This is a genomic window from Mesorhizobium sp. RIZ17 (assembly GCF_051127865.1).
Lineage (GTDB): Bacteria > Pseudomonadota > Alphaproteobacteria > Rhizobiales > Rhizobiaceae > Mesorhizobium > Mesorhizobium humile.
In genome coordinates, this window is sequence record NZ_CP147861.1 from 1,410,090 (window position 1) to 1,464,466 (window position 54,377).

The following is a 54,377-nucleotide window of genomic DNA, read 5'->3' on the forward strand; positions in this document are numbered from 1 at the left end:
TCTTAAACTGCGAATGGCCAGCCATGGCACCCCTGTCGTGTTCGGCTAGAGCATCTCGAAGCGGGGTGTCATCACCTCGTCTCCGGCAAAATGCTCGAATTCAACCTTTTAGAACGTCCCGGGCATGCCTGCGAAGGCACGCGGCGCTCTTTGTCGGAATGGCCGGCTTATAGATAAATCGGCTCAATTCGTCCAGCCGCGCCGTAACTGAGGCGCCGAAGAGGCCGCTCATCCCTCCAGATCGGACTTCAACCGGTCGAGAATGCTGATCGCGTGGCCGGCATACTGGCTGATCCAGCGGTCATGGATCTGCTTGATCGGCAAGGCATTGAGATGGTTCCAGCGCTCGCGCCCCTCGCGCTTCGCCACGACCAGATCCGCTTCCTCCAGGACTTTGAGATGCATCATCACCGTGCAGCGGTCCATGTCCGGGAAAGCCTCGCAGAGCGCGCCGGTGGTCTGCGGCTGGTCCTTCAGGAGATCCAGCAATTCGCGCCGGCGCGAATGCGCCAAGGCCTTGAAAACATAGTCGTCCTCAGTTTGGGTTGACATGTTATATTTCTATAACATATTGTTCGGACGAGCAAGGAAGGAGCTGTGGATATGTCCCTGGGATTCAGGATTTCCGGACGCATCGGGAAACCGGTCGCCGAGGTCTTCGACGCCGTCGTCAACCCGACGAAGCTCAGCGGTTACTTCACCACCATTGGCGGCGCCTCGGCCCCACTTGTCGCCGGCACCACGGTCACCTGGTGGAAGATGGTGCCGGTGGAGGTCGACGAAGTGACGAAGGACAAGCGCATCGTGCTGCGCTGGGACGCCACCGACGCCGACGGCAAACCGGCCTACAAGACCCGCATCGAGATGAATTTCGAGCCGCTCGAGGATGGCAGCACCTTCGTCACCATTGCCGAGGAAGGCTGGCGCGAAGGCGAGGTCGGCCTGAAGAAATCCTACCTCAACTGCGAAGGCTGGTCGCAGATGCTCGCCTGCATGAAGGCCTATCTCGAATACGGCATCAATCTGCGCGACGGCTATTATCGCAGCGAGCTGCGTGGCGAGCCGGCCAACGAAACCAACATCTGAGCCCGACATTCAATATCCAGCAGCAGGAGGTCGCCCGATGACGAAAGCAACACCATTCCTGATGTTCGAGGGAAAGGCCGAGGAGGCCATGACCCTCTATTGCGGGACCATTCCCGATAGCCGTGTCCTCGACGTCACGCGCTACGGCTCGGGCGAGGACGGGACGGAAGGAACGCTCAAGCTGGCGCGCGCTTTGATCGGCGGCGTCGAGGTCAGGATCTACAACAGCCCCGTGCACCACGCCTTCACCTTCACGCCGTCCTTCTCCTTCTTTGTCGACTGCTCGTCCGAAGAGGAACTGGACCATATCGTCGACGTTCTTTCCACGGATGGCGGATTTCTGATGCCGACCGGCGACTACGGCTTCAGCCGGCGTTTCGCCTGGTTCAACGACCGCTTCGGCGTCTCCTGGCAGGTCAATCTGCCCTGAAACAATCAGGAGAAATTCATGGAACTCAAGGAAGCCCCTACCGCCGAAACCGCCATGCTGATCCGGCGACCGGTCGCCGAGGTCTTCGAGGCGATCGTCGATCCGGCAGTCACCACGAAATTCTGGTTCACGCATTCGAGCGGTCGGCTGGACGAAGGCAAGCCGGTCGAGTGGGAATGGCGCATGTATGGCGTCTCGACAAGGGTCGAGGTGAGCGAGATCGTCCCCAACGAAAAGATCGTCATGCGGTGGAGCGATCCGCCGACGACCGTCGTTTGGTCGTTCACCGAGATGCCGGACGACGCGACCTTCCTCGAAGTCCGCAATTTCGGCTTTGCTGGCTCCAGCGACGAGCAGGTAAAGCAGGCGGTCGAATCCAACGGCGGCTTCGCGCTGGTTTTGGCCGGCGCCAAGGCATGGCTGGAACAGGGCCTGACGCTCGGCCTGATCGGCGATCGTCACCCGAAGGGCATAAAATGAATTCGTCATGCTAGGGCGGAGCAAGGAGCGAAGCGACGCGCGCAGACCCCAGCATCCATGCCGTGACGCCGACGTTCCGCCGCGTCTCAGGATGAATACCCCAGTCGTTCGACGGCTGACACTCAGCCGTTACTCAATTCTGCTCCGCTGCATCCTTCGATATGGGTAACGGCATGGATTCCAGGGTCTGCGCTCCGCTTCGCGCCGCTCCGCCCTGGAATGACGAAGGTGTGCGGGCGTCAATGCCCGCCGCCGGACCCCTGCTTCTTGCGGTTCCTTGCCAGCATGTTGAGGCCTTCGACCAGCGCCGAAAAGCCCATGGCGGCGTAGATGTAGCCCTTGGGCACGTGGTAGCCCATGCCGTCGGCGATCAGCGTCATGCCGATCATCAACAGGAAGCCCAGCGCCAGCATGACGATGGAGGGGTTCCTGGCGATGAAATTGGCGAGCGGCGTCGCCGCCAGCATCATCACGCTCACCGCCACGATCACCGCGATATACATGATGGCGATCTCGTCGGTCATGCCGACGGCGGTGATGATGGAATCGATCGAGAAGACGAGGTCGAGCAAGAGGATCTGGAAGATAGCACCGGCAAGGCTCATCTGCAGCGTGCCCACCATCGTATCCTGATGGTCCTGTGGGTCGACCGTATGATGGATTTCCTTGGTCGCCTTCCAGACCAGGAACAGACCGCCGGCGATCAGGATCAGGTCGCGCCAGGAAAAGCCGTGGCCGAAGGCGGTGAACACCGGCGCCGTCAGTTGCACGATGACCGAGATCGTGGCGAGCAGGATCAGGCGCATGACCAGCGCCGCCGAGATGCCCAGCCGGCGCGCGCGGACGCGCTGCGCTTCCGGCAGCTTGTTGGTCAGGATCGAGATGAAGATCAGATTGTCGATGCCGAGCACGACCTCGAGCACTATCAGCGTCAAAAGCGCGACCCAGGCGGTCGGATCGGAAACAAAGTGAAAGTGCGGCGCCAGGAATTCGACAAGCTGCATGAAGGTCGTCCCCTCTACGATCCAAAGAAATTCCAGGAAAAGTGTGTGACGGTTTTCCGTCCGGAATTTCGTAAAAATAAATAGTTAGAGCGGTTCGGCGGTTTCATGAAAACGCTGAGCCGCTCTATGCAGTTTTCGCGGGTTTCGTCGCCAGTTAGGTATTGATCTGGCCTATATCAACGTCACGACCAGAAGGACGGCGCCGTTTCTTCCAGCCGCGGCCCGCGACGAAACGGCGCGATCTTCTCGGCCAGCCCTGTGCGGTCTGAAATAGTGACACCGACGCCGCACAAGGTCGCGGGTCCGTTCGCCGCCTCGAAGCGACCCTTCGGCACCTTGGACAAAAACCGGTTGAGCGGTTCTTCCTTGTCCATGCCGAGCGAGGAATCGTAATCGCCGCACATGCCTGCATCCGAAATATAGGCGGTGCCGCCATTGAGGATCTGATGGTCGGCGGTCGGCTGATGCGTATGCGTGCCGACCACCAGGCTGGCGCGGCCGTCGACGAAATGCGCGAAGCACATCTTCTCCGACGTCGCCTCGGCGTGGAAATCGACGATGGCCGCATCGGCCTGCTCGCCGAGCGGACAGGCGGCCAGCTCGCGCTCGCCGGCCTGGAAAGGGTCGTCGAGCTCCGGGTGCATGAAGACGCGCCCCATGATGTTGGCGACCAGCACACGGGCACCGTTGCGGGCGATGTAGACGCCCGAGCCGCGTCCCGGCGTGCCCTTGGGAAAATTCGAAGGCCGCAGGAAGCGCTCCTCGCGCGGCGCGAAGATCAGCGCGTCGCGCTGGTCCCAGACATGGTTGCCGGTGGTGACGACATCCGCACCCGCCGCAAGCGTCTCTCGGAAGATTTCTTCGGTGATGCCGAAGCCGCCGGCAGCGTTCTCGCCATTGACGATGACGAAGTCGAGCTTGAAGTCGGAAATCAGCCCCGGCAGCTGTTCCCAAACCGCCGTGCGTCCCGTTTTGCCAACCATGTCGCCGAGGAAGAGGAGTCTCATGCTGCGCTACGCGTCCCGAGCGCCCGCGACACCGTTTCCGGCTCCTTGGCGATAACCTGCAGATAGGCCTGCGCCGCCTGGTCTGGCTCTGTTCTGCCCTGCTCCCAGTCTCTAAGCGTGCCGAGCGGAATGCGATAGCGAACGGAAAATTCCTCCTGGGTGAGATGCAAGGCCCTACGGATCACTTTGACACGCGCGACAGGCGCCAGTCCGGGCCGATCCGTGCCGAGCGGAGGGTTGTCCTTATCCGCCAAGGCGCCAGCCTCCGCCTCCGCGTCGCTCATGGCGCGCAGCCGATCCCAATCGGATTCAATCCTGGCGTGCTTGGTCATATGCTTTCTGCTCATGGCGCGTCGCCTTTCTGGCGGAGATCAGTCTTATTCGGTCGCCGCGTTCGGTGTAAACCACCGTCAGCACCAATCCATTGACGATACCGATGCCGATGAAGCGCTCCTCTTCGTAATCCATGGATCGATCCGAATAATGCATGGATGTCGTCGAACAGGCGTCTGGCATCCGCAAATGCCACACCGTGCTTGGCAAGATTGCTCGCTGCTTTCTCGTCATCCCACTCGAATTCAAGCATGTTCGTCTACTGGATTTCCGTAGTATTCGCCAGACAGGCGCGAACGTCAAGCGTGGATGGCAACTGGCCCTAACGCCGGCCGAAAGTGCCGCCCTGCCGTTGCGATTGCCTGGCGCCCGCGCCCGAGACGCGGGCAGTTGGGGGCATCATGGCCGGCGGCGCGTTGCGCCCGCGAGCCAGAAGAACCAGACATAGAAGGCGGTGAAGCCGCCGGTGACCGCAAGCAGCAACAGCCCGCCGCTCCAGCCTTTCATGGCCGCGGTATCGAGGTTCGATGGATCGGCAGGGTCGTAGTAGAATTCTATCCTGTCGCCCTTGGCCGCCTTGTAGAGACCGACATCCTTGCCCTTGCCGGACCACGTCATCGGCGCATCGTTGACGACGTAAGCCACGGCGACATTGATGCCGTCCGTCTTGAGACCGTTCGCCTGCATTTCGCTGTAGGGACTGACATCCGTCACGGTGGCGACCGTGCGCTGCCAGGCGGCCTGGTGATGCAGGGCAGTTCCTATGATGTGCAATGCCATCAAAAACAGTATCGCCGCGATGAGGGCGACCGGCATCAGCAAATAGCGCGCAAGGACAAACACCACGACCCCCGTCGGCTCGAACTATTTACGGGAACATTATTCGACGTGTGTTGGAAACGCGTTAATGCATGTCGCCCAGAAGTGTGCAGCGGTTCTGGGACAACGACATGCATCAAAACAAAGACTTAAAGCGCGCCGCCTAAATCCGTTTCAGCGCGACGCGCTTTAAGCAGGTCGCGATAGTTTAAGCGATATCGAAGCGGCGCAACCCGCTTTCGGTCAGTATTTCCGGAATGATGACGTCATGGTTCTCGTCCGGAACCCGCTCGACTTCCTGACAGTCAAAGGCGATGCCGATCAGTCTCGGCGTGATGCCTTTGTCGGCAAGCCTGGCGATCGCGCGGTCGTAATAGCCGGCGCCGTAGCCGATGCGATGGCCGCGTGCATCGAAGGCAGCAAGCGGTACCAGCATCAGCGTGGGGTCGAGCACTTCCGCCTCTTCATGCGGTCCGACCGTGCCGAATCCCATCTCGACCATCGGCGCGCCGCGCACCAGTTCGCGGAAGACGATCGTGGTCTTGTCGAGGATCGCCGGCAGGCAGAGCCTGGCGCCCTTTTCGCGCAGCGCGAACATCAGCGGGCGCACATCGACCTCAGAGCGCATCGGCCAGAAGCCGGAGACGACCCGGCCGGGCTCGAAGTCGATTTTTTCCTTCGCGGTCTCGGCCATTTCGAGCGCGATTTCCACGCGCCAGAATTCGTCGAGCGCGTCGCGCCGCGCCAGCGCTTCCTTGCGAAGCCGTTTTTTCAGGTCTTTGGATGGTGACATGCGCCGACGCTAGAAAAGGTCAGATTTGGATGGAGTTTTAGGAGCGACGTTTATTACCGCATGATCCACCGAAGTGTCAGCGGTTCGGTGAAAAGATCATGCGAAAAAAGAAAGTGACGATCCACGCAACCGGTGGAGAGGTCGATCCCGGGTGCCTACAAAGTAGGTGGGCGCCGTGTGAGAAAACCCACGGGTCTTCCCAGGGACAGCTCCCTAAGGATCGATAAGGCCCCGGGGATAAGTTTCTCCTGCCGGGAAGCGCAGACCGCCGGGAGTGAATATAGGCCGATGGTTAGCCGTGCGCCAGAGAAACGGGCGACCATTTGCGCGTAATTCGTCTTGCAGGCCATCCCGACAAGGAGCTCTTCCGCCACCGCCCTTGCGCGGCCCGTCCAGCCTCCTTACGGTCCCGCCGCACGGACAGGAGAAAAAATGCGTTTCGAAGGCACAGCAGCTTACGTCGCCGACAAGGATCTGATGGTTGCGGTCAACGCCGCGGTCGCGCTGGAGCGGCCCCTGCTGGTCAAGGGCGAGCCCGGCACCGGCAAGACTGAGCTCGCCCGCCAGGTGGCGACGGCGCTCGGGCTGGAGTTCATCGAATGGAACGTCAAGTCGACCACCAAGGCGCAGCAGGGCCTTTACGAATATGACGCCGTCTCGCGGCTGCGCGACAGCCAGCTCGGCGACGAGCGCTTCAACGACATCGCCAACTACATCAAGCGCGGCAAGCTGTGGGACGCCTTCGCGGCGCAAAAGAAGGTCGTGCTTTTGATCGACGAGATCGATAAGGCCGACATCGAATTCCCCAACGACCTCCTGCAGGAACTCGACCGGATGGAGTTCTTCGTCTACGAGACAGGCGAGACGATCCGCGCCGAGTTCCGGCCGATCGTCATCATCACCTCGAACAACGAGAAGGAACTGCCGGACGCCTTCCTGCGCCGCTGCTTCTTCCACTATATCCGCTTTCCTGACATCGACACGCTGCACCGCATCGTCGAGGTGCATTATCCGGGCATCAAGCAGAACCTGGTGCGGGCGGCACTCACCCAGTTCTACGAGATCCGCGACGTGCCGGGCCTGAAGAAGAAGCCCTCGACCTCCGAGGCGCTCGACTGGATCCGCCTTTTGGTCGCCGACGACATCGCGCCCGAGGACCTGCGCGGCGACCCGAAGAACATGCTGCCGAAGCTGCATGGCGCGCTGCTGAAGAACGAGCAGGACGTGCATCTGTTCGAGCGACTGGCCTTCATGGCGAGGCGGCAGCAATAATGCGTGTCGCCCAGAAGTGTGGAGCGGTTCTGGGACAACGACATGCATAAAACAACGGCCTAAAGCGCGTCGCGCTTTAAGCGGCAGCAATAGCGCTTTCCCGCGCTGTGGACCGTTGCCGGCGAGCGGCCGCTGCCGCAGCTTCGGGCCAAATGTTGGAGGAAAAAATGTCCGAGATCATCATTCGCCCGCTCGCGCAGTCCGACCACACCGAGTGGCGCCGGCTTTGGACCGACTATCTGACCTTCTATGAGACGAAGCTGCCGGAAGAGGTCTACGCGATCACCTGGAAGCGGCTGTTCACGGACGGGGAGTTCGAGCCGAAGGGTTTCATCGCCACGCTCGACGGCAAGGCTGTCGGCCTCACCCACTACCTCTACCATCGCTCCGGCTGGTCCGAGAAAAACAACTGCTACCTGCAGGACCTGTTCGCCGACCCTCAGGTGCGCGGCAAAGGCGTGGGCGCAGCACTCATCAAAGCCGTGCAGGACGAAGCCGGCAAGATCGGGGTGAAGAACGTCTACTGGATGACGCACGAGACCAACGCCACGGCGCGCAGGCTCTACGACCATGTGGCGCGGCGTACGGGCTTCATCGAGTACGATCTGCTATGAAGAGCGCGGGATTAATACCGTAGAACGAACTGAATGACCGGCTACGTTGGAATTTTGGATGGCTCCAATGACGTGTGGGGCGTGCGGGTCCCTGACCTTCCAGGCTGCCACGGAGGCGGCGTAAGCCCCGAGCAAGCGATTGCCGACGCGTCGCTCGCCATCCGCGAGTGGACCGAAGCTCGGGTGGCGAAGCAGCTGCCCGTTCCCAAACCGCGTGCGCTGGCGGATTTGCTACGGTCCGGGGAAATCGACAGCGCCCACGGTGATTCCGCCGTGATCGTGAGGCAGAGATAGCAGGTGTTCATCCCCTTCTTCCTCGAGCTGAAGGCCGCGCGGATTCCCGTTTCGCTCAGGGAATATCTGTCGCTGCTGGAAGGGCTAGAAGCCGGGCTGGTCGATTATGACGTCGAGGCTTTCTATTACCTCGCCCGCTCGGCCCTGGTGAAGGACGAGCGCCATATCGACCGTTTCGATCAGGTGTTCGCGCATGTCTTCAAGGGCGTCGAGGCGCTTGGCGGTCCCGACGCTGTCGATGTCGCCAACATCCCGGAGGAGTGGCTGCGCCGGTTGGCCGAAAAGCACCTGACGGAGGAGGAAAAGAAGCTGGTCGAAGCGCTTGGCGGCTTCGACAAGCTGATGGAGACGCTGAAGCAGCGTCTCGAGGAACAGAAGGGCCGCCACCAGGGCGGCTCGAAATGGATCGGCACCGGCGGCACCTCGCCCTTCGGCGCCTATGGCTACAACCCCGAAGGCGTGCGGATCGGCCAGCACGAGAGCCGGCATCGCCGCGCGGTGAAAGTCTGGGACAAGCGCGAGTTCAAGATTTTCGACGACACGGTCGAGCTCGGCACGCGCAACATCAAGGTCGCGCTGAAGCGGCTGCGCCGCTGGGTGCGCGAGGGCGCCGAGGAAGAGTTCGACCTGCCCGGCACCATCCACGCCACCGCCGAGCACGGCTATCTCGACGTGCAGACCCGCCCCGAGCGGCGCAACGCCGTGAAGCTTCTGATGTTCTTCGACGTCGGCGGCTCGATGGACGACCATATACGCGGCGTCGAGGAACTGTTTTCGGCCGCGCGCGCCGAGTTCCGCCAGCTCGAATATTTCTACTTCCACAACTGCCTCTACGAGCGCGTCTGGAAGGACAATCGCCGGCGGCTGGCCGAGGCGATCCCGACCTTCGACCTGATCCACAAATACGGACCGGACTACAAGGTGATCGTCGTCGGCGACGCCTCGATGAGCCCCTACGAGATCGCGCATCCGGGCGGCTCGGTCGAACATTGGAATCCGGAGGCCGGAAGTGTGTGGCTGGCGCGCCTGTTGCAGCAATGGCCGAATGCGATCTGGCTAAACCCTGAAGCCGAGAAGAACTGGCGCTACACGCATTCGATCCAGTTGATCAGCGATATCTTCGGCGGCCGCATGTTCCCGCTGACATTGGCCGGGCTGGAAGCAGCGACCAGGCAGTTGTCACGCAAGCACTAGTTCCCCGGCACAGGGATTTTGACCGGTCGGCTCTGTTTGCGTTGGCAGGTGGCATGCCTTGGAGATTGGCCGAAACGCCCATCGCGATCGTCATTCTATGGCGGAGCGGGAAGCGAAGCGTACCGCGTAGACCCTAGAATCCATTCCGTTACCTTGGTCGAAGGCGCTGCGGAGCAGAATTCTGCACCGCAGCAACGCTTCGAAGTCACGGAATGGATTCTATGGTCTGCGCCGCGTCGCTTCGCTCCTTGCTCCGCCATAGAACGACGACGTTGGGCGGCTTCAACCAATCTCCGGCGTTTGCGCTGATTTCACGGAAAATGAACGGAAAATCCTGCGCCAAGACAAATGGCAGCCTTTCAAAGTCCCTGTGTCGGGGACGCTCTCACTGGCGGCGTTTGTAACAAACGCCTATGTTTTGACGAATACCCGTTGCAAGCAACAACGAGCCGCCAAGGCCGAGGAGATTTCATGGACACCCACGCCTATCCCGTCACCCGCACCGATGCCGAATGGCGCGCCAAGCTGACGCCGGAGCAGTATGCCGTGATGCGCAACCACGGCACCGAGCGCCCCGGCAGTTGCGCCCTGCTCTATGAGAAGCGCGCCGGCACCTTCTACTGCGTCGGCTGCGACCAGCCGCTGTTCGAATCCAAGCTGAAGTTCGAGAGCGGCACCGGCTGGCCGAGCTTCAACGACCCGGTCGCGGGCTCGATCGAGACCACAGTCGACCGCAGCTACGGCATGGTCCGCACCGAATGCCATTGCGCGCGCTGCGGCAGCCATCTCGGCCATGTCTTCGAGGACGGCCCGCCGCCGACCGGCCTGCGCTATTGCATCAACGGCGTGGCGTTGCGCTTCGAGCCGACAGCTTGATGCCTCGGGAATGACTTCGCAAAGGGCGGCTCCGGCCGCCCTTTTCATGCGGGCCAGGTCTCTAGAGCAATTTCAGGAAAAGTGTGAGCGGTTTTCCGTCCGAAATTGCGTCAAAACAAGGAGATAGTGCGGTTCGCCGTTTCCGTGAAACGGTGAAACGCACTAAAGCGCGTCGCGTGAAAACGGATTCACACAACGTGCTTTAGGTGTTTGTTTGATGCATGTCGTCATCGCAAAACCGAGGTCACTTTTGCGCGACATGCATTAGACGACGGCCGTCGCGATCAGCCAGAGCGCGGAGCCCAACATCATCAGCTGCGCCTTCAGGCCGCCGCTCTTCTCCGCCGTCCGCCAGACGGCGATGGTCAGGAAGATGTTGTAGGGAACGGGGAGGAAATGCACCGTCAGCACCAGCCAGAGCGGCAGCTTTAGCCCAAGCAGGATCAGCGCCAGCGCCGAAGAGGCGAGGCTCAGGATGGTCCCGACCAGCAGCATGTCGTGCCAGAACAGCCGGTCGAGCGGCGCTTCACCTCTCCACCGCGTCCGGAAAAAGTCCGTCATCACCGGCGCCCTATCTCTGCCCCAGAACGTCGGTCACGGCTTCCTCGAAGCGTGAGCATTCCGTCACCAGCCAGTCGGTCATGGCCGGCCAGTTGTCCTCGGCATAGCAATTCACCCGCCACATCGAGTTGATGCCGAGACCTTCGCAGCTCTGCTCGGGCTTGAGCTTCAGCCTCGCCTCGATCGCCGGCTGGAACGGTTTCAATCGCGACCATGATTCCGTGGCGCCGAACTTCTCATTGCGCCCGAAGAAGACGCCGACATGGTTTTGCGCCGGCGCGACATACATCGAAAGGACCAAAGCGAAATCCGGCAGCCCGCGCTGCCAGAACCACGGCCCGCGTCGCGCGAGCCTTCCCTTTTCTTGCGGGTGACGTTCGGCGAACAGCACCCAGAAGCCGCGATGGCGGAACTCCGAGGCGCGACGGCCGCCGAAGTCGAATTCGTTCATGGCCGGCTCCCGGCCACGAGGCTTACGCCATGCCGAGGGCGGCCTTGTAGAGATCCAGGATCGACTCTTCTTCCTGGCGCTCGGCCTGGTCCTTCTTGCGCAGCCGCACGATGGTGCGGATCGCCTTGGTGTCGAAGCCGGTGCCCTTGGCCTCGGCATAGACATCCTTGATGTCGTCGGAGATCGTCTTCTTCTCTTCCTCGAGCCGCTCGATGCGCTCGATGATGGTGCGCAGCTGGCCGGCGGCTACAGTCTGGCTGGTCTCGGTGATTTCGTCGGCCATTTTTCTCTCCGCGTCTTCTGGAGCCGTGGCGATTCCCGCCACGGCAAATTGGAGCGGGTTCCCTGCCCGAGCGGACGCGGCGGGTCAAGACACTTGTCGAGCGGCTGTGGACGGCCAGGCACATCTTAAGGTGCGTCGAGATTCAGGTCAGGCCGAGTCGAAAACGGCGGCTTCCGAGAACCGGAGCGGAGCGTACGTGAAGTACGTGAGCACCGGAAGCGCAGGAGGCCAGCGTTTGCAGGCCGGCCTCACCTGAATATCGGCGCGCCTATTTGAATGCGATCAACAGATCCTTCGCATCGATCTGGTCGCCGGCCTTGACCAGCACTTCGGCGATCTCGCCGTCGCGTTCGGCGTGTAGCGCGGTTTCCATCTTCATCGCCTCGATCGACAAGAGCACGTCGCCCGCCTTGACCGCCTGTCCGGCCGCCACCGCAAGCGCCGACACGACGCCTGGCATCGGCGCGCCGACATGCCCCTCATTGCCGGGCTCGGCCTTGCGGCGCGCCTTGGCCGCGGAAGCGCCATGCGCCCTGTCCGGCACCTTGACGCGGCGCGGCTGGCCGTTGAGCTCGAAGAACACGGTGACCATGCCCTTGTCGTCGACATCGCCGAACGCCTGGCAGCGAACCACCAGGGTCTTGCCCTTCTCGATATCGAGGAAGATCTCGTCTTCCGACTTCATGCCGTAGAAATAGGTCGGCGTCGGCAGCACGCTCACCGGCCCATAGGTCTCCTGCGCCGCGGCGAAGTCGGTGAACACCTTCGGATACATCAGCCACGACGCGAACTCGTATTCCGAGAGCTTGCGGTCGAGCTTCGTCTCGATATCCTTGCGGCTGGCCTTGAGGTCGGCTGCTTTTAGCAGTGAGCCCGGCCGAACCGTGATCGGCTTCTCGCCCTTCAGCGCCTTCTTCTGCAGCGCCGCCGGCCAGCCGCCAGGCGACTGGCCGAGATCGCCGCGCAGCATCGACACGACCGAATCCGGGAAGGCGATGTCCTTGGCCGGGTTCTCGACATCGGCGACGGTGAGATCCTGGCTGATCATCATCAGCGCCATGTCGCCGACCACCTTGGACGAGGGCGTCACCTTGACGATGTCGCCGAACATCAGGTTGACGTCGTGATAGGCCTGCGCGACCTCGTGCCAGCGCGTCTCGAGCCCAAGCGAGCGCGCCTGTTCCTTGAGGTTGGTGAACTGGCCGCCCGGCATTTCGTGCAGGTAGACTTCCGAGGCAGGCCCCTTGAGATCGCTCTCGAAGGCGGCGTACTGGTTGCGCACCGCTTCCCAATAGAAGGAGATGCGGCGGATCCATTGCGGATCGAGACCGGGATCGCGCTCGGTGCCCTTCAGCGCCTCGACGATCGAGCCGAGGCAGGGCTGCGAGGTGTTGCCGGAGAAGGAATCCATCGCCGCGTCGATGGCGTCGGCGCCGCTTTCCACCGCCGCAAGCACCGTCGCCGCCGAGAGGCCCGACGTGTCGTGCGTATGGAAATGGATCGGCAGGTCGGTCGCCTCGCGCAGCGCCTTGAACAGTGCGCGCGCCGCGGCCGGCTTCAGCAGGCCGGCCATGTCCTTGACGGCGATGATATGCGCGCCGGCGGCCTCCAGCTCCTTGGCCAGCCCGACATAGTATTTGAGGTCGTACTTGGCCCGCGCCGGATCGAGGATGTCGCCGGTGTAGCACATCGCCGCCTCGACCAGCTTGCCCTCGGCGCCGACCGCATCCATGGCGACGCGCATGTTCTCGACCCAGTTCAGGCAGTCGAAGACGCGGAACAGGTCGACGCCGCCGCTTGCCGCCTGCTTGACGAAATGCTGGACGACATTGTCGGGATAGTTGGTGTAGCCGACGCCGTTGGCGCCGCGCAGCAGCATCTGCAGCAGAAGGTTGGGTGCGGCCTCGCGCACTTTGCTCAGCCGCTCCCACGGGTCCTCGGTGAGGAAGCGCATGGCGACATCGAAGGTGGCGCCGCCCCAGCATTCCAGCGAAAGCAATTGCGGCAGCGCCCGCGCATAGGTGCCGGCGATGCCGACGATGTCATGCGTGCGCATGCGCGTGGCGAGCAGCGACTGGTGGCCGTCGCGCATCGTCGTGTCGGTGACCAGCACCTGGCGCTCCGCGCGCATCCAGGTCGCGAATTTCTCCGGGCCGAGCGCATCGAGCCTCTGCTTGCTGCCCTCCGGAACATGGCCGTTGAGATAGGGCACCACGGGTGCGGCCGCATTCGCCTTCGGCATCGGCCGGCCGCGCGTCTCGGGATGGCCGTTGACGCTGACATCGGCGAGGTAGTTGAGCAGCTTGGTGGCGCGGTCCTGCCGCTTCACCTGCTCGAACAGTTCCGGCGTCGTGTCGATGAACTTGGTCGTGTAGGAATTGTCGGCGAAGCGCGGGTGGTTGATGATCGCTTCGAGGAAGGTGAGGTTGGTGGCCACGCCGCGGATGCGGAACTCGCGCAGCGCCCGGTTCATGCGCGAGATCGCCTCGCCCGGCGTCGGCGCCCAGGCCGTCACCTTTTCCAGCAGCGGATCGTAGAAGCGGGTGATGACCGCGCCAGAATAGGCGGTGCCGCCGTCGAGCCGGATACCGAAGCCTGCCGCCTCGCGATAGGCGGTGATGCGGCCATAATCCGGGATGAAATTGTGCTCCGGATCCTCGGTGGTGATACGGCACTGGAGCGCATGGCCGTTCAGCCTGATATCCTTCTGCGCCGGCACGCCCGATTGCTTCGTGCCGATGGCGAAGCCGTCGAGGATATGGATCTGCGCCTTGACGATGTCGATGCCGGTTACCTGCTCGGTGACGGTGTGCTCGACCTGGATGCGCGGATTGACTTCGATGAAATAGAACTTGCCGGTGTCGGCGTCCTGCAGGAACTCGACCGTGCCGGCCCCGATATAGCTGGTCTCATGCGCGATCTTGAGCGCATAGCCGCAAAGCTCCTGGCGCAGCTCTTCGCTGAGATAGGGCGCCGGCGCGCGCTCCACGACCTTCTGGTTGCGGCGCTGGATCGAGCAGTCGCGCTCGAACAGGTGCACGGCGTTGCCGTGGGTGTCGCCCAGCACCTGCACCTCGACATGGCGGGCGCGCTCGATCAGCTTTTCGAGATAGACCTCGTCCTTGCCGAAGGCGGCCTTGGCCTCGCGCTTGCCTTCCATGACCTCGCGCGCGAGGTCGGCCTCGGCGCGGATGGCGCGCATGCCGCGCCCGCCGCCTCCCCACGAGGCCTTGAGCATCACCGGATAGCCGATTTTCGCGGCGAGCTTCTTGACCTCGTCCATGTCGTCCGGCAGCGGATCGGTTGCCGGCACGACCGGCACGCCGACCTCGATCGCCAGGTTGCGCGCCGCGACCTTGTTGCCGAGACGGCGCATGGTTTCCGGCTTCGGGCCTATGAAGGTGACGCCGGCTTCGGCGCAGGCCTCGGCGAATTCCGGACTTTCCGACAGCAGCCCGTAACCGGGGTGGATGGCGTCGGCGCCCGACAGCCTGGCGACCCGGATGACCTCGTCGATCGACAGGTAGCTTTCGATCGGCCCCATATCCTTGGCCAGATGCGGTCCTCGCCCGACCTGGTAGCTCTCGTCGGCCTTGAAGCGGTGCAGCGAATATTTGTCCTCCTCCGCCCAGATCGCCACGGTTTTGATGCCGAGCTCATTGGCAGCGCGGAACACGCGGATGGCGATTTCGGACCGGTTGGCGACGAGGATCTTCGTGATGGCCAAGGACTGAGCTCCAGCAGCGTAAGGGAAGATGAACCGGCGCAATGATTAGCGTGAAAATGCTGCAGTGCAAACAAATTTGAGCGACACCTAAAACGATTTAGGTCGCTTGTTTGCGCCAAACTTTTGTTGCCGTTCTCCGAAGACCGGCAGTGGGCGGTGGACGGGCGTTCCCGAGCACGCGGCGCGGAGCTTTCCGGTCGGCCTCACCGCAAAACGAAAATGCCCGGCGCAAGCGCCGGGCATCCCGTTCAGGTCGGCTTGAGTTTGCCGGCTTATTTCTCGAAGTAGCTGTACTTGCCGTCGTCACCCTTCTTCCATTCGTAGATGACATAGTCCGGACGGGTGATGTCGCCCTTGGCGTCGTAGCCGATCTCGCCGATGGCCGTCTTCCACGGACCGCCGGACTTGATCATTTCCGCAACCTTCTGCGCATCGTCGGCCGAACCGACCTTGGTGATGGCCTGGGCGATGATCTGCACGGCGGCATAGGAGTAGAGCGTGTAGGCTTCCGGCTCGAAGCCGGCGGCGCGGAACTTCTCCACCACTTCCTTGGCGGCCGGATTCTTGCGCGGATCCGGAGCGAAGGTGTTGAGCGTGCCGGCAACGGCGTCGCCAGCGATCGAGGCCAGTTCGTTGGAGACGATGCCGTCGCCCGAGAACAGCGGCGCCTTCAGGCCCTGATCCGCCGACTGACGGATGATCAGGCCGGCTTCGGTGTGCAGGCCACCCCAGTAGATCAGGGTAACGCCGTTTTCCTTCATCTTGGCGATGAGGGCCGAGAAGTCCTTGTCGCCGACATTGATGCCTTCATACATCACTTCCTTGATGCCGTTGGCGTTGAGGTTCTTCTTGGTCTCGTCGGCGAGGCCCTGGCCGTAAGGCGTCTTGTCGTGGACGATCGCGATCTTGGCGTCCTTGAAGTTCTTGGCGATGTAATCGCCAGCCACCTTACCCTGCTGGTCGTCGCGACCGCAGGTACGGAAGGTGTTCCAGAGGCCACGCTCGGTGAGCTTCGGATTGGTCGCCGCCGGCGTCATGACGAGGATGCCGTTTTCCGCATAGACCTCCGACGCGGGGATCGTCACGCCCGAGTTGAAGTGGCCGTCGACATACTTCACGCCGTCGGCGACGAACTTGTTGGCGACCGAGATGCCCTGCTTGGGATCGGAGACGTCGTCGCCAATCTCGAGCTTGAGCTGCTGGCCATTAACGCCGCCCGCCGCATTGATGTCGGCGATCGCCTGTTCCGCGCCCTTCTGCAACTGCGCGCCGAAGGCGGCGTTCGGGCCAGTGATCGGACCGGCGACGCCGATCAGGAGGTCGGCGGCCCACGCGCTGCCGCTGAACGCGATAAACGCGGTCAGCGCCACGGCGGACAAGAGTGATTTTTTCATTGAAACGCTCCCATTTACGGAGTGGGCGTGGATGATACTTTCATGCGATGCCCACCCTTATCGCAGAAAGCATAGAATGCCGATTTTCAGGCACTTGTCACGCCGATTCATCCCCGAAACAGCGTAATGGTGAATGTCAACCTTTCGGTTTCCAGCTTAATAAGGAAGCTCTTTCGTAGAGCCAATTATACTGTGTGACCATCTGGTTGGTGCGCGTGTATTGATAGCCGAGGAAGCCCAGGACCATCAGCACGATGGTGTCGACGATATAGTAGTGCAGCGAGAACATCGTGCCGTCGAACAGCGCATGATGGATGAACCTTACCCCGATGCCGAGGCCAAGCATAAACAGCAACAGCCGAACGTGAGTGCCCCAAGTCTGGGCCACGGCTTTGCCGGTCATCCATGCGGCCCCGCCGCCGAGCAGCCCGGTGACAAAGAGAAAATGCCAGATCGAGGCTTCTTCGTAGATAATACCCTGCATGATGAAGACCTCTCTCAGTGATGTCCGCCTTCGAGATAGGCGGCGCGCACTTCCGGATTGGCGAGCAGTTCCTTGCCGGTGCCGCTCATCGTCACATTGCCGTTGACCATGACATAGCCGCGCGTGGCGAGTTTGAGCGCGCCGAAGGCGTTCTGCTCAACCAGGAACACGGTCAGCCCCTGCGTCTTGTTGAGCTCGCGGATGGCGTCGAAGATCTGCTTGACGATCAGCGGCGCAAGACCAAGCGAGGGCTCGTCGAGCAGCAAAAGCTTCGGCCGCGCCATCAGCGCGCGCCCGATCGACAGCATCTGCTGCTCGCCGCCCGACAGCGTGCCGCCGCGCTGGTTAATGCGCTCCTTCAGCCGCGGGAACAGCGCGAACACCTTCTCGGCGTCCTCGTCAAAATGCTTGAGGTTGTCGAGGCTGGCTCCCATCTGCAGGTTTTCCATCACCGTCATACGCGGGAAGATGCGGCGTCCCTCCGGCGACTGTGCAATGCGCATGCGGGCGATCTCGTGCGTCGGCAACTGGGTGATGTCGGTGCCGGCGAAGGTGATGGTGCCGGCGCGGGCCCGCGGGGCGCCGAAGATGGTCATCATCAGCGTCGACTTGCCGGCGCCGTTGGCGCCGATCAGCGCCACGATCTCACCCTGGTTGACGCTGACGTCGACGCCGTTCAGCGCCCGGATATTGCCGTAAAAAGTCTGCACGCCCTTGATATCGAGCAGCGTTGTGCCGGCCATTATTTGCGCCCTCCACGCGTCGCGGGCTTGGCCGCCACTTCCTTCGCCAGCGTCTTCGCTTGGCCGATCCAGTCTTCGCGGGCGATACGCCCGTCAAAGGCGAGATAGGCCTCCGCCGCCTCGACGTCGGCCTTCTTCCAGGCCGCTATCTGGTCGAAATGGAAGATGCCGTGCTCGTTGAGCTTGCGCTCGTTGACCGGGCCGATGCCCTTGATGCGGATCAGGCTGTCTGCCTTGCCGCCACGCGGCGCGTCGAGGCGGTTGGAGATGCCGGCTTTCGCGGCCGGGGCCTTTGCGATGGCCTTTTTCGCCGGCGCGCTTACCGGCTTCTTCGCCGCCGGCTTTGCCGCGGCCGCCGGGCTCGCAGCGGCCACCGGCTTGCTGGCGATTGACGCGGCGCGCGCATCGACCTGCGCCGCTTTCGAGGCGCCCTTCGACACCGTGACCCGCTCGCCCTCGTCGCCGTGTTCGACACTATCTGAAATCGGCCCGGCCATCATCGAAGCGGAATTTCCCGGCCCATGCGCGGAGTCGGGGCCCGTATCGAGCTGCTCGATGACATCCTCGTCGCCGACTTCGGTCAGTACTTCTGTTACTTCCTCGTCGTCGACGCCGAGATAGGCGGCGATGACGCGCGGATCGGTCCTGACCGACGCGGGGTTGCCGTCGGAAATCTTGCGGCCGTACTCGAGCACCACGACATGGTCGGAGATCTGCATCACCACCGACATGTCGTGCTCGATGAGCAGGATCGACGTGCCGGTGCTTTTGATGCCCATCAGCAGCTCGTTGAGCGCGGCCGATTCCTTCGGATTGAGGCCGGCGGCCGGCTCGTCCAGGCACAGAAGCTCCGGCCCCGTGCACATGGCGCGCGCGATTTCCAGGCGCCGCTGCGCGCCATAAGGCAGATCGCCGGCGGGATCGTCGGCGCGGTCGACAAGGTCGGCCTTCTCCAGCCAGTGCCTGGCGAGATCGATCGATTCGGCCGAAGCCCGGCGATAGCTCGGGAAGCCGAACAGGCCGAGGAAAGTGTAACCCGAGGCCTTCATCAGCTTGTTGTGCTGCGCCACCAGAAGGTTCTCCAACAGCGTCATGCCGGAGAACAGGCGGATGTTCTGGAACGTACGCGCCACGTTGGCGCGGGCCGGAATCTCGTGGTTGGGCAGGCGCTCGAGCAGATAGGTCGAGCCATCGCGTTTGTTGAGCGTGATCATGCCTTCGGTAGGCTTGTAGAAGCCGGTGATGCAGTTGAACACCGTCGTCTTGCCGGCGCCGTTCGGCCCGATCAACGCGGTGATCTCGCCGCGCCTGGCTTGGAACGACAGGTCACCGATGGCGACCAGGCCGCCGAACTTCATCGACAAATGCTCGACCTGCAGAATGAAATCGCTCATGGAAGCTTGTGCGTTCATCAGCCGTGGCCCTCCTTGGTGAAGGAGGCTGAGACCGCTCTTCGCTCCTTGAGGAAGGCTGTCGGCTCGCGACTGCCGACGAAGCCGCGCGGCTTCCATAGCATGACGATCACCATGGCCATGCCGAACAGAAGCATGCGGTAGAGTTCAGGCGTGAAATCGGGACCGAAGACCCGCTTCAGGAAGTCGAGCTCTCGCAGCGCTTCAGTGCCGCCGATCATCACCAGTGCCGCTACGGCGATGCCGACCAGCGAACCCATGCCACCGAGCACGACGATGGCAAGCACTATCGCCGATTCCAGGAAGACGAAGGATTCGGGGCTGACGAAACCTTGCCGTGCGGCAAAGAACGAGCCGGCGAAGCCGCCGAACATGGCGCCGGTGGCGAACGCCGTCAGCTTGGTGGTGGTGGTGTTGATGCCGAGCGAGCGGCAGGCGATCTCGTCCTCGCGTAATGCTTCCCACGCCCTGCCGACCGGCAACCGGCGCAGCCTGATGGTAACGAAGGCGGTCAAAAGACAGAGTCCGAGGATCAGATAGTAAAGGAAGATCTTGTAATAGGCGCTCGACGTGGCGATGTGCAGCACCTTGGCGATGTAGTTCGGATCGGAGACGTTGAACGACATCAGTCCAAAGAAGGAGACCTTTGGAATGCCGGATATACCGGCCGAGCCGTTGGTCACGTCGCGCCAGTTGATCAAGACGAGGCGGATGATCTCGCCAAAGGCCAGCGTCACGATCGCCAGATAATCGCCCCGAAGCCTGAGCACCGGGAAGCCGAGCATCACGCCCCAGAAGGCGGCCATGCAGCCGGCGGCCGGAAGCAGGATCCAGAACGACAGGCCGAAATGCGTGCCGAGCAGCGCGTAGGCATACGCGCCGACAGCGTAGAAGGCGACATAACCGAGATCGAGCAGGCCGGCGAGGCCGATGACGATGTTCAGCCCCCAGGCCAGCATCACGTAGATCAGGATCTGTATGCCGAAATTGTCGACCCACTTCAGAGAGCCCTGAAAGCCTCCCGCCATCGAACCTGTTATCAGCGCAAGCACTAGCACGACGACGATCGGATAGAGCGCCAGAGCACTGATGCCCAACGCCGAGAAATGGGCGTGGATGAAGGCCCGGAAATAATACATTACCCAGGCGACGGCATAGATGATCGCCAGCGCCCGCACGAAGCGTGCGTAGCCGGCAAGGTCGGGTCCGAGCAGCCCGTCAAGCGAGCCGGCCAGCACAAACAGCAAGGCTGCGACAACGACCGCTGCTATGAAGTAAGGCGTCCTGAAGAAGCGTGCCGCCATGGTGTCGGGCAGCAGGCCTGTGTCGATGTTGGCGACCTTCAGGCTGGCCACGAAGGGCTGGCCGTAGGCGATATACAGGAAGCGGCCCACGGCAGTGGCGATGACCACCAGGGCAAGCAGGCCCCAGCGCTTCACCAGGATCAGTTCGTTGGAGATGTTCTGGTCGGTCCTGAGACCGATGAACAGCACGAACAGGCCGAGCGAGATGGCGCCCGCATAGAGCGCCTCGCGAAAAGCCCGCTGGACGGGAGTAGCGACGGCGTCGCGCTCCGAAGACACGGTAACGGCCATGCGGATCAGACCTTTTCGACTTCAGGCCGGCCCAGGATGCCGGAGGGCAGGAAGATGAGCACGATCGCCAGGATCGAGAAAGCGGCGACGTCCTTGTAGTCGATCGAGAAATAGGCCGACCACATGCTCTCGATGAAGCCGATGAGCAGTCCTCCGAGCACCGCGCCGGGCAGCGAGCCGATGCCGCCAAGCACGGCCGCCGTGAAGGCTTTCACGCCCGGCACGAAGCCGTCCGAGAACACCACGACGCCGTAATACATCAGGAACAGGGTGCCGGCGACGGCGGCAAGAGCTGCGCCCATGATGAAAGTGATGGAGATTGTGCGGTCGACGTCGATGCCGAGCAGCGCGGCCATCTTGCGATCCTGCTCGCAGGCGCGTTGCGCGCGGCCCAGCGCTGTTCGGTTGACGAGGTACCAGAAGATTGCCAGCAGCACGATGGTGACGATCACGATGATGATCTGCTTCAGGGAGATGCTGATGCCGTCGATCGTGTAGACTTGGCTGACCAGCGGCGGGATCGGCTTGTTGCGCGGCCCTTGCGTGACCTGCACGAAATTGGAAAGCGCGATCGACATGCCGATGGCGGTGATCAGCGGCGCCAGCCGGAACGAACCGCGCAGCGGCCGGTAGGCCACCTTTTCGATCGTCCAATTGTAGAGACTGGTCAGCAGCATCGCCACGATCATCATGATCAGAAGCGCCACCACGACCGGCACCGAATAGAACAATGCGCCAAGGATCAGGAAGACGATGAGGGCGGTGAAGGCGCCGACCATGAAAATGTCGCCATGGGCGAAATTGATCATGCCGATGATGCCGTAGACCATCGTATAGCCGATCGCGATCAGGCCATAGATCGACCCCAACGTCAGCCCATTGATAAGCTGCTGGACGAAGTACTGCATATTTAAGCGGCTCCCCTGGAATGTCGCCTTTCAGGACGCATTCCTTTTCGTATTTCCCCTAGTCGTAAAGTTTCGAGCCCGGATTGCAACGTGATTTTTCAATCGCTCCGCGTGGTTTGGAAGCACGCCGTCCGATTGCCCGTTTTTTTCGCCCCCGACCCCTGGACTATTGCGGACCCTAGCATTGGCACAACGCAATGTCTTTGACGATTCAACCTTATGATGACCCTCGCGTCGAAGAAATCAGCGTCAAAATAAGTTGATAAGAAGAATCCTTGCGCGGATCGGGGTGCAGCTTTTGGAACCGTCGCGGCTTCCGCAAGGTCAGGTTTCCGTCATCTGTGACGGCCATGTGACGGCAACGCGCCTTCGGCGGAAGGCACCGCGCGCGAATAGAAAGGCCTTGAAGCGAAGCCTCAGTAAGCAGAGCTGCCTTCTCCATTGAGACTGTGCTTTTCGCTCCCCTCAAGCGGCGGAAAGCGACTCCAAAGCGCATACCGGCTGATCGTCTCAGGTGACGATGAACCCGTGCGCGAACGGATCGCGGTCGTCGATGAAGATCGTGTTCAGCCCTGTCATGCGAGCCCAACCGCCGATCGACGGAATGATCGCCGGCTTGCCTGCGACGCTGACCTCCTTTTCGACCCTGCCCTTGAACAACGAGCCGATGATCGATTCATGGACAAAACTGTCGCCGGGTTTGAGCTTGCCCTTGGCATGGAGCTGCGCCATGCGCGCCGAAGTGCCCGTGCCGCAAGGCGAGCGGTCGATCGCCTTGTCGCCGTAGAAGACGGCATTGCGCGCGTCGGCCTCGGCATGTTTGGGCTTGCCGGTCCACAGCATGTGCGACAGCCGGTTGATGCCGGGATTCTCCGGATGCACGAAGGAGTACTTTTCGTTGAGCCGCTTCCGCACCACCGGACTCCAGGCGATGAGGTCGCCGGCCGTATGATCGGCCATGTCCCGGTAATTCTGCTGCGGCTCGACGATGGCGTAGAAATTGCCGCCATAGGCGACATCGACGCTGATCTCGCCGAGCACCGGGCATTCGACGGTCAGGCCTTCGGCATAGAGGAAGGAAGGCACATTGGTGATGCGCACCTCCTCGACATATTCGCCGACTTGGCTGTATTCGGCGATGACCAGGCCGGCCGGCGTGTCGAGCCTCAGCACGCCCGGCGTCTTCGGCTTCACCAGCCCATGCTCGATCGCCATCGTTACCGTGCCGATGGTGCCGTGGCCGCACATCGGCAGACAGCCCGAGGTCTCGATGAACAGGATGGCGATGTCGCAGTCCTCGCGCGTCGGCGGATAGAGGATCGAGCCCGACATCACGTCATGGCCGCGCGGCTCGAACATCAGACCGGTGCGGATCCAGTCATATTCGGCGAGGAAATGCGCCCGCCGCTCCATCATCGTCGAACCCTCGAGCAGCGGCCCGCCGCCGGCGACAAGCCGCACCGGGTTGCCGCAGGTGTGGCCGTCGATGCAGAAGAAGGATTTTTTGGCCATCATATTCTCTTTTTCAGAAACGCTGCGCGCGGAACGGGGTGAGATCGAGCGGCGGAGTCTGCCCGAGAACGAGATCGCGGATCAAGCGGCCGGTCGCCACCGACTGGGTCAGGCCGAGATGGCCGTGGCCGAAAGCATAATAGACGTTTGGCGCGCGCGCCGCGCCGATCACCGGCAGCGAATCCGGCAGCGAGGGGCGAAAACCCATCCACTCGCGGCCACCCGACGGATCGAGCCCGGGCAGGAAACGTTTTGCTTTCTCCAGCATCGCCTTTGAACGGGCGAAGTTGGGCGGCCGCTCGATGCCACCGAGCTCGACGGCGCCACCGACGCGTATTCCTGTTTCCAGCGGCGTGATGACGAAGCCATGCCCGGAAAAGATCAGCTGCCGCTTCACGTCGAACGCGGACACCGGCAGCGTCGTGTTGTAGCCGCGCTCGGTTTCGAGCGGGATACGGTCGCCGAGATCCTTTGCCAGGAGATGCGACCAGGCCCCGGCGGCGATCAGGAGCTTCTTCGCCGTGCGCCTGGTGCCGTCGGCCAGAACGATCGTCGCGCCGTTCGCGCCCGCCTCCACGCGCTCGACCCGCCCATGCTCGAAACGGGCGCCGAGCTTTTCCGCATAGGCCCAGACCGCCTTGCCGAGCAGCTTGGGATCGGCGACCGTTTTCCAGCTGGGCACGAAGGTGCCCTTGACGAAGCGTGGCGCAAGGCCCGGCTGGAGTGCGGCCATCTCCTCGCCCTCGACATGGCGGAAGCCGATGCCGAAACGCTCGCGCTCGGCCCAGCCGGACAGCGAGGCGCGGAACTCCGCCTCGCTCTCATAGAATTCGAGCGAGCCATCCTCGCGCAGCATCGGCCGCGTGCCGGAGCGGTCGAGCAGGCCCATCCATTCGGCTTCGGCAAGCTTCATCATGCCGACCTGCGCCGCCAGGCTCGCCTCGTAATGCTTGGCTGCGCCCGCCCGCCAGAAGCGGATCAGCCAGGGCAGGAGTTTGGGCAGATAAGCCGGCGGAATGGCCAACGGCCCCAGCGGATCGGCGAGCCACTTCGGCAACTGCCGGATCATCCCCTTATGCGCCAGCGGCAGCACGTCGGAGAAGGCGAAGGCGGCGGCGTTGCCGGAGCTCGTCTCCTCGCAGATGCCGGTGCGGTCGAAGACGGTGACGCTGCGACCCACTTCTGAGAGCAGGGCCGCGGCGCAGATGCCGACGATGCCGCCGCCGATGATGGCGATGTCTTCCCCTTCTCCCCGCTCACGGGGAGAAGACCTCCCAGTAGCGGAGCGGAGCCCTTGTCCTGGGGAGTTGGAATTTCCTGGCACGTCGGTGCTGTCCTTTACTCGGCTGCGACCATCTTCTCCGCCGATCGAGGAGACAGCTGGAGCGACGGCAGCGTCGGCCGCACGGCCAGCGCATCCCGCACGATCTTCTCGACCGTTTTGCGGCGTTCGCCCGACAGCGGCTGGCGCGGCATGCGCACGCGGTCATTGGTACCGATCGCCAGCACTTCGGCAAGCTTGATGTTTTGGACCAGATAGGTCGAGACATCGAGGTCGAGCAAGGGCCGGAACCAGCGATAGATCGCCAGCGCCTCCTCGCGGCGGCCCTGCCGCATCAGCTGATAGATGGCGACCGTCTCGCGCGGGAAGGCGGTGACGAGACCGGCGACCCAGCCGATGGCGCCGACCGACAGCGCCTCGAAGGCGAGATTGTCGACGCCGGTGAAGAGATCGTAGCGGTCGCCAAACCTGTTGATGATCTCAGTCGAGCGGCGGATGTCGTCGGAGGATTCCTTGATGGCGACGAAGCGCTTGTCCGACGCCAGTTCCTCCATCAGGTCGACGGTGACGTCGACGCGATAGGCGAGCCGGTTGGAATAGATCATCACCGGCAGGTCGCCGGCTTCCGCGACGGCGCGAAGGGCGGCGACCGTCTCTTGCGGGTCGGTGTGGTAGATCGGGCTCGGCACCACCATCAGCCCGTCGGCGCCTTCCTCGGCGGCGCGCTTGGCGATAACAGCCGCCTCACGGGTCCCGGGCTCGTTGACGGTCAAAAGCACCGGCTTCTTGCCGGCGACTTTCTGCGCCGTCTTCAGCACCTCGATCTTCTCGTCAGGCGACAGCATCGGCCCTTCGCCGAGCGAACCGCACACGATGATGCCGTCGCAGCCGGCCTCCATCTGTAGCCCGTAGCAGCGCTCCATCTCGGCATGGTCGAGACGGTCGTCGGTGGTGAATTTGGTCGTGACGGCGGGGAAAACTCCGGTCCACATGGCTTGTCTCTCCTCTGATATATCAGCCGTATATCTATTAAGGATTGGCGAGTCAACGCTGAATCGATTATGATATATGAAAAATATATCAGGAGCCCGCCGTTGATCTCCCCACTGATATCCGCTGAGGCGAACGCGACCTTCGAGCCGGCCGCGACCAAGGCCTATCGCGCGCTGGAGCACATGATCGTCACGCTCGAACTGGCGCCGTCGAGCTTCGTCACCGAAGGCGCGCTGATCGAGCGGCTGGGTCTCGGACGCACCCCAGTGCGCGAGGCGATCCAGAGGCTCGCCTGGGAAGGACTTCTGGACATTAGACCCCGCGCGGGTATCGCGGTCGCTCCACTTCACGCCGGCGACTGGCTGCGGGTGCTGGATGCGCGGCGCGGCATCGAGGTGGTGCTCGCCCGCTCGGCCGCCCGCTTCGTCACCCGCGAGGCCGCCAACCTGTTCCACGAGGCGGCGCTCGCGATGCAGAAGGCGGTGATCTCCGGCAACGTGCTTGCCTTCATCCAGGCCGACAAGGCGCTCGACGAAGCGCTGGCCATCGCCGCCGACAACCCCTTCGCGGCGCGCGTCGCCGCCCCCTTGCAGACGCACAGCCGCCGCTTCTGGTATCGCTACAAGGCCGACACCGGGCTCGCCGAATCGGCCGAGCACCACGTGGCGCTGATCCGTTCCATCCTAGACGGCGACGAGGAAGGCGCAGCCAAGGACGCCAAGAAGCTGATGGCGCTGCTGCGCGGCCATGCCGAGGTAGCCGCCACACGGTGAACGGGGTCAGCGCCTGACCCCTCAGCCGCCCGGCTGCCCGACCGTGGTGGCCCGTGTGTCTTCCCATCCGTCGCCCGCCGCCAGGATGCAACTCTGGCCTTTGACGTCGGTCATCAGGATGGTCCAGGTCCCGCTCGGCGAGACGAACACCTCGAAGATGGCGGCTTGTCCGGCCACACCGTAGCCCAACCGCTTCTCCTCGAATGCCGCCGCCAGCCTCGCGACCAGATAGTCATGGCCGCCGCAGATCACTTGCGCCCACGCCGGCAATGCCGACAGCGCCATCACGGCGCCGACAGCTGTAAGCTTGACCCACCGAAACGAAAAATCGCGTGCCATGGGGCACCTCCTTCGCCTTCGCATTCCGGCAAGGGAGGCACATTCGGCCGCCTCAGTATGCCGGAAGGCTCCAGGCCGGATTGGACGTCTTCATCACGTCGCTCCTTCTGGTTTCCGGTCTGTCCCAGGGAGATCATGACTCCCTGGATTCGATATGGTGAAGTCCCGACCCTAAAACAAGCGTCATCCCTGGCCTGTTGGGGCTGCCCTCGGGCACGCCCATTTTCTGGTCCAGTTCCCTGCGGGACAACCGCTGTCGAATGGCCATCCGGAGACGGTCGCCACGCCCCATCCGGGCTCGACGTCAGCTCCCGCTGGATTCCTTTTGCGCCGCCCATTTCAACAAGGCATCGAGAGCCGGACAAAGGGCTTGGCCCCAATCGGTCAGGCAATACTCGACCTTTGGGGGTACTTGATGGTGAACGATGCGGCGGACAATCCCGTCGGCCTCCATCTGCCGAAGCTGTTGGATTAGCATCTTTTGCGAGATCGCGGGAATAGCCCGTTCGAGGTCGGAGAAGCGCAGCACCTTGCCGCCGAACAGATGAAACAGGATCACCAGTTTCCACCGGCCCTCGAGAATACGCAGCACGTTCTCGACACCGATCGCCGCGGACGAAGGCGTCAAGGTCGCAGACTTACTTTCAGGTAAGTACCTTACTTTTTCGTCGGTTCTTGTCATTTCCACAGCATAACGCAATTTAGAGACCGGACAAGCTCCGACGCCTCGACGAGCGCCGGAACCCAAACGGAGATAAGCCATGACCAGAGACCTTCCCTGGCCGCTGACGGCCTATTTTGCCGCCAATAACCGTCACGACATCGACGCCATGCTCGCCGTTTTCTCGCCGGACGCCAAGGTCCGAGATGAAGGCGAGACGTATAGCGGATCGGCCGCCATCCGCGCCTGGATGGAGGCGACCACGCGCAAGTACCGGGTGACGGTCGAAGTCGCCGATGCCGCCCTCAATGGCGATGCATGGCGGGTCGCCGGTATCGTCTCTGGCAATTTTCCCGGCAGCCCGGCGACGCTTCATTACAATTTCACCCTGGCCGGCGACCGGATCGAGAAGCTGGAGATCGGGGCATGACCATCCGGCAGAAGTTCGAGATCGACGGCCACGAACTCGCGGGCAAGCGCGTCTTGGTCACCGGAGGCACCAAAGGCGCGGGCGAAGCCATCGTCCACCGGCTCCCCGCGGCGGGCGCGACGGTCGCCACGACCGCCCGCTCGGCGAGCGGGACATCGTCGTCCACGCTGTTCGTGCGGGCCGACGTCAGCACCCTGGAAGGCGCAACCGAAGTTGCCGCGGCCACGATCGACCGGTTTGGCGGCGTCGACATCATCGTTCACAGCGTCGGCGGATCGAAGAGCCCGGGCGGCGGATTTGCGGCGCTCTCCGATCAGGCCTGGCAGGAGGAACTCAGCCTCAACCTGTTAGCCGCCGTCAGGCTGGACCGCTTGCTCGTCCCCCGAATGGTGGAGCAAGGCTCAGGCGCGATCGTCCATATCTCGTCGATCCAGCGTCGGCTGCCGCTGCATGAATCCACCATGGCGTATGCGGCCGCCAAGGCTGCGCTTTCCGCATACAGCAAGGCATTGTCCAAGGAGCTTGGCCCCAAGGGTATACGCGTCAACACCGTGGCGCCGGGCTGGATCCATACCACCGCATCGGAAGCCATGGTCAAGCGCCTGGCCGCTCACGCCGGTTCGGACGAGGAAACCGCGCGTCAAAGTATTATGGAGGCACTCGGCGGCATCCCGATCGGTCGGCCGGCATGGCCACAAGAGGTCGCAGAGCTGGTGGCGTTTTTGGTTTCGGATCGCGCGTCGGCGATCCACGGCGCCGAATATGTCATCGATGGCGGCACGATCCCGACGGTCTGAGCGGCGCCAGGCCTCTCTGCATCGCAGCCGTTGGTTCAAGCGCCTGGCATCGCCGCCGTGATCGTCGGGCTGTCCCAACCCTCACCGACGGAGAGCACGCAACTTTGCCCCTTGGTGTCAGAAGCGAGCACGGTCCAGCTTCCCTGATCGGAAACGAAGATCTCGAGCACGACGTTCGGATTGATCAGGCCGCGCCCGGCTTCGCTCTCGTGAAACTTGGCGCCAAGCGCCTTGATGATATCCGCGCGCGCCGCGCATTGTGCCGCCGCATTCGCCGGCGCGATTCCACCGGTTATCACCGCCGCCGCAGCCAGCATTGTCGCCATAAGAAATCGTGTCATCTGACACCTCCTCGCGCCAGACGAGAACCCCGGCTGCCACCGGCGCTGTTTGATTGCCTGCGCATGGCAGGAATACAGCCTAAGACGGAGGGTGGTCTGTTGGTTCCATCACACGGCAATGGAATTATTAGAAGGTGCGGATGCTCGCTGAGCGCGACGGGCAGGAATTCATGCACCTGAAGTTGCGCTTGGCCTTTGGCGGCACGAGCTGGACGGTACAACGCTGATGGACGAAAGCCGCGGCATTCCCGGCATCCATAAAAAGAAAGCGCGGGTTAGCACCGCGCTTTCTCGATGGTGTCTTGGACCGTCCGGTCAGTTCATCGTCGGGATGACGAACTCGGCGCCGTCCTTGATGCCGGACGGCCAGCGCGAGGTAACCGTCTTGGTCTTGGTGTAGAAGCGGAACGCGTCCGGGCCGTGCTGGTTGAGGTCGCCGAACGACGACGCCTTCCAGCCGCCGAAGGTGTAGTAGGCGATCGGAACCGGGATCGGCACGTTGACGCCGACCATGCCGACCTGGACTCTGGATGCGAAGTCGCGCGCGGCATCGCCGTCGCGGGTGAAGATGGCGACGCCATTGCCCATCTCATGGTCGTTGGCGAGCTTGATGGCGTCCTCGTAGCGCGGCGCACGCACCACGGAGAGCACCGGCCCGAAGATTTCTTCCTTGTAGATGCGCATGTCGGCCGTCACGTTGTCGAACAGGCAGCCGCCCATATAGTAGCCGTTCTCATAGCCCTGCATCTTGAAGCCGCGGCCGTCGACGACGAGCTTGGCGCCTTCCTTGACGCCGATGTCGACATAGCCCTTGACGCGCTCCAGCGCCTGGGCCGTCACCAGCGGGCCGAAATCGGCGGCAGAGTCCGTCGACGGGCCGACCTTCAGGCTTTCCACGCGCGGCACCAGCTTTTCCATCAGACGGTTGGCAGTGTCGTTGCCGACCGGAACCGCCACCGAGATCGCCATGCAGCGTTCGCCGGCCGAGCCGTATCCGGCACCGATCAGCGCATCGACCGTCTGGTCCATGTCGGCGTCGGGCATGATGATCATGTGGTTCTTGGCGCCGCCAAAACACTGCACGCGCTTGCCGGCCGCGGTGCCACGCGAATAGATGTAGTGCGCGATCGGCGTCGAGCCGACGAAGCCGATCGCCTTGATGTCCGGATCGTCGAGGATAGCGTCGACCACTTCCTTGTCGCCGTTAACGACATTGAGGATGCCCGCCGGCAGGCCGGCCTCGATGAACAATTCGGCGATGCGGATCGGCACGCCCGGATCACGCTCGGACGGCTTCAGGATGAAGGCGTTGCCGCAGGCGATGGCCGGCGCGATCTTCCACAGCGGGATCATGGCCGGGAAGTTGAACGGCGTGATGCCGGCGACGACGCCGAGCGGCTGGCGCATCGAATAGACGTCGATGCCGGGGCCGGCGCCGTCGGTAAACTCGCCCTTCATCATGTGCGGGGCGCCGATGCAGACCTCGACCACTTCGAGGCCGCGCTGGATGTCGCCCTTGGCGTCGGCGATGGTCTTGCCGTGCTCGCGCGCCAGGATGTCGGCCAGCTCGTCATAGTCGCGGGCGACCAGTTCGAGGAATTTCATCAGCACGCGCACGCGGCGCTGCGGGTTGGTGGCGGCCCATTTCGGCTGCGCCGCCTTGGCGTTCTCGACCGCAGCGCGCAGTTCCGCCTGCGAAGCGAGCGCCACCGTGCCGCGCACGGAACCGTCCATCGGCTGCATCACATCCTGCTTGCGGCCGCTGGTGCCGGCGACACGCTTGCCGCCGATGAAATGACCGTATTCGATCATGCTTTCTCTCCCTTTTCTGGTGATGGCGCATTGTCCGCCTTTGCGGCGGCGATGGCAACGCGAGGAAGATCGCAACCGTTGTGCGAAAAATAGACAACGACGCCGGAGTGTGCATTAATTGTCGCAAATGGCGGATTGCTGAAAAGGCCAAAGCTTGCGTTCCTTCACACCACCCTCTGGCCTGCCGGCCATCTCCCCCGCAAGGGGGGAGATCAGACGTCACGCAGGCTTTCGCCAATCACCAACGATTGAAAAGAGACGCCATCAAAGAAGCTGCCAATCTCCCCCCTTGCGGGGGAGATGTCCGGCAGGACAGAGGGGGGTGGGCGGGAACGCCGCGCTGCCAATTAGAGCGGACACCTCCGATGAACTGGGATGACGTCCGCATCTTCCTCGCCGTGGCGCGTGCAGGGCAGATCCTCGGCGCGGCGAAGCGGCTGGAGCTCAACCATGCGACCGTCTCGCGCCGCATCGTCGCGCTCGAGGAAGCTCTCAGGACAAAGCTCTTCCGCCGCCTGACCACCGGCAGCGAACTGACCCCGGCCGGCGAGCGCTTCCTCGACATAGCCGAGCGCATGGAAGGCGACATGATCGCCGCGCGCTCGACCATCGCCGGCGAGGGCGACGACGTTTCGGGAACCGTGCGCATCGGCGCGCCCGACGGATTTGGCGTCGCTTTCCTGGCAAAGCGGCTGGGCGAGCTGACGGCGCTGCATCGTGAGCTCACCATCCAGCTGGTGCCGGTGCCGCGCTCCTTCTCGCTGTCCAGGCGCGAGGCCGATATCGCGATCACCGTCGAGCGGCCGACCGAAGGCCGGCTGGTGGCCGGCAAGCTGGTCGACTACACGCTGGGTCTCTTCGCCTCCCGCGCCTATGCCGACGCCAACGGCCTGCCCAAGACGCCGGCCGAGCTCGGCAGCCATACGCTGATTGGTTATGTGCCGGACCTGATCGTCAGCCCCTCGCTCGACTATGCCGCCGAGTTCAGCCCGGAATGGCGCACCAGCTTCGCCATCTCCTCGGCGCTCGGCCAGGCCGAGGCGGTGCGCTCCGGCGCCGGCATCGGCATCCTGCACACTTTCGTCGCCCGTTCGATGCCGGAGCTGGTGCCGGTCGACATCGTTGCGCCCATCCGCCGCGCCTACTGGCTGGTCTATCACGAATCGGTGAGGCCGCTGCGCCGCGTCCAGCTCGTCGCAAACTTCATCACCAAGGCGGTGGAGCGGGAACGGGGCCTTTTTGTTTAGGGCACGGTCCAGGACCGCTTAAGCGAAACATACCAGTTCCCCGGTACAGAAATCTTGACCGATCGGCTCTGTCTGCGTCGGCAGGCGGCATGCCTTGGAGATTGGCCGAAACGCCCATCGCGATCGTCATTCTAGGGCGGAGCAGGAGCGAAGCTCCGTCGCGAAGACCCTGGAATCCATGCCGTTACCTTGATCGAAGGCGCTGCGGAGCAGAATTCTGCACCGCAGCAACGCTTCCAAATCACGGCATGGATTCTATGGTCTGCGCCGCGTCGCTTCGCTCCTTGCTCCGCCATAGAATGACGAGGTTGGGGCGGCTTTCGACCAATCCCCGGCGTTTGCGCTGATTTCACGAAATAGACGGTGAGGGACTAATCCGCGTCGAGCACGAAAGAGCTCACCACTTTCCCCGCTTCGTCCGCAAGCGGCGCCCATTTCCGCGCCGCTTCCTCAGCGCTGTCGCCGGTGATCCCGCAATCGACGAAGCCGTAATGCGAACGGCGCAGCGTCAGCGCGATGCGGGAGTGGCCGTAGAAGCTGACATTGTCATCGGCATAGTGGAAATCCATGTCGGCGATCCGCACCGGATAGCCGTCCGGGAAATGCGCCAGCCTGTCCAGGCTGAAGCTGGCCGACTGATAGGCAACGCCGATCATGGTCTGCCAGTTGCTCAGCACCCAGTCTTTCTCCATGAACGCTCTGGGATCTGGCGGATTGTCGGGGGCAGCCGGGTCGTAGCGATTTTGCGATACCCTGCAGGTCAGGCCCTCTTCGCCGGTTTTGAGCTTGAGCCGCATCGTATCGCCAAAGGTGGCTTCGCTTGTCCATTCTTCGGGATAGGTCAGCGAAAAGCCGTGCTCCTTGTCGTGAACGGTCTTGTCCGCGGCAAGCGCCACCGACCCGCAGGTCAGACATGCGGCCGCCGCCGCAACAAGAAAAAGACGCATTCCAAAGCCCCCTCGCTGCGGCCGATCCTATCACAGGCAGTTGGTCGTTGCCGCCTTGCCTCCGGCACAAATCCGGCGACTGTGGCGTCAGCGCGCTTCGCCATGCCATGATGGAGCGCTAGAGCAATTCTAGGAAAAGTGTGAGCGGTCGGGCTGGGCGCCTTCGCCGTAGCCTTTTGCCTGGAATTGCGTCAAAACAAAGAGATAGAGCGGTTCGCCGTTTTCGTGAAACGGTGAAACGCTCTGGGGGACAATCTTCGAAACGCCGGCGGAGACATGCGAGCCGTTCTTGCCATTCTGCCGCTGTTTTTGCTATCCGACTGCGCCAATCCATGGACCAGGGTGCCGGAATCAGAATTGCCGAAGCCGATCCGCTACGCCATGGCGCGGTCCTCGCCTTTCGTCATCGGCAATTATTGCGGCCCGGGCACGCGCACCGGCGATCTCTCGGCAAGGCCGGTCGACCGTCTTGACGCCGCCTGCCGGGTCCACGACGCCTGCTATATTTCCCGGCACAATCATTGCGACTGCGACGGCGCGCTGGTCGCTTCCGCCAGGAAGATCCGCGACGACAGGGCGACGCCGCGCAAGATGCGAAGCGAGGCCGAGCTGCTGATCGCCACCTTCGCGTTTCCCCTCTGCAGGGTCTTCCCGCAAGGCTTCATGCCGCCGCGCGACCCTGCCGGGCTCAAGGCTATCAACGGGGCGACCGGATGAGGCTCAAGTCAGCTGTCGCCAAGGCGCTGCTTGGACTGGCGCTGGCAGCACTTGCCGGTTGCGCCGGCATGCCCGGGTATTCGGCCTGCGCCTTCTTTCCGGGCGACGGCGCCTGCGGCCGCCTGCCGGTCTCGGCCGACAGCAACGGCGCCGAGATCGCCGGAGCACACTATTTCGGCAGCGACGGCAACAGCGCCTATGACAAGCAGTTCCAGGCGCTGCTCGCCCAAAGCCGCCTCGATGCGCTCGACCGCGCCAACGGCACCGGCCGCTTCGGCCGCGACTGGCGCGATGTCCAAAACAGCGACTTCCACGCGACCTATCCGACGCTGCAACGGCGCGCCAAACCGCTCGACGACACCGAGCTGGCGCCGACGTCGGACAAGCCGGGCGAAGGCCGGTTCACCGGGCGCTGGCGCATGTCGCGCCAGACGCTCTATCTCGATGCCGCCGCGCGGCCCTCGGCGCTCAAGATCTTCAGCTTCTCCGGCCTTGAGGCACGTTCGGTCGAGATCGTGCTGCGCCAGGCGGGGCAACAGCCCGTCGACATCGGCGGCACCTGCAACGGTCCGCTCGCGATCCGGGCGTCGGGACGATCGACCACCGTCGCCGCGGCCTCGCCATTCCATCTGAGCCTGACCGCCGCCGAAACCTTGGTCAGCCTGTTTCCGGACCAGGCGCTGACCCGCTGCGATCTGCGCGTCGCTTCCACCCTGGCGCCGGCCGGCGCGCCGCTGACCTTGCTGCGCGAAGAGAGCGCCGATCCCTGGATCGCGGGGCTCGACAGCCGCTACGACCGCTGTCCGGTGCCCGACCCGGCGGGGATGGAGGAACTCGACCGCGTCTTCTATGCCGGGCGCTGGCTGTCGCAGACCTGCGCCCTGCCGCTGGGGTCGCCGACCCTGCTGCGCAAATCGCGCGACGGTTTCAATGCCAAGGTCGAGGCCCTGCTCGGCAGGACGCTGCCCGACAGCGCCTTCGACAAGGCCGACCCCGAGCTGCCGCTCGATTTCTCCAACGCGCCGAAACTCAGGCTGATCTATCTATCGTCGCTGGAGTTCAAGGCGGATTTCTCCGGCCGCATCATGGAGCGGCTGGTCCGCCACCATGCGGCACTTGGCACCAAGGTGCGCATCCTGGTGACCGACGTTCTGGAACGCGAGAAGGACGACGTCATGCTGCATCGGCTGGCGGCGGAGTTCCCCAACGTCCAATTGCAGGAATATCGCTGGCAGGCGGATCACGGCGCGCCGTTCGACGAGCAGATCTCGCAGCTGCACAAGGTTCACCATATCAAGATGCTGGCGACGCTGGCCGAAGAGCCCGGACGCTCGCGCGTCATCATCGGCGGCCGCAACATCCATGACGGCTTCCTGTTCCACAGACCGGTCGACCTGACCCGCTATCCGGACCTGGAGCAATACGGCAAGACCGACGGCTTCTCGCTGAATTACTATTCCAACTGGAGCGACTTCGACATCGAGATCGCCGACCCGGCGACCGTCGAGACGCTGGCCGCGCATCTGTCGACCGTCTGGCTGCGCGACGCCGACACCAATTTGTCGCGGCCGTTTTCCATTCCGGTCCGTTCCGGCGCGGCCCCGCGCGGCATGGCGCGGCATTTCATTTCCGTGCCTTATGAGGACGGGCATGCGCTGGAGGCCTATTTCGTCGAGCTGATCGACACCGCCGAGCATCGCATCCAGATCGTCAATCCCTACCTCAACCTGACGCCCGATATCGCCCGGGCCTTCGACCGGGCGCTGGCCAGGGGCGTGAAGATCGATGTCGTCGGCCGCATCGACCTCAAGGGCGATATCGGCGGCCGGTTCCTCACCGCGCTCAACAAGCTGTTCGTCGAGAAATATGGCGACCGCGTCAACATCCGCGAGTTCAAGGCGCCGGATGTCGTCTTGCATTCCAAGATCATGATGATCGACGAAAGGCTAGTCGCCATCTCCTCGGTCAACCTCAACAACCGCAGCTTCTTCCACGACTCGGAGAACGGGATGGTCGTGCTCGATCCGGCTTTCTACCGCCGCATGAAGCCGGTCTATGACGACTACCTCGCCCATTCGCGCCCGGTCGCCACCAATGTCACGATCGGCTGGGCCTACCGGCTGCTGTTCAGCGACACCTGGGTCCGGGAGGCGTTCTGAACGCCACCGCTGGACATGAATTAATGCATGTCGCCCAGAAGTGTGCGGCGGTTCTGGGACAACGACATGCATCAAAACAAAGACTTAAAGCGCGTCGCCTGAATCCGTTTCAGCGCGACGCGCTTTAGGTGTGTCGAGATTCAGGTCAGGCCGGCATCACCTGAATATCGGCGCACCTTAGATCGGCTTCAGATACCGCTCCGGGCTCAGATCGCGCGCGTTGATCTCCGGCACCCGGTTCGACATGATGTCGGCAAGCACCTTGGCGGAGCCGCAGGCCATGGTCCAGCCGAGCGTGCCGTGGCCGGTGTTGAGATAGAGGTTGGCAACCTCGCTTAGCCCGATCAGGGGCGGTCCGTCCGGCGTCATCGGCCGCAAGCCGCACCAGAAGCTCGCCGCCTTGAGGTCGCCGCCGCCGGGGAAGAGATCGCCGACCGAGTGTTCGAGCGTGCGGCGGCGCGATTCATGCAGGCGAAGATCATAGCCGGAAATCTCCGCCGTGCCGCCGACGCGGATGCGGTCGCCGAGCCTGGTGATCGCCACCTTGTAGGTCTCGTCCATGACGGTCGACACCGGGGCGGCCTCGGCATTGCTGATCGGCACCGTGATCGAATAGCCCTTGACCGGATAGACCGGAATCGGCCGCCCCAGCGAGCGCATGAATTGCGCCGAATAACTGCCCATCGCCATCACGAAGGCATCCGCGGATTTCCATCCGGTATCCGTGAGGATATTGGTGAGGCGATTGCGGTTCCTGACGACTTTCCGGACGGTCGAGCCGTATTCGAAGGTCACGCCCCGCGCCACGCAGAGTTCCGCGAGCTTGTCGGTGAACATCTTGCAGTCGCCGGTCTCGTCGCCCGGAAGCCTGAGGCCGCCGACGAACTTGTCGCGCACCGCCGCAAGGGCCGGCTCGGCGGCGACACAGCCGTCACGGTCGAGGATCTCGTAAGGCACGCCGTATTTCTTCAGCACCTCGACGTCGCCGCCGGTGCCGTCGAGCTGCTTCTGCTTGCGGAAGAGCTGCAGCGTGCCTTTGGTCCGTTCGTCGTAGGTGATGCCGGTCGCTTCGCGCAGCGCCTTCAGCGTGTCGCGGCTGTATTCGGCAAGCGGCACCATGCGCGACTTGTTGAGCGCGTAGCGCTCGGCCGTGCAGTTGCGCAGCATCTTGAGGAGCCACGTCCACATATTCGGGTCGAAGGCGGGCCGCACCACCAGCGGTCCGTATTTCATCAGCAGCCATTTAACCGCTTTGACCGGAATGCCGGGCCCGGCCCAGGGCGAGGCATAGCCCGGCGATACTTCGCCGGCATTGGCGAAGCTGGTTTCGAGCGCCGGCCCCGGCTGGCGATCGTAGACGGTCACTTCGTGACCGGCCTCGGCGAGGAAGTAGGCGGTGGTGACCCCGATCACGCCGCCGCCCAGCACGATGACTTTCATTCTATGCTCCCTCAAAGCCGATCATGCCGCGGAAGGGCCCGGATCGTCCCCTTCTGTCTGCCGGATTTTGCCGCGCCCGCCAAGAGGCCAGTCACCGGCGGGCGCGCTGTGGACCAGCTTGAGGCCGTGGCGAGATCGTTCGGCGGCGCGGTCCTGCGCCGCTCGCCGCGCGGCCTCCGGCTGATAGGCCACGTCCTCGAGAAAGACCTCCTCGGCAGGGCCGTCGGGCCGCTCGGCCAGCGCGGATTGGCCCGCCCTCATGCCAAGCAGGCGGAGACCGCGCCACGTGGCGACCGGCAGGCTGGAGCCGACGGGAGCGGATGCTTCGGCCTGCACCAGCGTCCGCGTCTGCGACGAACCGCCGCCGACGCGGAAAGTCACGCGGCTGTTGAGCGTGGCAAGGTCGGGCTCGACGACCCCCGTCGCAACAACGCGGCTTTCGGCGAGCTTGCGTTCGAGCATCGGCACGATCGGATCGGCAAACGCGCGACGGCGCATCAGCATCGCCTCGATCATCGCGAAGTCCTTCGCTGTCAGGCGGTAGACGGTGCTGGTCATGCCATCCTCCGCGCTTGTTCGACGGCGTCGATCGTTGCAGAGAGAACCCGGCTGTCGCGGCTCCGCCAGGAGACCGTGCGGCCGGCACGCGCGCCGATCAGCGCCGTACCAAGCGGCGTCAGCACCGATATGCGTTTTTCGGCGATATCGGCCTCGGCCGGATAGACCAGCGTCACCGTCTGAATGCTTCCCTCGGCGTCGTGAAGCGTCACCGTCGAGCCCATCCGCACCACGTCGGCGGGCATTGCCGCCTCGGTGGCGACCCGGGCGCGGTCCATCTCGGCAAGCAGGCCCTCGGCCATGTCGGGCACGCGGTCGAGAAAGGCCCTGGCGAGATTGCTCAGCCGGTCGCGATCCGCCGCGCTGACAAGGATGGTGGAACGCGATTGCGTCGCTGCATGCATGGCAAACCTCATGTGTTGGCGCATCGGGGAAACGGATGCGCGCAAGCCGCCACGTCGAAGGCGGCGAACAAAGCCAGGCCGCAAAGGCCACCGGCTCGATGAAATGTCTGGAATTCAAACGCCCCGGTTCACTCGGCCACCGGCATTGGCGGCCACGCCGGGGCTACGCTCCCGCGATGGGGCAAACCCTGAAGCAGGTTTTGATATAAGCGAGGTTGCTCATGCCCCGAACCTTGCCGAGAAGCCCTGGCTTGTCAAGCAAGCCTCTCGGCTTCAGAAGCAATCCCAGGAAAAGTGGGCAGCGGTTTTCCGCCCGGGATTGCGAAAATCAAAAGACTTAGAGCGGAGCGGCGATCCTATAAATCGCCGCGCCGCTCTAAGCCCCAATGTAGCTGCGGTGAAAGCGCGCACCCAGGCTGGTCAATATCTCGTAGCCGATGGTGCCGGCGTGGCCGGCCGCGTCGTCGACGCTTTGCGAGGGACCGATGAGCTCGACGAGGTCGCCTTCCCTGAGCCGGCCTGCCGGAAGCGCAGAAATGTCGAGGATGATCGAGTCCATCGACACACGCCCGATGAACGGCAAGCGCACGCCCTCGAACCACGCGGCTGAAGCCGCGCGCCGGTGCCAGCCGTCGCCATAGCCCAGTGAAATGGTCGCGAGATCGAGCGGCCCGTCCGCATGACGGGTGTGGCCATAACCGATGCCCACGCCCGCGCCGACCTGCCGCGTCTGCGCCACCTTGGCTTGCAGCCCTATCACCGGCAGCATCGGGTTGGGTGCATGGGGCGTCGGATTGACGCCGTAGAGCGCAGCCCCCGGACGGGCAAGGTCGTAGTGATAGGCCGGTCCGAGAAAGATGCCGGACGAATTGGCCAGGGAGGCGGGCGCCGCGGGCAGCATCTCGCGCAGCCGTTCGAATTCGCGCCGCTGCTTCTCGTTCGCCGCCTGTTGCGGCTCGTCGGCGCGGGCGAGATGGCTCATCACGAAACGGATGTCGATGCCATCGAAGGCGCCGGCTGCGCTTGCGACCGCCTCGACTTCCGCCGGCGCCATGCCGAGCCTGGCCATGCCGCTGTCGACCTGGATGGCGGCGGGCAGGCTCCGGCCTTTGCCGCGCGCGGTCTCGCGCCAGGCTCTCAGCTGCATGGCGCTGTTGATGACCGGGCAAAGCCCGGCCGCCGCGGCTTCCGGTTCCGAACCCGGCGGCAGTCCGTTCAGCACGAAGATGCCCGGCCCCGGCCCGATCGCCTTGCGCAGCGCGATGCCCTCGCCGAGCAGCGCGACGAAGAAGAGGTCGCAGCCCTCTTTCGCCAGCGCCGAGGCCACTTGCGCGGCACCAAGCCCATAGCCGTCGGCCTTGAGCACGCCGGCGCAGCGGACGCCGTTCAGCCGCGCCTTCAGCCGGCGATAGTTTTCCCGAATGGCCCCGAGGTCGATCGTCAGGATCGCCCCGGCGGCAGCCTCGCTCACTGTCGAACCGCTGCTTGCCTCATGTGCCGGAAACCCGCGTCCGGTGTCGTCGTTCATGGCGACCCCCGCTCATTGCATCGACAATCAATAGAATTCTGTCATCGATGCAGCAACTGCCTGAGGCTGTCGAGATTCAGGTCAGGCCGAGTCGGAGTCGAAGACGGGCGCGAAGCGACCAAACTGGGTGGGTTCCGAGAACCGGCCTACGCCGGCCGTAGCCTTCATAGAGCGGAGACACTTATGAGGGCTTCGGCCGGCGAAGGCCGGAGCGGAGCGTACTTAAAGTACGTGAGCACCGGAAGCGCAGGAAGCCGCCATTTGCAGGCCGGCCTCACCTGAATATCGACAGCCTCAGGAAGCCAGGTGCTGGAAGGCCGCCACCACCTGCTCGTAGACCTTGCGCTTGAACGGCACGATCAGCTCGGGCAGCTCCCGCATCGGCCGCCAGGCCCATTCGTCGAATTCGGCGGTGTGGCCGCCGGGCGGCGGATTGATCTCGATCTCGCCTTCGTCGCCCTCGAACCGGTAGGCGAACCATTTCTGCGTCTGGCCGCGATAGCGGCCCTTGAAGGCGACGCCGACCAGATGCGGCGGCAGGTCGTAATTGATCCAGTGCGGCGCCTCGGCAAGCAGCGAGACGCTGCGCATGCCGGTTTCCTCGTAGAGCTCGCGCCCGGCGGCCGCGATCGGCTCCTCGCCCTTGTCGATGCCGCCCTGCGGCATCTGCCAAAGCTGCGTCGTGCCGGCAAACTCGCTGTCCGGTTCGGCGATGCGGTGCCCGACCCAGACCAGACCTGCTTTGTTGAGGATCATCAGCCCGACGCAGGGACGATAAGGCAGCGTTTCGGGATCGATCTTTTTTTTGGACATCGGGTTTTCCAGCCGTTTTGAGAATTCGCTCCGGCGAGGCAGGTGGCGAGTGGTTTCGAGAACCGGAGCGGAGCGTACTTTAAAGTACGTGAGCACCGGAAGCGCAGAAAACGCCGCCAGATGCCCGCCGGAGTAGAATTATCAAAACGGCTGCTAGCCTTTTTGCGGATCAATGGCCACCGCCGAGATCGGCACGATCTCGATGCCGCGCTTCTTTGCTTCGGCAATCCAGGATGTCACCGTGTCGACCGTGATGTCGAAGGCCGAACCGATGCCGACCGCGCTGCCCTTGGCCCGCGCCGTCGCTTCCAGGCTGTCGAGCTTCTTGAGGATTTCGCCGCGGTCCTGCACGGCATCGATCGCCATGTCGCCGGCGACGAACGGCACGCCATCCTTCAGCGCGAGATCAGGCGCAACGCTGCGGGAGGATGAGCCGTCGTCGATATAGGCCAGACCCCGCTTGCCGAGCTCGGCCATGAACGGTCCCATCGCTGATGCATCGGCCGAGAAGCGCGCGCCCATATAGTTCATGACCCCGGTATAGTTGGTCGTGCGCGACAGCGCCCAGTGCAGGCTCTTCAGGTTCTCGTCCGGGCTGGCCGCCACCGTCAGCGTGTTGCGGCCGGGATTGACGTTCGGATAATCGAACGGCTCGAGCGGCACCTGCATGACGACCTCATGCCCGCTCTGCCTTGCCGCCTGCATCCAGCGGCCGATGCTGTTGCCTTGCGGCGCGAAGGCCAGCGTCACTTCGGCCGGCAGCTTGGCGATCGCGGCCTGGGTGCCGGTCTGCGAAACCGCGAGGCCGCCGATGACGATCGCCACGCGCGCGCCGCGCGCGCCCGACCACGGCCGCGCATAGACGTCGAAGGGCCGCCTGCCGTCGGCGGAGCGCATCGGCAGCGGACCGGTGTCGCTGGCCTCGATCAGTGCCCTGTCCGGGATGTGGGCGACCTTCAGGTTCTGGCCGAGCGTCGACGGGTCGCGGATGACGATCGCCGCCTTCGGCGGACCGTCGCCTTCCTCGGTCTGGACGTGGATGATCTGCGGCCCGCCGCTCTTCATCGGCGTGCTGTTCTGTGGCGTCGCCGCGGCGACCGGGGCCGGCGCGGGCGCCGGCGAAGGCGCCGCCACCGGGGCCGCCGTGACCTTCGGTGTCGAAACGGCCACTTCTTCCGGCTTGCGGAACGGCTTTTCACGCAGCGCAATAGCGCCGGAAACACCGATCACGCCAAGCACGGCCAGCACAGCGACGAGCGAGCCGGAGCCTATGCCGCGCGAGGCCGTGCGCCGAGGCCGGAGTGTCTGTCCCAGCGGGCGTTCGATATCCTTGCCGATCTCAGCCAAGTCGTGTTTCCCCGGAAGCACGCCAAGCTCACGTTCTGCGTGACGTCTCGCGTGAACTTCGCAATCGCTGGCGCGATACCCCAGACGCGTGGCGCCCCAGCCGCGATCCCCGAATCAAACTGCCGGAACCTCGCGGCCCCGGCAGCATTGCATTGCTTCGCTCGACCGGCCAGAGCCGGACTGCATTACTGGTTCAGCACGGCCTTGTCCGGGTTCGGCGGGAACGACGGATCGGTCTTTTCGCCGCGCAACAGCTGCTCGGCATAGATCAGCTGCAAATCGTCCTTCGGATCCGGCGGCACATAGGCGGCCGAGCCCGAACCGGTCTTGCTTTCGTCGGCGCCCTTGATGTGGCCCTTGAGATCGGATTCGCCGCGGGTCAGGTCGCGGCCCTGCAGATCCGGCGGCAACGGCTGGTCGACCTTGATATCGGGCGTGATGCCCTTGCCCTGGATCGACTTGCCCGACGGCGTGTAATAGAGCGCCGTGGTCAGCCTGAGCGCGCCGTTCTCGCCGAGCGGGATGATGGTCTGCACCGAGCCCTTGCCGAAGGACTGCGTGCCGACCACCGTGACGCGACGCAGATCCTGCAGCGCGCCGGCGACGATTTCCGAGGCGCTCGCCGAGCCGCCATTGACCAGCACGATCATCGGCTTGCCGTTGATGTCGTCGACCTGCTTCGGCTTGGCGTCGAAGCGGGTGACGTCCTTCGGGTCGCGGCCGCGCGTCGAAACGATCTCGCCGCGCTTGAGGAAGGCATCCGACACGCTGACCGCCTGGTCGAGCAGGCCACCGGGATTGAGGCGAAGGTCGAGCACGTAGCCTTTCAGCTTGTCGTTCGGCACCTGCTTCTTGATGTTCTCGATGGCGTTCTCGAGATCGTCATAGGTCTTTTCGGTGAAGGAGGTAATCTTCATGTAGCCGATGTCGTTCTCGACCCGGTACTTCACCGCCTTGACCTTGATGATGTCGCGCACCACCGTCAGCTCGATCGGCTTGTCGGCGCCCTGGCGCAGGATGGTAAGCTTGATCGGCGTGTTGACCGGCCCGCGCATCTTCTCGACCGCGTCGTTCAAGGTCAGGCCGCGAACTTCCTCGCCGTCGATCTTGGCGATGTAGTCGCCGGCAAGCACACCCGCCTTGGCGGCCGGCGTGTCGTCGATCGGCGTGATCACCTTGACGAGGTCGTTCTCCATGGTGACCTCGATGCCGAGGCCGCCGAACTCGCCCTTGGTCTGCACGCGCATGTCCTGCGCCTGCTCGGCATTCATGTAGGAAGAGTGCGGGTCAAGCGAGGCCAACATGCCGTTGATGGCGTTCTCGACCAGCGACTTGTCGTCCGGCGGCGTCACGTAATTCGCGCGCACGCGCTCGAAGATGTCGCCGAAGATCGCCAGCTGCTTATACGTTTCCGAACCCGCAGCGTTCGCCGCCGAGCCCGGTGCGCCGTAGACCAGGCTCATTGCCGATGCGCCCATCAGCGCGCCGGCAAACAGAAGCGACAGTTTCCGCATCATTTCACGTCCTTCCAGAAAATCGATCCGCCCACCACGGGGCCGGATCGACGGGTTTTCCATCCTTGCGGAACTCGACATAGAGTTCCGACGTCGAATTCTCATTCCGCGAGGCCGAGGTGCTTGCCACCCGGGCCTCTCCCATCGCGCCGATCGGCTCCCCTGCGAGCACCGACTGTCCCGTCGCGACGCTGATTCTGCTCATCCCCGCCAGAACGACATGATACCCGTCGCCGGCATTGAGGATCAAGAGTTGACCATAGGAGCGAAACGGCCCCGCATAAAGCACGTTTCCATCCGCCGGCGCGGTGACGATGGCCCCCGATTGTGTCGCAACCATGTCACCCTGCATCGCCGCGCCACTGCCGTCGTCGGTGCCGAAACGCCGTTTGATCTTGCCGATGACCGGCAGGGCGATCTGGCCTTGCAAGGCCGAAAACGGCGCCGATCCGGTGAGGCGATTGGCCTCCGGTACCGGCAGCGCGGCGAGCTCGGTGGTCGAGGCCGTCGTGTCGCTGTCCGTCGATTTCCGCTCGCTCGCCTTGACCTGGTCTTGTGCCTTGCGCGCCTTGTCGGCTTCCAGCGAGGCGATCAGGTCCTTGAGGCTGCTTGCCTTCGCCGCCAGCTGTTGCGAGTGCTGCTGCTCGGCCGCGATCGCCGTCTGGGTATCGGCCTGCAGCTTTTTCTTGGCCTCCAGCAGCATGGTGAGCCGCTTCTTTTCGGCCGTCTGGTCGGTGACAGCGGTGGTGAGTCTCGCCCGTTCCGCCTCGATCGAGGCCGTGACGCGGGTCTGCTCCTTGAGATCGGCCATCAGCCTTTCGGTCTGCTGGCGCAGTTCCGGCACCACCGCGCCGAGCAGGATGGCGCTGCGCACCGACGACAGCGCGTCTTCGGGCTTGACCAGGATCGCCGGCGGCGGATTGAGCCCCATGCGCTGCAGGGCGCCCAACACCTCGGCCAGCACGTCGCGCCGCGCCATGAGCGAGGCGCGCAGCTTCGTTTCCTCGGCCTTCAGCCCTTCGAGCTTGGCGCCGATGTCCTCGATGTCCTGGCCGAGCTTCTGCTCCGTCATCGCCGACTGGATGAGCGCCGCGGTGATCGAGGTATAGTCCTTGCGCACAGAGGCGATGTCGGCGGCGAGCTTGGCCAGCCGCTCCGACGACAGCGTGATCTCCTTGGAAACCTGCTCGTATTCGGCCCGGCTCTGATCCGGGTCGGGCGTCAGGTCGAGCGAATTTTCGGCCGCCCGGACCGGCCCGAGCGCGACCGCGGCGGCGACAAGGGTCAAACCGCAACGGCTGCGCCAGGCGCGCGTTCTCGAATTCCAGCCTTCAGACATCAGGCCTCGACTCTATCCGCCGCTTCGTTAACGAACCATCAACCATGTTGGAAGCGGCCCAATAACCCTATTGCCGCGCGATTGGGGCGGAAATCCTGGTGCAAGCCGGCAATCCCCAGCTTTCCGGTCGCTACCGTTATTCACGATCGATGATACGGATGGCCGGAAAGGATGGTCGAGATCCGATAAAGCTGCTCGCCCAGCATCACCCGCACCAGCTGGTGCGGCCAGGTTAGCGCGCCGAATGACAGCACCAGGTCCGCCTGCTCGCGCATGGACCCGTCGTGGCCGKCGGCGCCGCCGATGGCCACGACCAGCGCCTTGCGACCACTGTCGCGCAATTGGCCGATGCGGGCGGCCAGGTCCTCCGAGGAGACTGACTTGCCGCGTTCGTCGAGCAGGATGAGAACGCTGCCCGGCTGCAACTGCGCCTGCAGCTTCTGGGCTTCCTCGCGGCGGCGCTCGTCGGCGCTTTGTCCGCGGCTTTCGGGGATTTCTACAATGCCGGCAAATTCCAGCCCGACCGCGGGCCCGCTCCTGGCGAAGCGCTCGAAATAGCGGTCGGCGAGTTCTCTCTCGGGGCCGGTCTTCATCCGGCCCACGGCATGAACGGTGATCTTCATCCTCGCCCCGGCGAGCTTGTCCTGGCGCATACCGTGACGGTTCACGGCACGCGGATCAAGGCTCAGTGCAAGGTCTCTTCCTCGAGGTCCGGCGCCTGCCACATCTTTTCGAGATTGTAGAATTCGCGGACTTCGGGGCGGAAGACATGGACGATGATGTCGCCCGAATCGATCAGAACCCAGTCGGCGCCAGCCAGCCCCTCGACGCGCGCCGTGCCGAGGCCGGCATCCTTCAGCGCCTTGAGGAGATGATCGGCGACAGCCGAGACATGACGGTGCGATCGGCCGGAGGCGATGACCATATAGTCGCCGAGGCTCGATTTTCCCTGGATGTCGATTGAGACGATATTTTCGGCCTTGGAGTCTTCCAGACTGGCAAGGACTGTGTCGATGGCCAGGGTCGCGGCGGCGTTGCCGCTGATCCCGGCCGGCGAAGGCATGACGTCAGCCTTCTTCCGCAGTGCTGTTCTCAGTGTGTTTCCTTTCCCAACAAGAACAACCAAATCACCATGCAAATCAGGTGACACCACTTAGATAGGCAGAGTTCCATTGCAGTTTCAAGACGGGCGCGCCCTGCCCGCGCCAACGCGGCTTCCCTAGGCAGGTTCCGTCGTCCCGAAAAAATCGGAACCCTTTGCGCTTTGCGTGGGTTATCGGCTCACTGACCAAATGGGGACTTCATTCATGCCAACCGACCCGCAAAGCGCCCTCATCACCATCCAGGCCGGGCTCGCGCAACTGAGCACGCTGATCGTTTCCTATTCCTTCTCGGCCATCGGCGCCATCATCCTGCTGGTTGTCGGTTACTTCGTCGCCGGTCTCGCCGAGCGCTCGATTTCCGCCGGCCTCGGCCATATCCACGGCTTCGACGCGACCCTGCGTCACTTCTTCTCCAAGATCGTCCGCTACGCCATCCTGATCCTGGTCACCATCATGGTGCTCGGCCAGTTCGGGGTGCAGACCGCCTCCATCATCGCGGCAATAGGCGCCATCGGCCTCGCCATCGGGCTGGCTCTCCAAGGCACGCTGCAGAACATCGCCGCCGGCATCATGCTTCTGGCGCTCAGGCCCTTCCGCATCGGCGAATATGTCGAGGTCGGCTCGATTGCCGGCACCATCGAGGAGATCGGGCTCTTTGCCACCAAGCTGCGCTCCGTCGACGGCGTCTATGTGCTGGCGCCCAACTCGACACTGTGGAACCAGCCCGTGCGCAATTTCACCCGCAACGGCGTGCGGCGCACCGATGTGAGCCTGAGCATCGGCTCCTGGAACGACATCGACCGCGCGCAAAAGACGCTGCTTGCCATTGCCGGCGCCGAAAAGCGCATCCGCCGCGAACCGGCGCCGATCGCTTTCGTCGCCGGCCTTGGCGACAGCGTTTCGCTCACCTTGCGCTACTGGACGTCGGCCGCCGACTATTTCTCGACCCAGATCGCCATGACCAAGCGCGCCAAGCAGGCTTTCGACAGCGAAGGCATCTCGATCCCCCTGCCGCCGCCGGAAATGCCGGCGCCGGAGGCGCGCAAGCAGTAAGGGTCTTCACTTGCCGATTCTTCACTGGGAAGCGGGCTTCTCGTCCGGCGCGAAGGCAAGCTCCACCGGTAGCGGTGTCTGCGCCGACATCGGCGCGAAGCTGCCGCTCGGGGCTGCAGGCGTCGGCCGGCCCGCCGTCACGCGCCACAGCACGAACAGGCAGAAGGCCGACGCGATGACAATGCCGACATAGATGAAGGTCGCGGTGCCGAAGACGACGGAAAGCGCGGTCACGATGCCCGGCACGATGAAGCCGGCCAGGGACCAGGCAAACAGCATCGAGCTCGACAGCGCCAGAAGCTCGTCCTTGCCGGCGCGGTCGGCGGCATGCGCGCTGGAGAGCGCGTAGATCGATTCCGACGCCCCGTCCCAGATGAGATAGATCACCACCAGCACCATCAGCGCGCCGCCGTCGAAGGCGATGGCTAAAACACTGGCGACGGTCGCGAGCGCCGCTGCGCCCGCCAGCACGTAGCGCCGGTCGGTGCGGTCCGAAATCCAGCCGAGCGGTATCTGCAGGATCAGCGTGCCGACCGGCATCGCCGACAACAGCAGCGCCACGTCGGCCTGGCTGTAGCCCTTGGCGGTGGCGTGGATCGGCGCAAAACCGGAAACGATCATCGACAGGCCGCCGACCGCCAGCATGCCGGCGACGCCGACCGGCGAGATTCGCCAGGCGCGGCGAAGCGCCACCGACGCGGCCTGCGGGGCCGGCGGCTGGGCAAGCCTGGTCATGCCGACCGGCAGGATGGAGAGCGCGGTGAAGGTGATGCCGATCAGCGATGCGGCGGCCGTGTGGATGTCGACGACGGCGAGCGTGGCATAACCCACGCCCAGCCCGGCGATGTAGGCGACATAGAACACCGCCATCACCCGGCCGCGGATCGAGTTCGGCAAGGCGTCGTTGAGCCAGCTCTGAGCGACGATGAACAGCCCGCAGATGGCAAAGCCGTAAAGGGCCCGCGCGGCGATCCACAAAAGCGGGATCGGCCCGGCGCCGATCGCGGCATTGGAGAGCGCGATCAGCGCCGAAAGCACCATGAAGGCGCGGGCGTGGCCCACGCGCTTGACGAGCGGCCCGGTCAGGATGCAGCCGGCCAGCCCGCCGGCCGAAAGCCCGGTGACGATCAGCCCGGCCCAGGTCGGGTCGAAACCGTCGGCGCCGAGGCGCACCGGGATATAGGCGAACATCAGCCCGTTGCCGATCGCGATCAGCGCCATCGACACGATGACGCTGGCAATGGCAATCAGCGGCGCCGATTGCGCGGCGCGGCCCGGATCGGCGGTGGCTTGGTTCTTTTCCAGCATGCTTCCGCAACTTCGCCTACCGAAAGGCAAAAGACCGCCGTAAAAGCGACATGGCCAGACTTCCCTTCCCCCCTTGTGGGGGAAGGTGGATTGCCGCGAAGCGGCAAGACGGATGAGGGGTGTTCCAGCGGAGTGAGACGCTGGTGATTGCGGCCTTAGACGAGCGCGTTGGCCAAGCTGGAGCACCCCTCATCCGTCTCGGCGCTGCGCGCCGATCCACCTTCTCCCACAGGGGGAGAAGGAAGAAGCTCTACTCCTTCGCCGCCTTGCGGATCGCGGTGGAGGAGAGCGAAGAGCGCGGGCCGTGGATGAAGGTCCAGGCCGGCGCCTGCATGCGGGCAAGCAGCGGCGCGTCGCCCTCGTCGACGCGGGCATAGTCGAAGGTTTTGGCGACCACTGACGACAGGAAGGAGAGCGTGGCGCCCGGGCGGTCGATGACCGCAATCGGGAAGGTCAACACGATCTCGCGCCAGCGCTGCCAGCGGTGGAAGTCGCGCAAACTATCCGCGCCCATGATCCAGACGAAATCGACACCCGGGTTGCGCGCCTTTACCAGGGCCAGCGTGTCGGCGGTGTAGCGAACGTGCCGCGCCGCCTCGAAGGCGGTGACCTTGATCTTGGGGTTCCTGGCGATCTTTTCGGACAGCTCGATGCGCTCGGCGAGCGGCGCCAGTTCCCGCACGCTTTTCAACGGATTGCCGGGCGTCACCATCCACCACAGCTGGTCGAGCGCCAGCCTTCTCAGCGCTATCTCGGCGACCAGCGCATGACCGGCATGCGGCGGGTTGAACGAGCCGCCGAACAGCCCGACCGTCAGCCCCTTGGCGGCGTGCGGCATGCGAAAGTAGCGCGAAGGAACGACGGGCTCGGAAAGGGAGAGCATTGTGCTAGGCCCCCCTCTCTGCCCTGCCGGCCATCTCCCCCACAAGGGGGGAGATCAGATGGCGCCTATGCTTTCGCCAATCGCCGACGTTGCAAGCAGAGGACCGTCGGCGAAACAGCCAATCTCCCCCCTTGAGGGGGAGATGGCCGGCAGGGCAGAGAGGGGGGCCTGGGCGCAAGCTTCAACCCCTTACGGCAACAAGCGTCAAGGCCTCACCTGCCCCGACCCGCGCACGCGGTATTTGAACGAGGTCAACTGCTCGACGCCGACCGGTCCGCGCGCATGCATCTTGCCGGTGGCGATGCCGATCTCCGCGCCCATGCCGAACTCGCCGCCATCGGCGAACTGCGTCGATGCGTTGTGCAGGAGGATCGCCGAGTCGATCTCGTTGAAGAATTTTTCGACCGCTTGCGCATCCTCGGCGACGATCGCCTCGGTGTGGTGCGACGAGAAGGTCTCGATATGCTCGATCGCCCCGGCGACATCGTCGACCAGCTTCACCGCGATGATGGCGTCGAGATACTCCGTCACCCAGTCGGCGTCGGTCGCCGGGCTGGCGTCGGCGAAAGCCCTGATCACCTCGGCGTCGGCATGGATCTCGCAGCCGGCGGCGCGTAGCGCTTCCAGGATCGGCACCAGATGCGTGGAGACCACCGCGCGGTCGACCAGCAAGGTCTCGGCGGCACCGCACACGCCGGTGCGCCGCATCTTGGCGTTGACGGCGATCTTGACGGCCATGTCGAGCTTGGCCGAGCGGTCGATGTAGAGATGGCAGATGCCTTCCAGATGTGCGAAGACCGGCACCCGCGCCTCGCTTTGCACGCGCCCGACCAGACTTTTGCCGCCGCGCGGGATAATGACATCGAGATTGCCGCTCAAGCCTTTGAGCATCTCGCCGACGGCGGCGCGGTCGGCGGTCGGCACAAGCTGGATGGCATCCTGCGGCAGGCCGGCCACCTTCAGCCCTTCGACCATGCAGGCGTGGATTGCGGACGACGAATTGAGCGAATCCGAGCCGCCGCGCAGGATCACCGAATTGCCGGCCTTGAGGCAAAGCGCGCCGGCGTCCGCCGTCACGTTGGGGCGGCTTTCATAGATGACGCCGATGACGCCGAGCGGCGTGCGCACGCGCTCGATGTGCAGCCCGTTCGGCCGTTCCCATTCGGCGATGACGTCGCCGACCGGATCCTTGAGCGCGGCGATCTCGCGAATGCCCTCGGCCATCGCCTTGATGCGCGAGGGCGTCAGCTTCAGGCGGTCCATGAAGGAACCGGACAGCCCGGCTTCCTCGCCATTCGACATGTCGATGGCGTTGGCGTCGAGGATCGCTTGCTCGTTGCGCAGGATGGCATCGGCCATGGCGACAAGCGCGGCGTTCTTGGCCTTGGTGGAAGCGACGGCCAACGGTCGGGCGGCGGCGCGGGCGCGGCGGCCGATATCGGCCATTAGCGCCACAGTGTCTTCGCCGGATTTTTCATGCAGCTTCAGCATGGTTCATCCCTCCGCCTGGTCGTCGGCCGATCTTCTAGTCGTCGGCCAATACTTGGTCGCCGCTGACACTTACCACAAGGTCGTCGCGATGGATCATCGCCGAGCGCGCCTCGTAGCCGAGCACATTTTCGATCTCGGCCGTCTTCAAACCCGCGATCCTTACGGCATCGGCGGCATCGTAGGCAACCAGCCCGCGCGCGATCTCGCGGCCCTCGGGCGACAGGATCGCCACCGTGTCGCCGCGCGCAAAATTGCCGCTGACGAGTTTCACGCCGGCCGGCAGCAGCGACTTGCCCGATTTCAGCGCGCCTATGGCGCCGGCGTCGACGGTGAGCCGGCCCGCCGGTTCCAATTGCCCGGCGATCCAGGTCTTGTAGCCCTTCACCGGATTGGCGCTCGGCTTGAAAAAGGTGGCGCGCTCGCCGCGCTCGATCGCCATCAGCGGCGACAACCTGGTGCCGGACGTGATGATCATCGCGGTGCCGGCGGCGTTGGCGATCTTGCCGGCATCGAGCTTGGTGCGCATGCCGCCGCGCGACAGCTCGGAAGCCGCCGCCCCCGCCATCGCCTCGATGTCCGGCGTGATGCGGTCGACCACGGGAATAAACTTGGCCTTCGGATCCTTGGCCGGCGGCGCCGTGTAGAGCCCGTCGATGTCCGACAGCAGCACCAGAAGATCGGTGCCCATCATGGTCGCCACGCGCGCGGCCAGCCGGTCGTTGTCGCCATAGCGGATTTCCGACGTCGCCACCGTGTCGTTCTCGTTGATGACCGGCACCGCCCTCATCTTGAGCAGCGTCGAGATGGTCGCGCGCGCGTTGAGGTAGCGGCGGCGCTCCTCGGTGTCGCCAAGGGTCAAAAGAATCTGGCCCGATTTAAGCCCGTCCTTGCCGAGCGCATCCGACCAGGCGCCGGCGAGCGCGATCTGGCCGACGGCAGCGGCAGCCTGACTCTCCTCGAGCTTCAGCGCGCGCTTGCCGAGGCCGAGAATGGTGCGCCCCAGCGCGATCGCGCCCGAGGAGACGACGAGCACCTCGGCGCCGGCATCGGCAAGCACCGCGATGTCGTCGGCAAGCGAGCTCAGCCAGTCGCGTTTCAGGCCTGTCGCACGGTCGACGAGCAGCGCCGAACCGATCTTCACGGTGATGCGCCGGTATGATTTCAGCGATTTCATGGGTCTTATCGCCAGCGCGTGTCGACGGGAGCGGGAACGGCATCGCGCGACTCGGCGACCACTACCATCAGAGCGCGCAGTACCGCCTCGACGCCTTCGCCGGTGACGGCCGAGACAAGCAACGGCGCGCGGCCGGCGGCCCGTTTCAGCGAAGCCACCTTCTTCTTGCGGGCGTCCGCGTCGAGGATGTCGACCTGGGACAGCGCCACGATCTCGACCTTGTCGGTCAACCCGTGGCCATAGGCTTCGAGCTCGGCGCGCACCGTCTTGTACGCCTTGCCCGGGCTTTCCTCCTGCGCCGAGACGAGGTGGAGCAGCACGCGCGTGCGCTCGACATGGCCGAGGAAACGGTCGCCGATGCCCACCCCTTCATGCGCGCCCTCGATCAGGCCGGGAATATCCGCCAGCACGAATTCGCGGCCATCGATGCGGGCAACGCCGAGGCCGGGATAGAGCGTGGTGAACGGATAGTCGGCGATCTTCGGCTTGGCGGCGGTGACGGCGGCAAGGAAGGTCGATTTGCCGGCATTGGGCATCCCGACCAGGCCTGCGTCGGCGATCAGCTTGAGCCGGAGCCAGATGCTCAGCTCCTCGCCCGGCAGGCCGGGATTGGCGCGCCGCGGCGCCTGGTTGGTCGAGGTCTTGAAATGCTGGTTGCCAAAGCCGCCATTGCCGCCCTTGGCGAGCAGGAAGCGCTGGCCGACGACCGTCAGGTCGCAGATCAGCGTCTCATTGTCCTCGCCAAACACCTGCGTGCCCGCCGGCACTTTCAGCGTCACGTCGGCGCCCTTGGCGCCCGTCATGTTGCGGCCCATGCCGTGCGTGCCGGTCTTGGCCTTGAAATGCTGCTGGTAGCGATAGTCGATCAGCGTGTTCAGCCCGTCGACCGCTTCCACCCAGACATCGCCGCCGCGGCCGCCGTCGCCGCCATCCGGACCGCCGAACTCGATGAATTTCTCGCGACGAAACGACGTGGATCCGGCGCCGCCGTCGCCGGAACGTATGTAAACCTTGGCCTGGTCGAGGAATTTCATCGTCGTTTCAAGTTTCTGCTGATGTCCATGAGCGCTTGCTCTAAGGCATGCCTTAAACCAAGGCGGAGCCTAGGGCGAGGCCGATTTGCGACTAAAGCGCCGGATGCCCTTTTGCCAAGGACGCGGTAGCACTGTTGCGGGGAGTGCTGGAGGGGCGCGGGGATGAAGATCGTTTCCTACAACATCCAATATGGTATCGGCCTTGATGGCAGATACGATGTCGGCCGCATTGCCGATGCCGTGCGCGGCGCCGATGTGATCGCGCTGCAGGAAGTGACCCGCAACAACCCGCGCAACGGCGACCGCGACATGGTGGCCGAGATCAGCGAGGCGCTGCCCGATTATTTTGCCGCCTATGGCAGCAATTTCGAGGTCAATATCGGCTCGCGCCTGGAGAACGGCCGCGCCATCTCGACCTCCTTCCAGCTCGGCAACATGGTGCTGTCGAAGACACCCATTCATCTGTCGCGCAATCTCCTTTTGCCGCGCAGCCGCAGCCTCGAGGCCATGAACTTCCAACGCGGCGCGCTCGAAGCGCTGATCGAGACGCCGCTCGGCTTCATCCGTTTCTATTCCACCCATCTCGACCATCGCAGCCCGGTCGAGCGCCAGAGCCAGATCCGCTTCCTGCGCCAGCGCCTCCTGAACTATGCGCTGGAAGGCGGCGGCCTGTCCGGCATTCCCGAGATCGGCCTGCCGGACCTGCCCTATCCGGAAGCCTTCATCGTCATGGGCGACTTCAACATGCTGCCGGGCTCCGCCGAATATGTCGAACTCGCCGGCCGTCCGGACCATGAATTCGGCATGCCGCTGACCGCCGATCTCGCCGTCGACGTCGCCCAGCGTCTTGCCGTCGCCGACCTCGTCACCTGGGTCGATCCCGAGCGGCCCGAAGACCAAAGCCGCCACAAATGCATCGACTACATCTTCACCAGCGCCTCGCTCGCCAGATCGCTGAAGCGCCTGTGGTCCGACCGCGACGCCGTCGGCTCCGACCATCTGCCGCTCTGGGCCGAACTGAGCTGAGCGCAATCTATCAAGTGCGCCCAAGATGGGTTGAGATTCAGGTCAGGCCGAGCCGAGAGTGGTGGCTTCCGAGAACCGGAGCGGAGCGTGCTTGAAGCACGTGAGCACCGGAAGCGCAGGAAGCCGCCACTCGCAGGCCGGCATCACCTGAATATCGGCCCATCTCAGAAGTGGACCCAGTTGCGGAGACTGGTCCACGTCTTCCTGTCCAGGCGATAACGCTCGACCGGCACCTGGCCGGCGACGATCGAGTTCAGCATGCCCTGGCCGGCATACTGAAAGCCGCATTTGTGGATGACCCGGCGCGAGGCCGGATTGATCACCCTGGTCGAGGCGTGCAGCACCTGGATCGAGGTGTTCTGGAAGGCGAGGTCAACCAGCGCATGCGCGGCCTCGGTGGCATAGCCGCGCTTCCAGTAAGGCTCGCCGATCCAGTAGCCGAGCTCCAGCCCGCGATCGGTGGTGTTGAGCCCCGCGCAGCCGACGAAGGTGCCGGTGCCGGCAAGGGTGAGCGCATAGACGATGCCGGCGCGGCGCGATGCGGCCATGGCGAGGAAGGTGCGCGCTTCCGCTTCGCCATAGGGATGCGGCA

At 63.8% G+C, this 54,377-nt stretch carries 58 protein-coding genes and 1 other RNA gene (2 of these 59 cut by a window edge); 16 read left to right on the forward strand and 43 right to left on the reverse strand.

Annotated features, from left to right (window positions below; all coding sequences use genetic code 11):
* Together WDX12_RS06960 and WDX12_RS06965 are read right to left on the reverse strand one after the other, a co-directional pair.
* Nucleotides 1-25: the start of a YebC/PmpR family DNA-binding transcriptional regulator gene (locus WDX12_RS06960; protein WP_073984984.1), read on the reverse strand. 725 nt of this gene lie to the left of the window's left edge; 25 of the gene's 750 nt are visible here — the first part of the coding sequence; the start codon lies at nucleotides 23-25; the stop codon falls past the left edge of the window.
* Nucleotides 26-228: 203 nt separating this feature from the next.
* The gene (locus WDX12_RS06965) at nucleotides 229-552 is read right to left on the reverse strand and encodes an ArsR/SmtB family transcription factor (protein ID WP_320296416.1); all 324 of its coding nucleotides are present in this window, start codon (nucleotides 550-552) and stop codon (nucleotides 229-231) included.
* A gap of 51 nt (nucleotides 553-603) precedes the next feature.
* On the opposite strand from WDX12_RS06965, the gene WDX12_RS06970 reads away from it, so the two are divergent.
* The 3 genes from WDX12_RS06970 to WDX12_RS06980 are packed head-to-tail and all read left to right on the forward strand — an operon-like array spanning nucleotide 604 to nucleotide 1,996.
* Nucleotides 604-1,086, forward strand: a complete 483-nt coding sequence (locus WDX12_RS06970; RefSeq protein WP_434724363.1) for an SRPBCC domain-containing protein — start codon at nucleotides 604-606, stop codon at nucleotides 1,084-1,086.
* Between the two features lie 37 nt (nucleotides 1,087-1,123).
* A complete protein-coding gene (locus tag WDX12_RS06975) occupies nucleotides 1,124-1,516 on the forward strand; it encodes a VOC family protein (protein ID WP_320296414.1) in 393 nt (130 codons plus the stop codon).
* Nucleotides 1,517-1,534: 18 nt separating this feature from the next.
* Nucleotides 1,535-1,996, forward strand: a complete 462-nt coding sequence (locus WDX12_RS06980) for an SRPBCC family protein (protein ID WP_434724364.1) — start codon at nucleotides 1,535-1,537, stop codon at nucleotides 1,994-1,996.
* 239 nt (nucleotides 1,997-2,235) lie between these two features.
* On the opposite strand, the gene WDX12_RS06985 is transcribed toward WDX12_RS06980, so the two are convergent.
* The 7 genes from WDX12_RS06985 to ssrS all read right to left on the reverse strand — a co-directional run bounded on the left by WDX12_RS06985 (nucleotide 2,236) and on the right by ssrS (nucleotide 6,222).
* Entirely contained in the window at nucleotides 2,236-3,000 is a 765-nt protein-coding gene (locus WDX12_RS06985) for a TerC family protein (protein ID WP_434724365.1), read from the reverse strand.
* Nucleotides 3,001-3,182: 182 nt separating this feature from the next.
* A complete protein-coding gene (locus tag WDX12_RS06990) occupies nucleotides 3,183-4,007 on the reverse strand; it encodes a TIGR00282 family metallophosphoesterase (protein ID WP_320296411.1) in 825 nt (274 codons plus the stop codon).
* Nucleotides 4,004-4,291 (reverse strand): helix-turn-helix domain-containing protein, encoded by a 288-nt coding sequence (locus tag WDX12_RS06995; protein WP_434725581.1) that lies wholly within the window; start codon nucleotides 4,289-4,291, stop codon nucleotides 4,004-4,006. Before WDX12_RS06995 ends, WDX12_RS06990 begins: the two co-directional genes overlap by 4 nt.
* Nucleotides 4,292-4,316: 25 nt before the next feature.
* Nucleotides 4,317-4,475 (reverse strand): BrnT family toxin, encoded by a 159-nt coding sequence (locus tag WDX12_RS07000; RefSeq protein WP_434724366.1) that lies wholly within the window; start codon nucleotides 4,473-4,475, stop codon nucleotides 4,317-4,319.
* A gap of 264 nt (nucleotides 4,476-4,739) precedes the next feature.
* Nucleotides 4,740-5,183 (reverse strand): hypothetical protein, encoded by a 444-nt coding sequence (locus WDX12_RS07005; protein WP_434724367.1) that lies wholly within the window; start codon nucleotides 5,181-5,183, stop codon nucleotides 4,740-4,742.
* A 184-nt stretch (nucleotides 5,184-5,367) separates the two neighbouring features.
* Nucleotides 5,368-5,952, reverse strand: coding sequence for a 5-formyltetrahydrofolate cyclo-ligase (locus WDX12_RS07010; RefSeq protein WP_434724368.1), 585 nt, complete (start codon nucleotides 5,950-5,952; stop codon nucleotides 5,368-5,370).
* A 114-nt stretch (nucleotides 5,953-6,066) separates the two neighbouring features.
* A non-coding RNA gene (gene ssrS / locus WDX12_RS07015) (6S RNA) lies at nucleotides 6,067-6,222 on the reverse strand.
* Nucleotides 6,223-6,384: 162 nt separating this feature from the next.
* Between ssrS and WDX12_RS07020 the strand changes: the two genes are divergently transcribed.
* The 5 genes from WDX12_RS07020 to msrB all read left to right on the forward strand — a co-directional run bounded on the left by WDX12_RS07020 (nucleotide 6,385) and on the right by msrB (nucleotide 10,202).
* Nucleotides 6,385-7,224: an AAA family ATPase gene (locus tag WDX12_RS07020; RefSeq protein ID WP_434724369.1), complete on the forward strand. Its 840-nt coding sequence runs from the start codon at nucleotides 6,385-6,387 to the stop codon at nucleotides 7,222-7,224.
* A gap of 167 nt (nucleotides 7,225-7,391) precedes the next feature.
* The gene (locus WDX12_RS07025) at nucleotides 7,392-7,838 is read left to right on the forward strand and encodes a GNAT family N-acetyltransferase (protein WP_434724370.1); all 447 of its coding nucleotides are present in this window, start codon (nucleotides 7,392-7,394) and stop codon (nucleotides 7,836-7,838) included.
* 33 nt (nucleotides 7,839-7,871) lie between these two features.
* Nucleotides 7,872-8,132, forward strand: a complete 261-nt coding sequence (locus WDX12_RS07030) for a type II toxin-antitoxin system HicB family antitoxin (RefSeq protein WP_320296404.1) — start codon at nucleotides 7,872-7,874, stop codon at nucleotides 8,130-8,132.
* A 3-nt stretch (nucleotides 8,133-8,135) separates the two neighbouring features.
* The gene (locus WDX12_RS07035) at nucleotides 8,136-9,326 is read left to right on the forward strand and encodes a vWA domain-containing protein (protein WP_434724371.1); all 1,191 of its coding nucleotides are present in this window, start codon (nucleotides 8,136-8,138) and stop codon (nucleotides 9,324-9,326) included.
* Nucleotides 9,327-9,797: 471 nt separating this feature from the next.
* The gene (gene msrB / locus WDX12_RS07040) at nucleotides 9,798-10,202 is read left to right on the forward strand and encodes a peptide-methionine (R)-S-oxide reductase MsrB (protein ID WP_434724372.1); all 405 of its coding nucleotides are present in this window, start codon (nucleotides 9,798-9,800) and stop codon (nucleotides 10,200-10,202) included.
* Nucleotides 10,203-10,466: 264 nt separating this feature from the next.
* Here the strand turns inward: msrB and WDX12_RS07045 are convergent, their stop codons facing one another.
* From WDX12_RS07045 to WDX12_RS07105, 13 genes are all read right to left on the reverse strand, one after another.
* Nucleotides 10,467-10,763, reverse strand: a complete 297-nt coding sequence (locus WDX12_RS07045; RefSeq protein WP_434724373.1) for a hypothetical protein — start codon at nucleotides 10,761-10,763, stop codon at nucleotides 10,467-10,469.
* A 10-nt stretch (nucleotides 10,764-10,773) separates the two neighbouring features.
* The gene (locus tag WDX12_RS07050; protein WP_434724374.1) at nucleotides 10,774-11,214 is read right to left on the reverse strand and encodes a hypothetical protein; all 441 of its coding nucleotides are present in this window, start codon (nucleotides 11,212-11,214) and stop codon (nucleotides 10,774-10,776) included.
* 22 nt (nucleotides 11,215-11,236) lie between these two features.
* Nucleotides 11,237-11,497 carry a DUF2312 domain-containing protein gene (locus WDX12_RS07055; RefSeq protein WP_095767239.1) on the reverse strand — a complete coding sequence of 87 codons (261 nt, stop codon included), beginning with the start codon at nucleotides 11,495-11,497 and terminating at the stop codon, nucleotides 11,237-11,239.
* 268 nt (nucleotides 11,498-11,765) lie between these two features.
* Entirely contained in the window at nucleotides 11,766-15,224 is a 3,459-nt protein-coding gene (gene pyc, locus WDX12_RS07060; RefSeq protein WP_434724375.1) for a pyruvate carboxylase, read from the reverse strand.
* 272 nt (nucleotides 15,225-15,496) lie between these two features.
* Nucleotides 15,497-16,618 carry a branched-chain amino acid ABC transporter substrate-binding protein gene (locus tag WDX12_RS07065; RefSeq protein ID WP_320297632.1) on the reverse strand — a complete coding sequence of 374 codons (1,122 nt, stop codon included), beginning with the start codon at nucleotides 16,616-16,618 and terminating at the stop codon, nucleotides 15,497-15,499.
* A gap of 136 nt (nucleotides 16,619-16,754) precedes the next feature.
* Complete coding sequence (locus WDX12_RS07070) at nucleotides 16,755-17,102, reverse strand: DUF6867 family protein (protein WP_320297631.1); 348 nt, start codon at nucleotides 17,100-17,102, stop codon at nucleotides 16,755-16,757.
* 14 nt (nucleotides 17,103-17,116) lie between these two features.
* A complete protein-coding gene (locus WDX12_RS07075; RefSeq protein ID WP_320297630.1) occupies nucleotides 17,117-17,845 on the reverse strand; it encodes an ABC transporter ATP-binding protein in 729 nt (242 codons plus the stop codon).
* The gene (locus tag WDX12_RS07080) at nucleotides 17,845-19,257 is read right to left on the reverse strand and encodes an ATP-binding cassette domain-containing protein (protein WP_434724376.1); all 1,413 of its coding nucleotides are present in this window, start codon (nucleotides 19,255-19,257) and stop codon (nucleotides 17,845-17,847) included. Before WDX12_RS07080 ends, WDX12_RS07075 begins: the two co-directional genes overlap by 1 nt.
* Nucleotides 19,257-20,852 carry a high-affinity branched-chain amino acid ABC transporter permease LivM gene (gene livM / locus WDX12_RS07085; RefSeq protein WP_434724377.1) on the reverse strand — a complete coding sequence of 532 codons (1,596 nt, stop codon included), beginning with the start codon at nucleotides 20,850-20,852 and terminating at the stop codon, nucleotides 19,257-19,259. Before livM ends, WDX12_RS07080 begins: the two co-directional genes overlap by 1 nt.
* A 5-nt stretch (nucleotides 20,853-20,857) precedes the next feature.
* Nucleotides 20,858-21,760, reverse strand: coding sequence for a branched-chain amino acid ABC transporter permease (locus WDX12_RS07090; protein ID WP_320297627.1), 903 nt, complete (start codon nucleotides 21,758-21,760; stop codon nucleotides 20,858-20,860).
* 510 nt (nucleotides 21,761-22,270) lie between these two features.
* Entirely contained in the window at nucleotides 22,271-23,272 is a 1,002-nt protein-coding gene (locus WDX12_RS07095) for a 4-hydroxyproline epimerase (protein WP_434724378.1), read from the reverse strand.
* A 13-nt stretch (nucleotides 23,273-23,285) separates the two neighbouring features.
* On the reverse strand, nucleotides 23,286-24,596 hold the full coding sequence (locus tag WDX12_RS07100) for an NAD(P)/FAD-dependent oxidoreductase (protein WP_434724379.1): 1,311 nt from the start codon (nucleotides 24,594-24,596) through the stop codon (nucleotides 23,286-23,288).
* Between the two features lie 14 nt (nucleotides 24,597-24,610).
* Complete coding sequence (locus WDX12_RS07105; RefSeq protein ID WP_434724380.1) at nucleotides 24,611-25,546, reverse strand: dihydrodipicolinate synthase family protein; 936 nt, start codon at nucleotides 25,544-25,546, stop codon at nucleotides 24,611-24,613.
* A 183-nt stretch (nucleotides 25,547-25,729) separates the two neighbouring features.
* Here WDX12_RS07105 and WDX12_RS07110 point away from each other — a divergent pair, with 183 nt between their 5' ends.
* On the forward strand, nucleotides 25,730-26,320 hold the full coding sequence (locus tag WDX12_RS07110) for a GntR family transcriptional regulator (RefSeq protein WP_434725582.1): 591 nt from the start codon (nucleotides 25,730-25,732) through the stop codon (nucleotides 26,318-26,320).
* Nucleotides 26,321-26,341: 21 nt separating this feature from the next.
* Here the strand turns inward: WDX12_RS07110 and WDX12_RS07115 are convergent, their stop codons facing one another.
* Together WDX12_RS07115 and WDX12_RS07120 are read right to left on the reverse strand one after the other, a co-directional pair.
* Nucleotides 26,342-26,659, reverse strand: coding sequence for a hypothetical protein (locus tag WDX12_RS07115; protein WP_434724381.1), 318 nt, complete (start codon nucleotides 26,657-26,659; stop codon nucleotides 26,342-26,344).
* Between the two features lie 304 nt (nucleotides 26,660-26,963).
* Complete coding sequence (locus WDX12_RS07120; RefSeq protein ID WP_320297645.1) at nucleotides 26,964-27,341, reverse strand: winged helix-turn-helix transcriptional regulator; 378 nt, start codon at nucleotides 27,339-27,341, stop codon at nucleotides 26,964-26,966.
* A 79-nt stretch (nucleotides 27,342-27,420) separates the two neighbouring features.
* Here WDX12_RS07120 and WDX12_RS07125 point away from each other — a divergent pair, with 79 nt between their 5' ends.
* Together WDX12_RS07125 and WDX12_RS07130 are read left to right on the forward strand one after the other, a co-directional pair.
* A complete protein-coding gene (locus WDX12_RS07125; RefSeq protein WP_320297622.1) occupies nucleotides 27,421-27,750 on the forward strand; it encodes a nuclear transport factor 2 family protein in 330 nt (109 codons plus the stop codon).
* On the forward strand, nucleotides 27,747-28,547 hold the full coding sequence (locus WDX12_RS07130; RefSeq protein WP_434724382.1) for an SDR family oxidoreductase: 801 nt from the start codon (nucleotides 27,747-27,749) through the stop codon (nucleotides 28,545-28,547). The genes WDX12_RS07125 and WDX12_RS07130 overlap by 4 nt, the downstream gene beginning before the upstream one ends.
* Before the next feature lie 35 nt (nucleotides 28,548-28,582).
* Here WDX12_RS07130 and WDX12_RS07135 read toward each other — a convergent pair whose 3' ends face one another.
* Together WDX12_RS07135 and WDX12_RS07140 are read right to left on the reverse strand one after the other, a co-directional pair.
* Nucleotides 28,583-28,888: a hypothetical protein gene (locus WDX12_RS07135; RefSeq protein WP_320297620.1), complete on the reverse strand. Its 306-nt coding sequence runs from the start codon at nucleotides 28,886-28,888 to the stop codon at nucleotides 28,583-28,585.
* Nucleotides 28,889-29,203: 315 nt separating this feature from the next.
* Nucleotides 29,204-30,700, reverse strand: a complete 1,497-nt coding sequence (locus WDX12_RS07140) for a CoA-acylating methylmalonate-semialdehyde dehydrogenase (RefSeq protein ID WP_320297619.1) — start codon at nucleotides 30,698-30,700, stop codon at nucleotides 29,204-29,206.
* Between the two features lie 365 nt (nucleotides 30,701-31,065).
* Between WDX12_RS07140 and WDX12_RS07145 the strand changes: the two genes are divergently transcribed.
* Complete coding sequence (locus WDX12_RS07145; protein WP_434724383.1) at nucleotides 31,066-31,947, forward strand: LysR family transcriptional regulator; 882 nt, start codon at nucleotides 31,066-31,068, stop codon at nucleotides 31,945-31,947.
* A 371-nt stretch (nucleotides 31,948-32,318) separates the two neighbouring features.
* On the opposite strand, the gene WDX12_RS07150 is transcribed toward WDX12_RS07145, so the two are convergent.
* A complete protein-coding gene (locus tag WDX12_RS07150) occupies nucleotides 32,319-32,894 on the reverse strand; it encodes a hypothetical protein (protein ID WP_434724384.1) in 576 nt (191 codons plus the stop codon).
* Between the two features lie 357 nt (nucleotides 32,895-33,251).
* Between WDX12_RS07150 and WDX12_RS07155 the strand changes: the two genes are divergently transcribed.
* Together WDX12_RS07155 and WDX12_RS07160 are read left to right on the forward strand one after the other, a co-directional pair.
* Nucleotides 33,252-33,611 (forward strand): hypothetical protein, encoded by a 360-nt coding sequence (locus WDX12_RS07155; protein WP_434724385.1) that lies wholly within the window; start codon nucleotides 33,252-33,254, stop codon nucleotides 33,609-33,611.
* Nucleotides 33,608-35,770, forward strand: a complete 2,163-nt coding sequence (locus WDX12_RS07160) for a phospholipase D-like domain-containing protein (RefSeq protein WP_434724386.1) — start codon at nucleotides 33,608-33,610, stop codon at nucleotides 35,768-35,770. The genes WDX12_RS07155 and WDX12_RS07160 overlap by 4 nt, the downstream gene beginning before the upstream one ends.
* A 177-nt stretch (nucleotides 35,771-35,947) precedes the next feature.
* On the opposite strand, the gene WDX12_RS07165 is transcribed toward WDX12_RS07160, so the two are convergent.
* The 10 genes from WDX12_RS07165 to rsfS all read right to left on the reverse strand — a co-directional run bounded on the left by WDX12_RS07165 (nucleotide 35,948) and on the right by rsfS (nucleotide 45,776).
* Nucleotides 35,948-37,210, reverse strand: coding sequence for a D-amino acid dehydrogenase (locus tag WDX12_RS07165; RefSeq protein WP_434724387.1), 1,263 nt, complete (start codon nucleotides 37,208-37,210; stop codon nucleotides 35,948-35,950).
* A gap of 21 nt (nucleotides 37,211-37,231) precedes the next feature.
* Nucleotides 37,232-37,768: a nucleoside-diphosphate kinase gene (locus WDX12_RS07170; protein WP_434724388.1), complete on the reverse strand. Its 537-nt coding sequence runs from the start codon at nucleotides 37,766-37,768 to the stop codon at nucleotides 37,232-37,234.
* Nucleotides 37,765-38,172, reverse strand: a complete 408-nt coding sequence (gene rnk / locus WDX12_RS07175) for a nucleoside diphosphate kinase regulator (protein WP_320297611.1) — start codon at nucleotides 38,170-38,172, stop codon at nucleotides 37,765-37,767. Before rnk ends, WDX12_RS07170 begins: the two co-directional genes overlap by 4 nt.
* A gap of 376 nt (nucleotides 38,173-38,548) precedes the next feature.
* The gene (alr, locus tag WDX12_RS07180) at nucleotides 38,549-39,700 is read right to left on the reverse strand and encodes an alanine racemase (protein ID WP_434724389.1); all 1,152 of its coding nucleotides are present in this window, start codon (nucleotides 39,698-39,700) and stop codon (nucleotides 38,549-38,551) included.
* A 294-nt stretch (nucleotides 39,701-39,994) separates the two neighbouring features.
* A complete protein-coding gene (locus WDX12_RS07185) occupies nucleotides 39,995-40,513 on the reverse strand; it encodes an RNA pyrophosphohydrolase (protein ID WP_320297609.1) in 519 nt (172 codons plus the stop codon).
* 153 nt (nucleotides 40,514-40,666) lie between these two features.
* Nucleotides 40,667-41,860: a divergent polysaccharide deacetylase family protein gene (locus WDX12_RS07190; protein WP_320297608.1), complete on the reverse strand. Its 1,194-nt coding sequence runs from the start codon at nucleotides 41,858-41,860 to the stop codon at nucleotides 40,667-40,669.
* A gap of 185 nt (nucleotides 41,861-42,045) precedes the next feature.
* Entirely contained in the window at nucleotides 42,046-43,377 is a 1,332-nt protein-coding gene (locus WDX12_RS07195) for a S41 family peptidase (protein ID WP_320297607.1), read from the reverse strand.
* Between the two features lies 1 nt (nucleotide 43,378).
* Nucleotides 43,379-44,713 (reverse strand): murein hydrolase activator EnvC family protein, encoded by a 1,335-nt coding sequence (locus WDX12_RS07200; RefSeq protein WP_434724390.1) that lies wholly within the window; start codon nucleotides 44,711-44,713, stop codon nucleotides 43,379-43,381.
* A 140-nt stretch (nucleotides 44,714-44,853) separates the two neighbouring features.
* Nucleotides 44,854-45,336 (reverse strand): 23S rRNA (pseudouridine(1915)-N(3))-methyltransferase RlmH, encoded by a 483-nt coding sequence (rlmH, locus tag WDX12_RS07205; protein ID WP_434725583.1) that lies wholly within the window; start codon nucleotides 45,334-45,336, stop codon nucleotides 44,854-44,856.
* A 62-nt stretch (nucleotides 45,337-45,398) separates the two neighbouring features.
* On the reverse strand, nucleotides 45,399-45,776 hold the full coding sequence (rsfS, locus tag WDX12_RS07210; protein ID WP_140801823.1) for a ribosome silencing factor: 378 nt from the start codon (nucleotides 45,774-45,776) through the stop codon (nucleotides 45,399-45,401).
* Between the two features lie 244 nt (nucleotides 45,777-46,020).
* Between rsfS and WDX12_RS07215 the strand changes: the two genes are divergently transcribed.
* Complete coding sequence (locus WDX12_RS07215) at nucleotides 46,021-46,869, forward strand: mechanosensitive ion channel family protein (RefSeq protein WP_434724391.1); 849 nt, start codon at nucleotides 46,021-46,023, stop codon at nucleotides 46,867-46,869.
* Nucleotides 46,870-46,890: 21 nt separating this feature from the next.
* On the opposite strand, the gene WDX12_RS07220 is transcribed toward WDX12_RS07215, so the two are convergent.
* The 5 genes from WDX12_RS07220 to obgE form a co-directional block, all read right to left on the reverse strand.
* Nucleotides 46,891-48,177 (reverse strand): MFS transporter, encoded by a 1,287-nt coding sequence (locus WDX12_RS07220; protein WP_434724392.1) that lies wholly within the window; start codon nucleotides 48,175-48,177, stop codon nucleotides 46,891-46,893.
* A gap of 250 nt (nucleotides 48,178-48,427) precedes the next feature.
* Nucleotides 48,428-49,015 carry a nicotinate-nucleotide adenylyltransferase gene (locus WDX12_RS07225; RefSeq protein ID WP_434725584.1) on the reverse strand — a complete coding sequence of 196 codons (588 nt, stop codon included), beginning with the start codon at nucleotides 49,013-49,015 and terminating at the stop codon, nucleotides 48,428-48,430.
* 249 nt (nucleotides 49,016-49,264) lie between these two features.
* On the reverse strand, nucleotides 49,265-50,551 hold the full coding sequence (locus WDX12_RS07230) for a glutamate-5-semialdehyde dehydrogenase (RefSeq protein WP_434724393.1): 1,287 nt from the start codon (nucleotides 50,549-50,551) through the stop codon (nucleotides 49,265-49,267).
* 34 nt (nucleotides 50,552-50,585) lie between these two features.
* Nucleotides 50,586-51,725 carry a glutamate 5-kinase gene (gene proB, locus WDX12_RS07235; protein WP_434724394.1) on the reverse strand — a complete coding sequence of 380 codons (1,140 nt, stop codon included), beginning with the start codon at nucleotides 51,723-51,725 and terminating at the stop codon, nucleotides 50,586-50,588.
* Between the two features lie 5 nt (nucleotides 51,726-51,730).
* A complete protein-coding gene (gene obgE / locus WDX12_RS07240; RefSeq protein WP_434724395.1) occupies nucleotides 51,731-52,759 on the reverse strand; it encodes a GTPase ObgE in 1,029 nt (342 codons plus the stop codon).
* A gap of 162 nt (nucleotides 52,760-52,921) precedes the next feature.
* Between obgE and WDX12_RS07245 the strand changes: the two genes are divergently transcribed.
* A complete protein-coding gene (locus tag WDX12_RS07245) occupies nucleotides 52,922-53,785 on the forward strand; it encodes an endonuclease/exonuclease/phosphatase family protein (protein ID WP_434724396.1) in 864 nt (287 codons plus the stop codon).
* A 164-nt stretch (nucleotides 53,786-53,949) separates the two neighbouring features.
* Here the strand turns inward: WDX12_RS07245 and WDX12_RS07250 are convergent, their stop codons facing one another.
* A protein-coding gene (locus WDX12_RS07250; protein WP_434724397.1) for a GNAT family N-acetyltransferase crosses the window boundary here: on the reverse strand, nucleotides 53,950-54,377 show its 3' portion. Its footprint extends 160 nt past the window's final position; 428 of the gene's 588 nt are visible here — the last part of the coding sequence; its start codon lies off the right edge, out of view — the gene reads right to left on this strand; its stop codon occupies nucleotides 53,950-53,952.

What these genes read in the sequence shown, in the direction of transcription:
- WDX12_RS07045 (WP_434724373.1), bottom strand. Translation starts at nt 10,763, where the DNA reads ATGACGGACTTTTTCCGGACGCGGTGGAGAGGTGAAGCGCCGCTCGAC.
- WDX12_RS07225 (WP_434725584.1), bottom strand. Translation starts at nt 49,015, where the DNA reads ATGCCGCACGCCGCCAAGGGGCTGACGGTCGGGCTGTTCGGCGGCTCG.
- msrB (WP_434724372.1), top strand. Translation starts at nt 9,798, where the DNA reads ATGGACACCCACGCCTATCCCGTCACCCGCACCGATGCCGAATGGCGC.
- rsfS (WP_140801823.1), bottom strand. Translation starts at nt 45,776, where the DNA reads ATGCCTTCGCCGGCCGGGATCAGCGGCAACGCCGCCGCGACCCTGGCC.
- WDX12_RS07065 (WP_320297632.1), bottom strand. Translation starts at nt 16,618, where the DNA reads ATGAAAAAATCACTCTTGTCCGCCGTGGCGCTGACCGCGTTTATCGCG.
- WDX12_RS06995 (WP_434725581.1), bottom strand. Translation starts at nt 4,291, where the DNA reads ATGAGCGACGCGGAGGCGGAGGCTGGCGCCTTGGCGGATAAGGACAAC.
- WDX12_RS07095 (WP_434724378.1), bottom strand. Translation starts at nt 23,272, where the DNA reads ATGGCCAAAAAATCCTTCTTCTGCATCGACGGCCACACCTGCGGCAAC.
- WDX12_RS07230 (WP_434724393.1), bottom strand. Translation starts at nt 50,551, where the DNA reads ATGCTGAAGCTGCATGAAAAATCCGGCGAAGACACTGTGGCGCTAATG.
- WDX12_RS07080 (WP_434724376.1), bottom strand. Translation starts at nt 19,257, where the DNA reads ATGAACGCACAAGCTTCCATGAGCGATTTCATTCTGCAGGTCGAGCAT.
- WDX12_RS07135 (WP_320297620.1), bottom strand. Translation starts at nt 28,888, where the DNA reads ATGACACGATTTCTTATGGCGACAATGCTGGCTGCGGCGGCGGTGATA.
- WDX12_RS07010 (WP_434724368.1), bottom strand. Translation starts at nt 5,952, where the DNA reads ATGTCACCATCCAAAGACCTGAAAAAACGGCTTCGCAAGGAAGCGCTG.
- WDX12_RS07070 (WP_320297631.1), bottom strand. Translation starts at nt 17,102, where the DNA reads ATGCAGGGTATTATCTACGAAGAAGCCTCGATCTGGCATTTTCTCTTT.
- WDX12_RS07145 (WP_434724383.1), top strand. Translation starts at nt 31,066, where the DNA reads ATGAACTGGGATGACGTCCGCATCTTCCTCGCCGTGGCGCGTGCAGGG.
- WDX12_RS07140 (WP_320297619.1), bottom strand. Translation starts at nt 30,700, where the DNA reads ATGATCGAATACGGTCATTTCATCGGCGGCAAGCGTGTCGCCGGCACC.
- WDX12_RS07025 (WP_434724370.1), top strand. Translation starts at nt 7,392, where the DNA reads ATGTCCGAGATCATCATTCGCCCGCTCGCGCAGTCCGACCACACCGAG.
- WDX12_RS07020 (WP_434724369.1), top strand. Translation starts at nt 6,385, where the DNA reads ATGCGTTTCGAAGGCACAGCAGCTTACGTCGCCGACAAGGATCTGATG.
- WDX12_RS07090 (WP_320297627.1), bottom strand. Translation starts at nt 21,760, where the DNA reads ATGCAGTACTTCGTCCAGCAGCTTATCAATGGGCTGACGTTGGGGTCG.
- WDX12_RS06980 (WP_434724364.1), top strand. Translation starts at nt 1,535, where the DNA reads ATGGAACTCAAGGAAGCCCCTACCGCCGAAACCGCCATGCTGATCCGG.
- livM (WP_434724377.1), bottom strand. Translation starts at nt 20,852, where the DNA reads ATGGCCGTTACCGTGTCTTCGGAGCGCGACGCCGTCGCTACTCCCGTC.
- WDX12_RS06965 (WP_320296416.1), bottom strand. Translation starts at nt 552, where the DNA reads ATGTCAACCCAAACTGAGGACGACTATGTTTTCAAGGCCTTGGCGCAT.
- WDX12_RS07115 (WP_434724381.1), bottom strand. Translation starts at nt 26,659, where the DNA reads ATGGCACGCGATTTTTCGTTTCGGTGGGTCAAGCTTACAGCTGTCGGC.
- WDX12_RS07185 (WP_320297609.1), bottom strand. Translation starts at nt 40,513, where the DNA reads ATGTCCAAAAAAAAGATCGATCCCGAAACGCTGCCTTATCGTCCCTGC.
- WDX12_RS07110 (WP_434725582.1), top strand. Translation starts at nt 25,730, where the DNA reads ATGATCGTCACGCTCGAACTGGCGCCGTCGAGCTTCGTCACCGAAGGC.
- WDX12_RS07000 (WP_434724366.1), bottom strand. Translation starts at nt 4,475, where the DNA reads ATGGATTACGAAGAGGAGCGCTTCATCGGCATCGGTATCGTCAATGGA.
- WDX12_RS07075 (WP_320297630.1), bottom strand. Translation starts at nt 17,845, where the DNA reads ATGGCCGGCACAACGCTGCTCGATATCAAGGGCGTGCAGACTTTTTAC.
- WDX12_RS06990 (WP_320296411.1), bottom strand. Translation starts at nt 4,007, where the DNA reads ATGAGACTCCTCTTCCTCGGCGACATGGTTGGCAAAACGGGACGCACG.
- WDX12_RS07055 (WP_095767239.1), bottom strand. Translation starts at nt 11,497, where the DNA reads ATGGCCGACGAAATCACCGAGACCAGCCAGACTGTAGCCGCCGGCCAG.
- WDX12_RS07125 (WP_320297622.1), top strand. Translation starts at nt 27,421, where the DNA reads ATGACCAGAGACCTTCCCTGGCCGCTGACGGCCTATTTTGCCGCCAAT.
- WDX12_RS07150 (WP_434724384.1), bottom strand. Translation starts at nt 32,894, where the DNA reads ATGCGTCTTTTTCTTGTTGCGGCGGCGGCCGCATGTCTGACCTGCGGG.
- WDX12_RS07200 (WP_434724390.1), bottom strand. Translation starts at nt 44,713, where the DNA reads ATGTCTGAAGGCTGGAATTCGAGAACGCGCGCCTGGCGCAGCCGTTGC.
- WDX12_RS06985 (WP_434724365.1), bottom strand. Translation starts at nt 3,000, where the DNA reads ATGCAGCTTGTCGAATTCCTGGCGCCGCACTTTCACTTTGTTTCCGAT.
- WDX12_RS07165 (WP_434724387.1), bottom strand. Translation starts at nt 37,210, where the DNA reads ATGAAAGTCATCGTGCTGGGCGGCGGCGTGATCGGGGTCACCACCGCC.
- rnk (WP_320297611.1), bottom strand. Translation starts at nt 38,172, where the DNA reads ATGCATGCAGCGACGCAATCGCGTTCCACCATCCTTGTCAGCGCGGCG.
- WDX12_RS07245 (WP_434724396.1), top strand. Translation starts at nt 52,922, where the DNA reads ATGAAGATCGTTTCCTACAACATCCAATATGGTATCGGCCTTGATGGC.
- alr (WP_434724389.1), bottom strand. Translation starts at nt 39,700, where the DNA reads ATGAACGACGACACCGGACGCGGGTTTCCGGCACATGAGGCAAGCAGC.
- WDX12_RS07215 (WP_434724391.1), top strand. Translation starts at nt 46,021, where the DNA reads ATGCCAACCGACCCGCAAAGCGCCCTCATCACCATCCAGGCCGGGCTC.
- obgE (WP_434724395.1), bottom strand. Translation starts at nt 52,759, where the DNA reads ATGAAATTCCTCGACCAGGCCAAGGTTTACATACGTTCCGGCGACGGC.
- WDX12_RS06970 (WP_434724363.1), top strand. Translation starts at nt 604, where the DNA reads ATGTCCCTGGGATTCAGGATTTCCGGACGCATCGGGAAACCGGTCGCC.
- WDX12_RS07220 (WP_434724392.1), bottom strand. Translation starts at nt 48,177, where the DNA reads ATGCTGGAAAAGAACCAAGCCACCGCCGATCCGGGCCGCGCCGCGCAA.
- WDX12_RS07105 (WP_434724380.1), bottom strand. Translation starts at nt 25,546, where the DNA reads ATGTGGACCGGAGTTTTCCCCGCCGTCACGACCAAATTCACCACCGAC.
- WDX12_RS07170 (WP_434724388.1), bottom strand. Translation starts at nt 37,768, where the DNA reads ATGACCAGCACCGTCTACCGCCTGACAGCGAAGGACTTCGCGATGATC.
- WDX12_RS07160 (WP_434724386.1), top strand. Translation starts at nt 33,608, where the DNA reads ATGAGGCTCAAGTCAGCTGTCGCCAAGGCGCTGCTTGGACTGGCGCTG.
- WDX12_RS07195 (WP_320297607.1), bottom strand. Translation starts at nt 43,377, where the DNA reads ATGATGCGGAAACTGTCGCTTCTGTTTGCCGGCGCGCTGATGGGCGCA.
- WDX12_RS06975 (WP_320296414.1), top strand. Translation starts at nt 1,124, where the DNA reads ATGACGAAAGCAACACCATTCCTGATGTTCGAGGGAAAGGCCGAGGAG.
- WDX12_RS07120 (WP_320297645.1), bottom strand. Translation starts at nt 27,341, where the DNA reads ATGACAAGAACCGACGAAAAAGTAAGGTACTTACCTGAAAGTAAGTCT.
- WDX12_RS07050 (WP_434724374.1), bottom strand. Translation starts at nt 11,214, where the DNA reads ATGAACGAATTCGACTTCGGCGGCCGTCGCGCCTCGGAGTTCCGCCAT.
- WDX12_RS07030 (WP_320296404.1), top strand. Translation starts at nt 7,872, where the DNA reads ATGACCGGCTACGTTGGAATTTTGGATGGCTCCAATGACGTGTGGGGC.
- proB (WP_434724394.1), bottom strand. Translation starts at nt 51,725, where the DNA reads ATGAAATCGCTGAAATCATACCGGCGCATCACCGTGAAGATCGGTTCG.
- WDX12_RS07130 (WP_434724382.1), top strand. Translation starts at nt 27,747, where the DNA reads ATGACCATCCGGCAGAAGTTCGAGATCGACGGCCACGAACTCGCGGGC.